A 52715-nucleotide genomic window follows, 5' to 3' on the forward strand; every position below is an offset into this window, starting at 1 on the left:
TTTTGCCATTAACGGGACGGTTCCGATATGCTGCGGGCACTGTTGACAGACTTAGCGTAACGAAGCATTGAAATTACAGGGTTTGTTTGCTTTTTTCCCTTAAACAAGCGCGGCCCGTGCGAGGCGGCCACATCAGAGGCGGACGGCAGCATGGGGTTCCCCGGCACCTGGATGACCGAAACGGAAAGCATGGTGTATCGGGTTGTCCCGAAATGCGCCTGCTCCACCATCGGTCAGATCATGTATTATTCGGATCATGGTCAATTCTATGACGGCGACATTCACGACGCGAACGAAGGCATCGTGAAATGGGCGCAAGAAGACAATCAGCAGAAGATCGAACGCAACGTGAAGGCGCACAAGAGCTATGCCTTTACCTGTGTGCGCAACCCCTACACGCGTATCCTGTCGTCCTTCTTCGACAAGATCTGTGGCATCCAACGCAACGGAAATCGCTACCGGGGCAACCTCGTGCCGCTTCTGATCCAGAAATACGGGATCGAAGTGGGCGACCCCGAGACCGGCTTCGAGTTCGACCAGATCAAGAGCTTCCGGCGTTTCCTCCTGTTCGCGCGCGACACCATCAAGCATCGCCGCCCCATGGACCCCGACATCCACTGGTCGGCCATGTCGGGCCATGTTTCGACCTTCATCACCAACGGGGGCACCTACGACCACATCTTCTGGACCGAGAACTTCAATCCGGGAATGAAGAAGGTGCTCGACAACGTGAAGACGAAGAAGAAGGTGGACCTGAAGAAGATCCCCCGCTTCAACGAAAGCGCGGGGCACGGGCCGGAACGGGCGCATCCGGTCGAGGATTATTTCGACGACCTGTCGATGCACCTGATGTGGGAAATCTATCGTCGCGACTTCGACCTGTTCAAATACGATTTCTTCAATCCGGCCAACAAGATGCCCGTCGGGGACATCGACCTCGACGAGGTGCACAAGAAACTCGGGTCCTGACGTTTTAGAACGCGACTTCGGACGCGGACATGACACGGACGTCCTTGCGCGTCGCCACGTCCGCGTTGACGAAGTCGACGACCCCTTGCCAGTCGCGCCCGTCGAACCCGTGGGTCATGTGGGCATCCGAGACCAGTGTGACCGGAAAGCCGTATTTCGGCGCGGCAAGGACCGTGGCGGTGACGCAGAAGTCCGACTGCATTCCGCAGACCACGACCTCGTCCACCCCGCGCCCTCCAAGCTCGCCGGCCAGCGTCGTCCCCTCGAAAGCGCTGTTCTCGGTCTTCCAGATCTGCGCCTCACCGGGTTTGACTCTGAAGGCGGCGTGCATGGAAGGGTCCGGCGACACGCCGCGATCCGTGACCCAGACCACCGGCACACCCGCCGCCCTCGCCCGGTCCACCAACCCGTAGACCGCCGACATGATCCGCTCCGGTTCGGGGGTTTCGTCCTCGATCAGGCTCACCTGCATGTCGATCACCAGCAACGCCTTGGTCATGGCCGCCCTCCGCTCGTTGTCGGGAAGCCTATCACCCTGTTATCCCGCGCCAATCGGTTTCCCGCCCAAGGTTCGGCGAATTGCCGCCAAGCCGGGGCCTCCGCGCGCTGCGGGCTCTTACCCAGCCTGCAAAAAGTCCTATTGTGCCGCGAAATTCTGCATTCCAAGGATGAAGACCATGACCCTGACCTTGAAACCCCTGTTCGTCCTGCCGCTCGCGGGCCTTCTCTTGCTCTCCGCCTGCGAGACTGTGGGCCAGCGCGAAGGCGTGGGCCTCGCCGCCGGGGCCGCCGTGGGCGGTGCGCTTGGCGCGGCGATCCCCGGCAACCGGGTGGCCACCGCTGCGGCCGGGGCCGTCGGTGGTGCCATCGTCGGCGGGTTGATCGGCAACCAGCTCGACAAACAGGCGGGCGAGTTGCGCAACGACTTCGGCGATTCGCGCATCCAGGTCATCAACACGGGCAACTACCTCAAGGTCATCATGCCCGAGTCGATCCTCTTCGCGACCGACAGCGCGACGGTGAGCCCGGGCCTTTACGGCCAGCTCGAGGTGCTTGCCCAGCACCTGCGCAAATACCCCGAAAGTACCGTGCAGGTCGTCGGCCATACCGATTCCACCGGTTCGGACGCCTATAACCTGCAACTGTCGCAGCAGCGGGCCAATTCTGTTCTCTCGGTGCTCTCTGCGAACGGCGTTGGATCGGCCCGTCTTCAGGCTGTGGGGCAGGGGGAAAACCAGCCCATCGCCTCGAACGCCACGCTCGAAGGCCGGGCCCAGAACCGCCGGGTCGAGATCAACATCTACCCGCGCTGAGGCCGGTCCTGACTGAACCCCGAACCGGGCGCGCGCTGCGTGCCCGGTTTTTCTTTGCGCGCATGCCAGTGTCTCGCTACTCATTTCGCCCGAGACAGGAGAACCGATGCCCCGCTTTGCCGCCAATCTCACGCTCCTTTTCCGCGAGCTTCCCTTCCTCGACCGGTTTCAGGCCGCCTCTGATTTCGGCTTCAAGGGGGTCGAAGTGCTGTTTCCCTATGACGATCCGGTGGGCGACATGACCCGGCGGCTGTCCATGGCAGGCCTCAAGATGGTGCTCATCAACTGCCCGCCGCCCAACTGGGCCGGGGGCGAGCGCGGCTTTGCCGCAGTGCCGGGGCTCACCGAGCGGTTCCGCCATGATTTCAAACGTGCGCTGCGCTATGCCGAGGCGCTGGGCGCGACCCATCTTCACATCATGGCCGGCAAGGCGCAGGGCCTCGTCGCGCGGCAGACCTATGTCGAGAACCTGCGCTGGGCCGCGAAAGAAGCGCCGAAACAAAGCCTCACCATCGAACCGCTGAACGCGGTGGACATGCCCGGCTACTTCCTCAACGACTTCGATCAGGCTGCCGACATCCTGGACGAGGTGGGCGCGAAGAACCTGGGTCTCCAGTTCGACATGTATCACGCCCAGATGATTACCGGGGACGGCATGGCGGTCTGGGACAAGCACGGCAAGCGCGCCGTGCACATTCAGGTGGGCGGCGTTCCGGGCCGGCATGAACCCACGAAGGGCGACATCGACTATCCCGCCTACTTCGCCCGTCTCGACGCGGAGAGTTACAAGGGCTGGGTGTCGGGCGAGTACCACCCCGATGGCGACACCCGCCATGGGCTCGGCTGGATCGACATGGTCGAAAGCTCCTGACAGAATGCTGTCAGTTGGGGGGTGGTATGAAGGTCTCATCAACCAACCAAGGAGATGAGACATGACCAGCCAACCCATTGTCGTCTGGGCGGAAATCCCCGCAAAAGACCTCGACGCCTCGATCCGCTTCTATGATTCCGTTTTCGGCTACAAGACCGAAATTGACAGCAGCGCCCCTTTCGCCGTGCTGAACGGCATGGGCGACGGCGTCGGCGCGAACCTGTTCCAGAGCGACGACGCCGGCAAGCGCGGCAACATCATTCATTTCGCCGTCACCGGCACCGCAGAACAGGCGGGCGACCGGGTCCGTGCCGAGGGCGGTGACGTGATCGGCGAGGTGGTGGAAATCCCGGCGGGCCGCTTCCTCATGGCGCTCGATATCGACGGGAACCAGATCGGGCTCTTCCAGCCCGCCGCAGCCTGATGCGACGCGCCGACCGCCTCTTCCAGATCGTTCAGTATCTGCGCGGCGGTCGGCTCACCCGGGCCCGTGACCTTGCCGAAAAACTGGAGGTCAGCGAACGGACGATCTACCGCGACGTGGCCGACCTCATCGGCTCCGGCGTGCCCATCGAAGGCGAGGCGGGCGTGGGCTACGTGATGCGCGCGGGTTACGACCTGCCGCCGCTCATGTTCACCCGCGAAGAAATCGTGGCGCTCGTGGCGGGGGCGCGGATGGCGCGAACATGGGGCGGGCTCGACATGGCGCGGGCGGCGGATGAGGCCCTGTCCAAGATCGAGGCGGTGCTGCCTGACGCCCTGCGCAGCCGGATCGACAACGTCCGCATTCACTCGGTCGACTTCACCGGGACGGACCCGGTGGACCGCGCCAGGCTCGACCTGCTCGAAGGCGCCGCCGACCGGCGAACCCGGGTGCATTTCGACTATGTCGACGAAAAGGGACAGGCGAGCGTGCGGCTTGTCCGGCCCTTGGGCCTGTTTTTCTGGGGCCGGACCTGGACCCTGACGGCCTGGTGCGAGAGGCGGGACGCGTTCCGGAACTTCCGCGTCGACCGGATGGATGCGGTTCGCTTGGGCGAGACGTTTCGCGACGAGCGCGACAAGACGCTCGCCGCCTATTACGAGCACTACGGGCGGCAGATGCCGCGCTAGCTTCCGATCCGGGCGGGCGTCGAGCAGGTATCGCCGGTAGTTTCGGTGTCCAGCGTCACATGCCCGATGCCGAACTGTTTTCCGAGCATGTCGCGGACCCGCGACTTCACGGCGGCGACGCCAGCAAGGTCCCCGGCCTCCGTCACCAGATGCGCCTCGACCGAGGTGACGTTTTCCGTGATCTGCCAGACATGGAAATGGTGGACGCCGGTGACGCCGCGCTCCGCCTCCATCGCCGCGATCACGGCCTCCGGGTCGATTCCGGGCGGGGTGCCGAGCATCAGCATCCGGATCACGCCGCGCATTTCCCCGAACGCCATCCAAAGGATGTATCCGGCAATCAGGAAGGTCGCCACCGGGTCGGCCCAGAGCCAGCCGAAGTTGAGGATGAGCACCCCCGTGACGATCACCGCGATCGACCCAAGCGCATCGGCCACATTGTGCAGGAAAGCCGCGCGAATGTTCACGCTTTCCTTCGACAGCCGATAGGTGAGGAGCGCCGTGACCAGATCAACGACAAGCGCGAAGACCGACACGATGATCATGAGCCAGCCGGCGATCTCGGTCGGATTCAGGAGGCGGTCGACCGCTTCGTAAATGAGGTAGAGACCGATCACGACGAGAGTGGTCAGGTTGATCAGCGCGGCGACCAGTTCGGCGCGCTTGTAGCCGAAGGTCATTGCCGCATCGGTCGGCCATCGCCCGATCCGCCGCGCGAACCACGCGATGGCGAGGCTCGCCGCATCTGACAGGTTGTGAACCGCATCTGCGATGAGCGCGACCGAGCCGGAGAGGATGCCGCCCACGATCTCAGCCACGGTGAGCAGCACGTTGACCCCCACCGCTGCGGCCACCGCGCGGTCGCCGGCATCAGGGTCCATGTGATGATGCCCATGGCCGTGTTTTGCATGGTGGTCGTGGGCATGAGCGTGGGTATGATCGGGCATGGTCTTCTCCTTTTGCCCACCCTATGTAATTCCTCTAGTGACTAGAGGTTCAAGAGGTATTTTTCCATGTTCTCCATTGGCGATCTGTCGCGGCGCACCGGGGTCAAGGTGCCGACGATCCGCTATTACGAACAAATCGGCCTGATCGCGGCCGACGAGCGGACCGAAGGCAACCAGCGCCGCTATTCCCCCGCCGGGCTCGACCGGCTGGCGTTCATCCGCCATGCCCGCGACCTTGGCCTGCCGCTCGACGACATTCGCGCGCTGCTGTCGCTCGACCCTGACGACCACGCCGCCACCCATGCCATTGCCCATACCCACCTTGCGGCCATTCGTGCGCGGATGAACCGGCTCCGGCGGCTGGAGGCAGAACTTCAGCGCATCGTCGCCACCTGCGACGGGCAGGACAGCCATGATTGTTCCGTGCTGCATGCTTTCGGCGATCATGACCTTTGCGCCCATGATCACGGACAGGAGCGCTAGAGCGGCTCGACCTCGAGCCAGACGCCGCCGTCTGGTCGCAGCGACAGGATCATGACCGGGTCCGGCTCCTTGCCCGGAACGGCCCGGAACCGGTAACGGGCGAGGAGGGTGGCGAGCACGATCACCGCTTCCTGCATGGCGAAACCCATGCCAAGGCAGACGCGCGGGCCCGCTCCGAAGGGCAGATAGGCATAGCGGTCCACGTCGCCTGCGAAACGGTCGGGATCGAAGGCATCGGGCCGGTCCCAGACGCAGGTGTTGCGATGGAGCGCGTAGAACGGGAGCAGCACAAGATCGCCGGCCCTGATCTCGCGGTCCCGAAGCATGTCGGGCGCGGTCGCTGTGCGCGAGACCATGGCGGCAGGTGGATAGAGCCGCATCGCTTCTTCGATGATCTGGCGGACATAGCCCAGTTTCGGCACGTCCTCGGCCTCGGCCGCCCGGGTCCCGAGCACGGCGCGGGCTTCCTCCCTTGCCCGGTCCTGCACGCTTTCGTCGAAGGCACAGAGATAGAGCGACCACGACAGCGCCAGTGCCGTGGTCTCGTGCCCCGCGACGAGAAAGCTCAGGAGGTTGTCGCGCAGTTCCTCGTTCGTCATTTCACGCCCCGTTTCAGGGTCCGAGGCCTCGATGAGCAGGTCGAGCAATGGCTTTGGTTCTTCTCGAACAGCAGCCCGCCGCGCCTCGATCGCACGGTCGGCGGCGCGTTTCAGGTCCGCGACCAACGCGGCGCCCAGAATCCGGGTGGGCCGGGGCACGACGTTGGGCACCTGAAGGATGTCGAGCACCGAGGCGCGTCCCGCCGTGGCGAGGTAACGGTCTATGGCGCGATGCGCGATGTCGCGGGGAATCGCGGTGTCCGCCGACATCGACACGGCCGCGATCACCTCGAAGGCGGTGCGCAGCATCTCCTGATAGAGGTCTACCGGGCCCCGCCGCCCCACCAGCCGACCGGCCGCCGCTTCGGCCGCTTCGGTCATGACCGGGGTCAGTGCTGTCAGGTTGCGGGGCGCGAAGACCGGCATGGCCGCCCGCCGCTGCCAGCGCCAGTGCGCCCCTTCGGCAAGGAAGAGCCCGTTCCCTAGCGCGGGCCGGAGCATCGCCTGGCTTTCCTCGGACTTCGGGTAGTCGGCGGCCTTGTCCTTCAGCACGCGCTTCAGGCTCTCGGGGTCCATGACCATGTGAAAGCGCCGCACGACCTTGCCCGAGACGATGGGCTGGGTGAAGGCGATCCGGGGCAGCACGAAGAGCGCGTTGCGCTGCATCGCCATCACGCCCTTGACGAATCCCCTGGGCTTGGACGCGATAGGCACCGCGACCGGCAGGCGCTCCCGCGCCGTGACATTGTGGGGCTTCTGCGACACCATAGGCAAAAGACTGCCGTTGATTTTGCGCGCCCACAAGGCCGTGCATTGCCCCCATGCCCCCCAAAGGGTAAGGCCAAGGGGACCTGAGAGGAGACACCATGCCCCGTTTCACCCGTTTCGCCGCCCTCGCCGCCGCCGGCCTCGCCCTGACCGCCTGTGCGACGACCGACGATCTCGGGGACGTGCCCGAGCCGATGGGCCGTTTTCTGCTGGGCCATGCGGTGACCGTCGTGGAAGAGCCACAGATCGGCCCCTTCTCGCGCGAAGCGACCGACGAGGCCTGGGAAGAGGCGATCAACTTCGCCATGACCGAACGCTTCGGGCGCTATGACGGCGACAAGTATTTCCACATCGCGACCAAGGTCGACGGCTATGCGCTGGCCATGGTCGGCATCCCGCTGGTCTTCACGCCGAAGTCCGTCCTCGTGGCCTCGGTCACGGTCTGGGACGACGAGAAGGGCACCAAGATCAACGAGGACCCCGAGATCTTCACCGTGTCCGAAGAGCTGTCGATCGAGCAGCTTATCGGGACCGGCCTGACCAAGACCGCGGACGAACAGATGCTGTCGCTCGCCCGGGCCTTGGCCAAGCGGGTGCATCAGTGGATGCTCGAGAACCCCGACTGGTTCGGCGACGCGTCTCTCATGGACCCGGCGACGACCTCGGCCGGTCGGCCTGCACCGACCGCCGGAACGATCCCGCCGCAGTTCGCGCGGGTGAAGGACGGCGAGCTTGAAGGCGGCACCGAGGTCGGCGGCACCTCTACCGGGGTCAAGGCCGATACGCCTCCGGGGGCGACGGTGGAGACCACGACGACCGAAGGCATGGTGGTCGAAAGCTCGTCCTGAGGCCTTGCGGGGGGGCTCCGCCCCCGCACCCCCGACACCTGACGATGGCGCACCCGGATGCGGGCGGGGCGGTTCCGGTGGCTCGGGCGGTATTCGAGTACTTGGGGAAAGATGAAAGACCGGGTTCGGTTCCTGCGCCTCTCGGCGACCCGGCCCGCGCGGCGCTTCGCGCAACCGAAACCCTTCCAGCGCTTGCTTTTCCGCGCGTCCCCGGCTAACGAGCGCGCGGTAGACTTTAACGGGTTCTGTTGAACCGCTCTTAAGATGAGGCAACTGGCCAATGGCAAAGGCAAAGTTTGAACGCTCCAAACCGCACGTGAACGTGGGCACGATCGGCCACGTTGACCACGGCAAGACCACTCTGACCGCGGCGATCACCAAGTATTTCGGTGACTTCAAGGCCTACGACCAGATCGACGGCGCGCCGGAAGAGAAAGCCCGCGGGATCACGATCTCGACGGCGCACGTGGAATACGAGACGGACGCGCGTCACTATGCGCACGTCGACTGCCCCGGCCACGCCGACTACGTGAAGAACATGATCACCGGTGCGGCGCAGATGGACGGCGGCATCCTCGTGGTGAACGCCGCCGACGGCCCGATGCCGCAGACCCGCGAGCACATCCTGCTCGCCCGTCAGGTCGGCGTGCCCGCGCTCGTCGTCTTCATGAACAAGGTCGACCAGGTGGACGATCCGGAACTTCTCGAACTCGTCGAGATGGAAATCCGCGAGCTTCTGTCGGCCTACGACTTCCCCGGCGACGACATTCCGATCATCGCGGGCTCGGCTCTGGCCGCGATGGAAGGCCGTGATCCCGAGATCGGCGAGAACAAGATCCGCGAACTGATGGCCGCCGTCGACGAGTTCATCCCGACGCCCGCGCGCGCTGTCGACCAGCCCTTCCTGATGCCGATCGAAGACGTGTTCTCGATCTCGGGCCGCGGCACGGTTGTGACCGGCCGTGTGGAGCGTGGCGTGATCAACGTGGGCGACGAGCTTGAAATCGTCGGCATCAAGGACACGCAGAAGACGACCTGCACGGGCGTCGAGATGTTCCGCAAGCTCCTCGACCGTGGGGAAGCCGGCGACAACATCGGCGCGCTGCTGCGCGGCATCGACCGCGACAAGGTCGAGCGTGGCCAGGTGCTCTGCAAGCCCGGCTCCGTGAAGCCGCACACCAAGTTCGAGTCGGAAGTCTACATCCTGACGAAAGAAGAAGGTGGCCGTCACACGCCGTTCTTCGCGAACTACCGCCCGCAGTTCTACTTCCGCACGACGGACGTGACCGGCACGGTCGAGCTTCCCTCGGGCACCGAGATGGTGATGCCGGGCGACAACCTGAAGTTCACCGTCGAGCTGATCGCCCCGATCGCCATGGAAGAGGGCCTGCGCTTCGCCATCCGCGAAGGCGGCCGCACCGTCGGCTCGGGCGTCGTCTCGAAAATTCTCGCTTAATCCTAGCGATACGGGTTTGAAAAGGGCTGCCTTCGGGCGGCCCTTTTCTTTTGTGCGGCACTCTTCCCTTTCCCTCCGCACCCCTCCATCCTCCGCGCATGACACCAGCCGCCGATAGCCATATCCTCTACGCCCATGTCCTCGACGGCCCGAACCGGGGGCACGTTCCGGACGAGGCGGAGTTGCGCGGGGTGTTGGAGGCGGAGACGCTGGGCTGGGTGCATCTGGACGGCAACCACGCCGATACCGAACGCTGGATCGCTGAGCATCTGACTTACCTTGATCCGCAGGCCGTCGAAGCGCTGGTCGACAAAGCGACGCGGCCGCGGGTCATGAAGATGGGCAAGGGGATGATGATCTTCCTCAGGGCGATCAACATGAACGAGGGTGCCGATCCCGAGGACATGGTCAGCCTGCGCATGTGGATCGACCCGCATCGAATCGTCACCGTGGCGCTCCGCCGCGTGCGTGCGATCGAACGGATGGATGCGGCGCTTTCGGGCGGCACCGGGCCCGAGACCTCGGGCCAGTTCCTCGCCCGGATCATCGAGGACCTGACCGAGAAGATCGGGAACTTCCAGGCCGATCTCGATACCCATGCCGAGGATCTGGAAACCCATATTATCGGCGAAAAAGGCGAGCACCTGCGCGCCGAGGTCGTGGACCTCAGGCTTCAGGTCATCGCCGCGCGCCGTTTTCTCGGGCCGCAGCGTGATGTGCTCAAGTTGATTTCGGATGTGGACTCGCCTGTGATCGACGACGAGGCGCGGCGCGAGATCGAGGAAGAAGCGCAGAAGATGACGCGGATCGTCGAAGACCTCGACGAGCTGCGCGATCAGGCCATGGTTCTGCGCGAAGAGCTGTCGGGCCAGTTGTCCGACCGGTTGAACCGAAACATGTTCGTGATGAGCGTGGTGTCGGTGATCTTCCTGCCGCTGGGTTTTCTGACCGGGCTTTTCGGGGTCAACGTGGGCGGCATGCCGGGGGTGGATGATCCCTGGGCCTTCGCGGTGCTCTGCCTCTGGCTGGGGGCGCTCGTCGCGGTGCTGGTGTTCTTTCTGTGGCGCCTGCGCTGGATCACGCTCCCGCATCGGCTGCGCAGCCGCGGCAGGACGAGACAGTAGAAAGGAACTGACACTCATGGTGCTTTGGATCATCGCCGCCGTCGCGCTGCACGCCGCCTATGTCCTGACGCCGGCGGCGCTTTTCCTGCCCCGCGAGGGCGCGCTCAAGCATCTGGGCGGGCGCGACGACCTGCCGGAACCGGGCGTCTTGACCGGGCGTGCGCGCCGCGCGCTCGCCAATTGGCAGGAAAGCCTCCCCGTCTTCGTCCTGCTTGCCCTGGCGGCTCTGGTGTTGGGTGCCGATGACCGGGCAACGCTGGGGGCGATGATCTTCGTTCTGGCGCGGGTCGCCTACCTGCCACTTTACCTGACCGGACTTCCCGGGCCGCGATCCTTGGCATGGCTCGTGGCGGTCGGCGGGCTGGTCGTCATGGCGCTTTCGGTGGCGTCCTTCGTTTGAGGCGAGCGCCTATTTCGGCAGCATCTTCCACGACAGCCGGACACCGGGCGCGCGTTCGATGGCCTCGGCCATCTCCAGCATGCGCAGCTCCTCTCCGAAGGCTGCGAACAGCGGATGCGCCTCGGCGATCCCGGCCAGAAGTGCCGCGTCCGACAGCCCGTCCACATGGGCGGCCGCAATCGCCTCGGGTCCGAGCGGGGAGGTGACCCTTGTGACGAGCGTGTGGTCGGTGACATGGGCGAGGGGGACCACATGCGGGGCGAGGCGATGCACCTGCACCGGGACCCAGGGCTGGCGCCAGTGGAAGGCGTCGATGAAAACGACGATCGCATCGGGGAGCAGGTCGGGATAGAACGTCCCGGCAATCGCATCCAGCGCCTCGGTCGATTTCGCGGCATCCACGATGAGAAGCTCGATCGGCCCACCTTCCCAGTCCTCGCGCCCGATTTCGCCCTTGTGAAGCGCGAGGGTCTGCGCCCAAGGGGCGAGGAGCGCCCTTGTCGCCTCTTCCATATGCGGTCCGTCGAAGGCGGGCGCCCCGGCGGGATAGAGCATGTCGCGTTTGTGATGCTCGGTCGCGGTGAACCGGTCGAAGGCATGAAGCGCCGGTTGCCGCCCAGCTTGCGCCAGCCCCTCGGCGACCCGCGCCGTGCACCCCCCCGCAAAGGCCCCGAGGTCCACGACGGCACCGTGACCGGTCAGCCACTCCGCCCCGAGCCAGTGCAGGAGCAACTCGGTTTCGTGGCTGACCATCGTGGGCACGCGGGACGCGGGTCCGAGCTTGCCCGGTCCAGCCCGGAACCACGGGCTTTCGTCGAAGATGGAGAAATCGCGCGGCGCCATGGACCGGCGTTACCATGCTCGCGACCAGCGGGGAAGCGCCGGTCGCCGGTGCGGCCCATAAGCCCGACCGAAAACCGGAAAGGATCTGCGCTTTCCCGCTTGATTGCCCGTCGCGCTTGGACTAAACCCCAGCCCGGTCACAGGGGTATAGCTCAGCTGGTAGAGCGACGGTCTCCAAAACCGTAGGTCGCGGGTTCGAACCCTGCTGCCCCTGCCAAGACCACTTTCCAGACGAACGGTTCCTTAAGCGCGGCCAAGCACGTTGCGCGTGTCTGTCCCTCGCCGAACGCATGAAGGTCGACCCCTTTAACCGGTTGCGCGACGAGGGGAAGCGCCTCGGCTGTCCTGTCGTCTCACACGACGGCGATGCGGGACAGGGTTGAAAACCCGGACCGCATCGCGTATCTCGCGCACTGATCGAGACGAAGGTTGCGCATATGGCCACGAAAACCACCAATCCCCTCCAGTTCATCCAGCAGGTCCGCTCGGAGGTCTCCAAGGTCGTGTGGCCGACCCGCCGCGAAGTGCTTCTGACCACCGGCATGGTCGTCGCCATGGCCGGTTTGCTGGCGATCTTTTTCTCCTTGGTCGACTGGGCGATCCGCTCGGGTCTCGCCGGGGTCCTGACCTTCTTCGGCTAAGACCGCCGCCGGTCATCCCACCCGTCTGCAAGGGTTGAAAATCCCCCCGGGGCGCTGTAAACGACAGCCGATCCCCAGAAGGCGCGCAATGATTCGAGTTGCGCGCCCGATTTTTATCCGGGACCTGGAAACAGACGGCGGCGGCTTCGACCGCCAGAAAGCAAGGACAAAAACGATGGCGAAACGGTGGTACTCGGTGAGCGTTCTCTCGAACTTCGAGAAGAAGATCGCCGAACAGATCAGGACCGCCGTGGAAGAAGCGGGCCTCGAGGACCAGATCGACGAAGTCCTCGTCCCGACCGAAGAGGTCATCGAGATCCGCAAGGGCAAGAAGGTTTCGACCGAGCGCCGCTTCATGCCGGGCTACGTGCTCGTCCACATGGAAATGTCCGACGAAGGCTACCACCTCGTGAACGGCATCAACCGCGTGACCGGCTTCCTCGGGCCGCAGGGCCGCCCGATGCCGATGCGCGATGCCGAAGTCGAAGCGATCCTCGGCCGCGTCGAAGAAGGCGTGGAAGCGCCGCGCACGCTCATCAGCTTCGAGATCGGCGAAAAGGTCGCGGTCACCGACGGTCCCTTCGAGGGCTTCGACGGGATGGTCGAAGGCGTGGACGAAGGCAACCAGCGCCTCAAGGTGTCCGTCTCGATCTTCGGCCGCGCGACGCCTGTGGAACTCGAATACACGCAGGTGTCGAAACAGGGCTGATCGCCCGACACGCAGGAACGTTGAAAACGCCGGGTCTCCCGGCGTTTTTTTGTGCCTTAACGCTCCATCGCACCCTTGCCGGCCAGGATATGCGGCCGGAATTTCTCGATCCGCGCGTAACGCGTTTCGGGTTTCTTCGCCTGGTTCAGGTTGAAGGCATAGCTCTTCTGCCGCCCCGGCGTCAGGGCAAAGAAGGCCTCGGCCAGTTCCGGGTCCTCGTCCAGCGCCTGGGTCAACTCGTCGGGCATCTCGACCTCGGTTTCGACCTTCGGCGGCTTGGTTCCGCGCTCGGCGTGGTCCATGAGCGTCGCGAGATAGTCCTTGATGATCGGCTCCAGACGGGCTGGGCCCTCGTTGTCGGTGAAATAGAGCACATTCGACACCCTGCTGTTGGGGCCGGCGGGCTTCAGGATGCCTTCGGGATCATCGAGCAGGCTGCCGTTCATGAAGGTGAAGCGGAAATCGCCGCGAAACGCACCCATGATCGCGATGTTGCGACCCGCGTGCATGTAACAGGGGTGCCCCCATTTCACATGCTCCGAAAGTCCCATCCCGAGGCAGATCTCGCGCAGCCGCGCTTGCCCCTCGTCCCAGAGCCGCGCCGAGCAGTCGGGCGTATCGAAACGGTCGCAGCGCCCGCATCCCTTGGTGAAATAGTCGTCGGCTTCCGTGATCATATCAGCCATGTCGTCGTGTCTTTCTCAGCGGGTCTTCATCAGGCAGAAGCCGTTTCCGAAGGGGTCCGAACAGAAGGCTGTTGGCGGACGCTCCTCCATGTCGAAGCGTTGCTCGAGCGTGCCGCCAAGGTCCACCAGCCGGACGAGCGTTTCCTCGAAGTCGTCCACCTGGATGTCCAGATGCACGGGGGTCCAGTGGCGGCCATAGCGGCGGCGATCGTCGCTGCCGGGCGCCGGGGCGGTGCCTTCGGGTTTTTCCATGAGGCCGAGCATCTGTTCGCCGTCACCCTTGAGCACGGCATAGACCGGCACCGGGCGCGCGACTTCGCGCAGAGACAGAACCTTGGTGTAGAAGGCGATCCCGGCGACCAGGTCGGGCACGTCGATCGTGACGGAATACTTCATGTCATCTCCATCGGGTTGCCGGGGTCCCGCCGGCCGGGTCGGCCCGGCGGCCTCGCGCGGATGGTCTCAGGAATCGCTTGCCTTGTCACGCCGATGCGTCTATCCCCCGCCCCACGTCAGGGCAGCCTCCGGGTTTGCCCTGATGTCCATTGTGGGAGGCGAGCGCGTCGCGACGTGCGGACCGCACCACGGCAACGAAGCCTTCGGGACGCGTCTCGGGGGTGTTGAAGAAGGAGATGGCCAATGGCCAAGAAACTTATCGGGACGCTGAAGCTTCAGATCCCCGCCGGCAAAGCGAACCCCTCGCCGCCCGTCGGCCCCGCGCTGGGTCAGCGCGGCATCAACATCATGGAATTCTGCAAGGCCTTCAACGCGAAGACCCAGGAAATGGAAGAGGGTGCGCCCTGTCCGACCGTGATTTCCTACTACCAGGACAAGTCCTTCACGATGGACATCAAGACGCCGCCCGCGTCTTACTACCTGAAAAAAGCCGCTGGCCTGAAGCCGGTCGGTAAGCGGAACCGTCCGAAGGGCTCGCCGGCTCCGGGCCGTGAAACCGCCGGCACCGTGACCGTTGCCCAGGTGCGTGAAATCGCCGAAGCGAAAATGCGCGACCTGAACGCCAACGACGTCGACGGCGCGATGCAGATCATCCTGGGCTCCGCCCGCTCCATGGGCATTGAGGTGAAGTAAGATGGCAAAGCTCGGAAAACGCACCAAAGCGGCCCGCGAAGCCTTCGCCGGTAAAGAAAACATCACCGTCGAAGAAGCTGTCGCGCTGATCAAGTCGAACGCCAACGCGAAATTCGACGAGTCGGTCGAAATCGCGATGAACCTCGGCGTCGACCCGCGCCACGCCGACCAGATGGTCCGCGGCACGGTCAACCTGCCCAACGGCACCGGCAAGACGGTGCGCGTCGCGGTCTTCGCCCGTGGCGAAAAGGCGGAGGAGGCGAAAGCCGCCGGCGCCGACATCGTTGGCGCGGAAGACCTCATGGAAACCGTGCAGGGCGGCAAGATCGACTTTGATCGCTGCATTGCCACCCCGGACATGATGCCGATCGTCGGCCGTCTGGGCAAAGTGCTCGGCCCCCGCAACCTGATGCCGAACCCGAAAATCGGCACCGTCACGCTCGACGTGAAAGAGGCCGTTGAAGCCGCCAAAGGCGGTCAGGTCCAGTTCAAGGTCGAAAAAGCGGGCGTCATCCACGCCGGTATCGGCAAGGCCTCCTTCGACGAAGGCAAGCTCGTGGAAAACGTGCGCGCCTTCGTGGATGCCGTGTCGAAAGCCAAGCCCTCGGGCGCGAAAGGGACCTACATGAAAAAGGTCTCGCTCTCGTCGACGATGGGCCCGGGCGTCTCGGTGAACGTGGAAAGCGCCACCGGGAACTAAGGTTTCCGTGGCATCGGAATTGGAAAGGGCGCTTCTCGGGGCGCCCTTTTTCTTGGGAAGGTTCTGTGTCCCACGTCAGATCGTCAATTGATGTACGGAATGCCATCTTCGTACCACCCTGACACGGGATCTGAAAAAGGGTTGTTTCGCGTACTCGTCGTGCCCGACTCCGTATCGGAAACATAGCAGGTATCTAGGTTCGGACAGTCGAACGTGCCCGTGTTGGGAATGTTGGTGAAAAAATCTTCGGTGGGTCCCGCCCCGGCCGTTCCTGATCCGCCGACCTCCATGTCGCTAATCGCGGATGATGTCTTGGAGGCGAGCGCGGTCGTGCCCCCCGAGACCGACGTGAGGACCGCGATGCCAAGTCCGACGATGGCCGCGGTCAGCACGACCCAATCGACGGTGACGGCGCCGTCGGTGTCGGTGGAGAAGCGGGCAAGGCGGGTGCGAAGCGTGGCCTTCGGCCGGTTCATCAAAATGCGGGTCATGAGCTATACATTCTGGAAGAGGGCCTAATACGTGGCTCGCTCAACGGGATAGGATGCCCTCAGGGAAAATCGGTGGCCGAACTTCGGCGCATAGGGGGTATTTCGGCGTCCGCCCCCGCGCGCAGTTTCCACGCGCATCGTACCGGGTCTAGCCGAAGACGAGGTCGCGATGACAGGCGATGCCGGCAAGCGCTCCTTTCCCCACAGCGATGGACACCGAAGCCATGAAGGTCGCCGCGTCGCCGCAGGCGAAGACGCCTGGAACGGATGTGGCCTGCATTTCGTCGACGGTGATGATCTGGCCCATCGGGTTTTCTGCCATCTCGCACCCCAACTGCGCGGGGATGGGGGAGGACGGGGCAAAGGTCGTCGCGGTGAAAATGCCGTTGTAGCTCTGCGTCGAGCCGTCGCTCAGGGAGACGGTGGCGCGTCCGGTGATCGCGGTCACGGGCGTGTCGCGGATCGTGACCTCGCGCCGCTCCAGATCGGCGCGCATCGCCTCGTCCAGAGGAACGAGACCCTGGGTCAGGAAGTCGACCTGTCCCCATTCCGCCAGCAACTGGGCCTGATGCTCGGACCCGGGCCCGGTGCCGATGACCGCGATCGGTCCTTGGGCGCACTCGTAACCGTGGCAATAAGGGCAGGCGGCGACGGTGTCGCCCCAGCGCTCGGCAAGGCCGGGGATGTCGGGAAGGATGTCACGCACCCCGGTCGCGAGGATGAGCTTGGCCGATGTCACGCGGGTCTCGTCATGAAGGGTGATTTCGAAACCGGTCTCGGTTTGACGGGCATCTATGGCGGTGTCGTCTTTCCAGGTGAGCGTCGGATAGGCATGAAGGTCCGCACGGGCCGCGGTGGCGAGTGCGGCTGGATCCACACCGTCCTGCGTGATGAAGCCGTGCGAATGCGGCACGGTCCTGTTTCGGCGTTCGCCCGCGTCGATGACGCACACGCGGCGGTGCGCACGGAGGAGCTGGAGGGCGGCGGCGCAGCCGGAGTAGCTGCCGCCAATGACGATCACATCGTGATGGGTCTGGTCCATGGAGATAGGTCCTTTCGGCAAGATTAGAGGTGCGGGGCGTGACAGGCACGCTCCGGTGATCTTGGTCATGATGCGGTTGAACGTGGCCCGGGGCCGGTGCTCGCGTGTCTAGCTTGGGCCGTCCCGGTGGGCTGCGAAGGCAAGGCCGTCGTCGTTTTCGAAGTCCGACAGCAGGTTCGCCAGCGTGATATCTTCGAGCCGCGCGAGGAGCAGCGTCTCGGCCTCTGCCATCGCGCTGGTAAGGCGCCGGTTCACCGCCGCCTCGACAAGGCAGTCAGGCGCTTCCGACTTCACCCCGATCGCAAAAACCGCAGGCTCGCCCAGCACCTCGTGAAGGCGGCGCAACGTCACGACGGTCGGGTCACTGGACAGCACCCAGCCTCCCCCCGGACCCTTCGCCGAAGAGACAAGGCCCGCCTCTCGCAAGAGACCCATCGTGCGGCGCACGACGACGGGGTTCGTGTCCATCCAGCCTGCGAGCTGGTCGGACGTGATGGTTCTGTCGGCTTGCGCCATGTGGAGCAGGGCGTGGAGCACCCAGGAAAGTCGGCTGTCGCGTTTCATGTAACTTCGTATATTACGTAATTCATGAAGTTACAATACCCGTCCGGGAATTTGTCAGGTCTCGATGGGTCAGCTAAGGCTTGCTCAAATGGCCAACCTCAGGCATATTCGCTCTTGGAACTCCCCAACATTGGCGTTAGGAAGCCCCTTGCGTGGACAGCGTGCGATTCGTCGTGCGCTTTTTGCGTTTCGTCCGAGACGGTGGGTGGCTCCCTCAACAAGAGCGATAAATCCTGCCTGAGACGGGAAAAGACCAGATTTCTTCGGGCCGCTTCGGCGCCTCGGGTGATCTTGGACGGACCCGTAAGGACCCGATCATCGGGTGCTTCGTACCCGGTGCAATATGAGCCGGAGGGTTACACCTCCTACCTTGGAGTAAAACTGTGGATAGAGCCCAGAAAGAGAAAGTGGTCGATGAACTCGGCCAAATCTTCGAAAGCTCTGGCGTCGTAGTGGTTGCCCGCTACGAAGGTCTCACGGTTGCTGAAATGCAGGACCTGCGCGGCGCGATGCGCGAAGCGGGCGGGTCGGTGCGTGTTGCCAAGAACAGGCTCGCCAAGATCGCTCTTGAAGGCAAACCGGCGGCTTCCATCGTCGATTACCTGAAGGGCATGACCGTTCTCGCCTTTTCCGAAGACCCTGTGGCTGCGGCCAAGGTCATGGATAAGTACGCCAAAGATAACGAGAAACTCGTTATCCTCGGTGGTGCCATGGGTGAAAACGCTCTGGATCCGGCCGGTGTGGCCGCGGTCGCCAAGATGCCGTCGCGTGAGGAGCTTATCGCTTCGATCGTGTCCTGCATCGGCGCGCCCGCTGCGAACATTGCCGGGGCCATTGGCGCTCCTGCCTCGAACATCGCGTCCATCCTCACGACCATCGAGGAAAAGGCTGCGTAAGCAATCAAGAGACCTTCGTCGCGTTGCAATATCGACGTTGGAACACATCTTAAACGAACGGAAACAGTACAATGGCTGATCTGAAGAAACTTGCTGAAGAGATCGTGGGTCTGACCCTTCTCGAAGCCCAGGAACTGAAAACCATCCTGAAAGACGAATACGGCATCGAGCCCGCTGCTGGCGGCGCTGTGATGATGGCAGGCCCGGCTGGCGACGCTGGCGCGGCTGCTGCTGAAGAGAAAACCGAATTCGACGTGGTTCTCAAGAACGCTGGCGGCAACAAAATCGCCGTCATCAAAGAAGTTCGCGGCATCACCGGTCTTGGCCTCAAAGAAGCCAAAGACCTCGTCGAAGCCGGCGGCAAGATCAAAGAAGGTGTCGACAAGGCCGAAGCCGAAGACATCAAAGGCAAGCTGGAAGCAGCTGGCGCCGAAGTCGAGCTGGCCTGATCGGCCCGCTCCGTCGGGGTCGCACCCGACGCGCATTCAAGGCTGGGTCCGGAGAAATCCGGGTCCAGCCGAACCTGTCTTGGCAAGGGCCTGATCGAAGACCCTTCCCAAGGCGCGGTTCAAGGATCGGGAAGAGACCTGTGGGAAGGCCTCTGGTATGGATCCGAACCCCCGTTTCGAACGGCGCGCAGGCCGATGCCCCGACGGCGATGCGTGTCAGTGAGAAAAGAAAGGTGCTCACCTTATGGCTCAGACCTACCTTGGCCAGAAACGACTCCGCAAATATTACGGCAAGATCCGCGAAGTTCTGGAAATGCCGAACCTCATCGAAGTTCAGAAGGCGTCCTATGACCTCTTCCTGAATTCCGGCGATGCCCCCGAGCCGACCGAAGGCGAAGGCATCATGGGCGTCTTCCAGTCCGTCTTCCCGATCAAGGACTTCAATGAGACCGCCGTTCTGGAATTCGTGAGCTACGAACTCGAAGCGCCGAAATACGACGTGGAAGAGTGCCAGGCGCGCGACATGACCTATTCGGCCCCGCTGAAGGTCAAGCTGCGTCTCATCGTGTTCGATATCAACGAAGACACTGGCGCGAAGTCCGTTAAGGGCATCAAGGAACAGGACGTGTTCATGGGCGACATGCCCCTGATGACGCCCAACGGCACCTTCGTCGTGAACGGCACCGAGCGCGTGATCGTGTCCCAGATGCACCGTTCGCCGGGCGTGTTCTTCGACCATGACAAGGGCAAGACGCATGCTTCGGGCAAGCTGCTCTTCGCCTGCCGCATCATTCCCTATCGCGGCTCGTGGCTCGACTTCGAATTCGATGCCAAGGACATCGTGTTCGCGCGGATCGACCGTCGCCGCAAACTGCCGGTGACGACCCTGCTCTATGCCCTCGGGCTGGATCAGGAGGCGATCATGGACGCCTATTACAACACGGTGAATTACACGCTCGAGAAGAACAAGGGCTGGGTGACCAAGTTCTTCCCCGAACGTATTCGCGGCACCCGTCCGACGATGGACATCGTGGACGCCGACAGCGGCGAAGTGATCTTCGAGGCCACCAAGAAGGTGACGCCGCGCGCGGTGAAGAAGATCATCGACGAAGGCAAGGTGCAGAAGATCCTCGTGCCCTTCGACTCGATCGTTGGCCGCTATGTCGCCAAGGACATCATCAACGAAGAGAACGGCGCGATCTATGTCGAAGCCGGTGATGAACTGACGCTGGAATACGACAAGGACGGCACGCTCATCGGGGGCTCCGTGAAGGAGCTGATCGACGCGGGCGTGACCGAGGTGCCGGTGCTCGACATCGACAACATCACCGTCGGTCCCTACATCCGCAACACCATGGCGGCGGACAAGAACATGAACCGCGACGGCGCGCTCATGGATATCTACCGCGTGATGCGTCCGGGTGAACCGCCGACCGTCGATGCCGCCTCGGCGCTCTTCGACCAGCTCTTCTTCGACAGCGAGCGTTACGACCTTTCGGCCGTGGGTCGCGTGAAGATGAACATGCGCCTCAACCTCGACGCCGAGGATACCCAGCGTACCCTGCGCCGCGAAGACATCGTGGCCTGCATCAAGGCGCTCGTGGAACTGCGCGACGGCAAGGGCGAAGTGGACGATATCGACCACCTCGGCAACCGTCGTGTCCGCTCTGTCGGCGAATTGATGGAGAACCAGTATCGCGTGGGTCTGCTCCGCATGGAGCGCGCGATCAAGGAACGCATGTCGTCGGTCGAAATCGACACGGTGATGCCGCAGGACCTGATCAATGCGAAACCGGCAGCCGCGGCCGTGCGTGAATTCTTCGGCTCCTCGCAGCTGTCGCAGTTCATGGACCAGACCAACCCGCTCTCCGAAGTGTCGCACAAGCGTCGCCTCTCGGCGCTCGGGCCGGGCGGTCTGACCCGCGAACGTGCGGGCTTCGAAGTGCGCGACGTGCACCCGACCCACTATGGCCGGATGTGCCCGATCGAAACACCGGAAGGCCCGAACATCGGTCTGATCAACAACCTCGCGACCTTCGCGCGGGTCAACAAGTATGGCTTCATCGAGACCCCCTATCGCCGCGTCGAAGGCGGCAAGGTCACCGATGACGTGAAATACATGTCGGCCACCGAGGAAATGCGCCACACCGTGGCCCAGGCGAACGCCAACCTCGACGCGAGCGGCATGTTCGTGAACGACATGGTCAACACGCGGCAATCGGGTGAATACACCCTCGCGCCCCGTGACGCCGTGGACCTCATCGACGTGTCGCCCAAGCAGCTGGTCTCCGTGGCCGCTTCGCTGATCCCGTTCCTCGAGAACGACGACGCGAACCGCGCGCTCATGGGCTCGAACATGCAGAAACAGGCCGTGCCGCTTCTGCGGGCGGAGGCGCCGCTCGTCGGCACCGGCATCGAGGGCAAGGTCGCCGTCGACTCCGGCGCCGCCATCCAGGCGCGCCGGGCCGGCGTGATCGACCAGGTGGACGCCACCCGGATCGTGATCCGCGCTACCGCCGACCTCACCGTCGGCGACCCAGGCGTGGACATCTACCGGATGCGCAAGTTCCAGCGCTCGAACCAGAACACCTGCATCAACCAGCGTCCGCTGGTGAAAGTGGGCGACGTGGTCGAGAAGGGCGAAGTCATCGCGGACGGTCCGTCGACGGACATGGGGGAGCTGGCGCTCGGCAAGAACGTCGTCGTCGCCTTCATGCCCTGGAACGGCTACAACTACGAGGACTCCATCCTGATCTCCGAGCGTATCGCGCAGGACGACGTCTTCACCTCGATCCACATCGAGGAATTCGAAGTCGCCGCCCGTGACACGAAGCTCGGGCCGGAAGAGATCACGCGCGACATTCCGAACGTCGGCGAGGAAGCGTTGCGCAACCTCGACGAAGCCGGGATCGTCTATATCGGCGCCCATGTGGAGCCGGGCGACATCCTTGTCGGCAAGATCACTCCGAAGGGCGAAAGCCCGATGACGCCGGAAGAAAAGCTCCTGCGCGCCATCTTCGGGGAAAAGGCATCGGACGTGCGCGACACGTCGCTCCGCGTGAAACCGGGCGACTACGGCACCGTCGTGGAAGTCCGCGTCTTCAATCGCCACGGTGTGGAGAAGGACGAGCGCGCGCTGCAGATCGAGCGTGAGGAAGTCGAACGTCTGGCCCGTGACCGGGACGACGAGATGGCGATCCTCGACCGCAACATCTATGCCCGTCTGCGCACCATGATCGAAGGCAAGACCGCGGTGAAGGGGCCCAAGGGCGTCAAGCCGGGCGCAGCCATCGACGACGCGCTGCTCGACAGCCTGTCGCGTGGCCAGTGGTGGCAGCTTGCCCTCGAGAACGAGCAGGAAGCCCGCGAAGTCGAGGCGCTTCACGACCAGTATGAAGCCCAGAAACGGGCGCTCGAGCACCGCTTCGAGGACAAGGTCGAAAAAGTGCGCCGCGGCGACGATCTGCCCCCCGGCGTGATGAAGATGGTCAAGGTCTTCATCGCCGTGAAGCGCAAGCTTCAGCCGGGCGACAAGATGGCCGGCCGTCACGGCAACAAGGGCGTCGTGTCGCGCGTCGTTCCGATGGAGGACATGCCCTTCCTCGGTGACGGCACGCCGGTCGACTTCTGCCTCAACCCGCTGGGCGTGCCCTCGCGCATGAACGTCGGTCAGATTCTCGAAACCCACATGGGTTGGGCCGCACGCGGCCTGGGTCTCAGGATCGACGATGCGCTTGCCGAATACCGTCGGTCGGGCGACCTCACCCCCGTGCGCGATGCGATGAAGCACGCCTACGGCGAGGACGTCTATGACGAAGGCATCGGCGGCATGGACGAGATCGCGCTGATCGAGGCCGCGCAGAACGTCACCCGTGGCGTTCCGATCGCGACCCCGGTCTTCGACGGCGCGAAGGAGCCGGAAGTGAACGACGCGCTGAAACGTGCGGGCTTTGACGAAAGCGGCCAGTCGGTGCTTTACGATGGCCGGACCGGCGAGCAGTTCGCCCGCAAGGTCACGGTCGGTGTGAAGTATCTGCTGAAACTTCACCACCTTGTGGACGACAAGATCCACGCGCGGTCGACCGGGCCCTACTCGCTCGTCACGCAGCAGCCCCTGGGTGGTAAAGCCCAGTTCGGCGGCCAGCGTTTCGGCGAGATGGAAGTCTGGGCGCTCGAAGCCTACGGCGCGGCCTATACGCTGCAGGAGATGCTCACCGTCAAGTCGGACGACGTGGCAGGCCGGACCAAGGTCTACGAGTCGATCGTCAAGGGCGAGGACAACTTCGAGGCGGGCGTGCCCGAGTCGTTCAACGTGCTCGTGAAAGAAGTCCGGGGTCTCGGCCTCAACATGGAACTCCTGGATTCGGAGGGGGACGAGGAGTGAGGCGCGCGCCTCACACCCTCACCCCACTGATCCAGATTTGAGGAAATCCAAATGAACCAGGAACTGACCACCAACCCGTTCAATCCGCTGGCCACCCAGAAGATCTTTGACGAAATCAAGGTCTCTCTGGCGTCGCCCGAGCGGATCCTGTCGTGGTCCTACGGCGAGATCAAGAAGCCGGAAACCATCAACTACCGGACCTTCAAGCCCGAGCGCGACGGCCTGTTCTGCGCCCGTATCTTCGGGCCGATCAAGGACTACGAATGCCTCTGCGGCAAATACAAGCGCATGAAGTATCGCGGCGTCGTCTGCGAAAAATGCGGTGTCGAAGTGACGCTCCAGAAGGTGCGCCGCGAACGGATGGGCCACATCGAACTGGCCGCTCCCGTCGCGCACATCTGGTTCCTGAAGTCGCTCCCCTCCCGGATCGGCCTCATGCTCGACATGACGCTGCGTGACCTCGAGCGGATTCTCTACTTCGAAAACTACGTCGTGATCGAGCCGGGTCTGACCGACCTGCAATACGGCCAGCTCATGACCGAAGAGGAATTCCTCGACGCGCAGGACACCTTCGGGATGGACGCCTTCACCGCGAACATCGGCGCCGAAGCGATCCGCGAAATGCTGTCCATGATCGACCTCGAAGCCGAGGCCGAGCAACTGCGCGCGGACCTCGCCGAGGCGACTGGCGAACTGAAGCCGAAGAAGATCATCAAGCGTCTCAAGGTCGTGGAGAGCTTCATCGAATCCGGCAACCGCCCGGAGTGGATGATCCTGACCGTCATCCCGGTCATCCCGCCGGAACTGCGCCCGCTGGTGCCGCTCGACGGTGGCCGTTTCGCGACCTCGGACCTCAACGACCTCTACCGTCGCGTGATCAACCGGAACAACCGCCTGAAGCGCCTGATCGAGCTTCGCGCGCCGGACATCATCGTCCGGAACGAAAAGCGGATGCTTCAGGAATCGGTCGACGCGCTCTTTGACAACGGTCGTCGTGGCCGCGTCATCACCGGGGCTAACAAGCGCCCGCTGAAGTCGCTTTCCGACATGCTCAAGGGCAAGCAGGGCCGGTTCCGTCAGAACCTTCTCGGCAAGCGCGTCGACTTTTCGGGCCGTTCGGTCATCGTGACCGGCCCCGAGCTCAAGCTGCACCAGTGTGGCCTGCCCAAGAAGATGGCGCTCGAGCTCTTCAAGCCCTTCATCTACTCGCGGCTGGAGGCCAAGGGCCTGTCGAGCACCGTGAAGCAGGCGAAGAAGCTGGTCGAAAAAGAACGTCCCGAGGTCTGGGACATCCTCGACGAGGTCATCCGCGAGCACCCGGTTCTCCTGAACCGTGCGCCCACGCTGCACCGTCTGGGCATTCAGGCCTTCGAGCCGGTTCTCATCGAAGGCAAGGCGATCCAGCTGCACCCGCTCGTCTGTTCGGCGTTCAACGCCGACTTCGACGGTGACCAGATGGCCGTCCACGTGCCGCTTTCGCTGGAAGCCCAGCTCGAAGCGCGCGTGCTCATGATGTCGACCAACAACGTTCTGTCGCCCGCCAACGGCGCGCCGATCATCGTTCCATCGCAGGACATGATCCTTGGCCTCTATTACATCACGATGGAGCGTCAGGGCATGAAGGGCGAAGGCATGGTCTTTGCCGACGTGGAAGAAGTCCAGCACGCGCTGGACGCCGGCGAAGTGCACCTGCACTCCAAGGTGAAAGCCCGGATCAAGCAGATCGACGAGACCGGACAAGAGGTCTACCAGCGGTTCGACACCACGCCGGGCCGGATCCTTCTGGGCAACCTCCTGCCGCTCAACGCGAAAGCGCCCTTCGAGCTGGTGAACCGTCTTCTGCGGAAGAAAGAGGTGCAGCAGGTCATCGACACCGTCTACCGTTATTGCGGTCAGAAAGAGTCGGTCATCTTCTGTGATCAGATCATGTCGATGGGCTTCAAGGAAGCGTTCAAGGCGGGCATCTCGTTCGGCAAGGACGACATGGTCATCCCTGACACCAAGTGGACCATCGTTGACGCCGTGCGCGACCAGGTGAAAGAGTTCGAACAGCAGTACATGGACGGCCTCATCACCCTTGGCGAGAAATACAACAAGGTGGTCGATGCCTGGTCCAAATGTTCGGATCAGGTCGCCGACGCGATGATGGGCGAAATCTCGGCCGTGCGTTACGACGACGCGGGCGCCGAGAAGGAACCCAACTCTGTCTACATGATGTCGCACTCCGGTGCGCGGGGGTCGCCCGCGCAGATGAAACAGCTTGGCGGTATGCGCGGCCTCATGGCCAAGCCGTCGGGCGAGATCATCGAAACGCCGATCATCTCGAACTTCAAAGAGGGCCTGACGGTGCTCGAGTACTTCAACTCGACCCACGGCGCGCGCAAGGGTCTGGCCGATACTGCGCTCAAGACCGCGAACTCGGGGTATCTGACCCGTCGTCTCGTGGACGTGGCGCAGGACTGCATTGTGCGCTCGCGTGACTGCGGCACCGAAAACGCGATCACCGCTTCTGCGGCCGTGAACGATGGTGAAGTAGTGGCGAGCCTTGGCGAGCGTATCCTTGGACGCGTCTCGGCGGACGACGTCACCCATCCGGCGACGGGTGAGGTGCTGGTCGCCAAGAACGAGCTCATCGACGAGCGCAAGGCCGACCTCATCGAGGAATCTGGCGTTGCTTCCATGCGGATCCGGTCGCCCCTGACCTGTGAAGCGGACGAAGGCGTCTGCGCGGCCTGCTATGGCCGGGACCTTGCACGCGGCACCATGGTGAACGTTGGCGAAGCCGTCGGCATCATCGCGGCGCAGTCGATCGGTGAACCGGGCACCCAGCTCACCATGCGGACCTTCCACATCGGCGGCATCGCCCAGGGTGGTCAGCAGTCGTTCCAGGAAGCCGGCCAGGAAGGCGTGATCGAATTCCGCAATCCGAACCTGCTCAACAACGCGAACGGCGAAGCCATCGTCATGGGCCGCAACATGCAGATCGCCATCATGGACGCCAATGGCGTCGAGCGGGCGAGCTACAAGCCGGGGTACGGCTCCAAGGTCTTCGTGAAGGACAAGGCGACCATCAAGCGGGGCGACAAGCTCTTCGAATGGGACCCCTATACCCTTCCGATCATCGCGGAAGCCGCGGGGACGATCAAATTCGCCGACCTCATCGCGGGCATCTCCGTGCGCGACGAGACCGACGATGCGACCGGCATGACTCAGAAGATCGTGACCGACTGGCGCACTGCGCCCAAGGGCTCGGACCTGAAACCCGAACTCATCCTCGTGGGTGAAGACGGCGAACCGGTGCGCAACGATCAGGGCAACCCGATCACCTACACGATGTCCGTGGACGCCATCCTGTCGATCGAAGACGGGTCCGACGTTCTGGCCGGCGACGTCATCGCGCGGATCCCGCGTGAAGGCGCCAAGACCAAGGACATCACCGGTGGTCTGCCGCGTGTGGCCGAACTCTTCGAAGCCCGCCGTCCGAAGGATCACGCGATCATCGCCGAAGTCGATGGCTACGTGCGCTTCGGCAAGGACTACAAGAACAAGCGCCGCATCACGATCGAACCGTCTGACGAAAGCCTCGAGCCCGTCGAATACATGGTGCCGAAAGGCAAGCACATCCCGGTGGCTGAAGGCGACTTCATCCAGAAGGGTGAGTACATCATGGACGGCAACCCGGCGCCGCACGACATCCTGGCCATCATGGGCGTCGAAGCGCTCGCAGATTACATGATCGACGAGGTGCAGGACGTCTACCGGCTCCAGGGCGTGAAGATCAACGACAAGCACATTGAGGTGATCGTTCGCCAGATGCTGCAGAAGTGGGAGATCACGGACTCGGGCGACACGACGCTCCTCAAGGGCGAACATGTCGACAAGGTCGAGTTCGACGAAGCCAACGAGAAGGCTGAAGCCCGTGGCAAACGCCCGGCCGAAGGCCAGCCGATCCTGCTCGGGATCACCAAGGCGTCGCTGCAAACCCGCAGCTTCATCTCTGCGGCGTCCTTCCAGGAGACCACCCGCGTCCTCACCGAGGCATCGGTGCAGGGCAAGCGCGACAAGCTCGTGGGTCTCAAGGAAAACGTCATCGTGGGCCGTCTGATCCCGGCGGGCACCGGCGGGGCCACCATGAAGGTGCGCTCCATCGCGCAAGAGCGGGACCGCAAGGTCATCGACGAGGCGCGGGCCGAGGCGGAAGCCGCGGCGGCGCTCGCCGCGCCCTCCGAAGACGCCTTCTCGGCCTTTGGCGAGGATGCAGCCGACGAGGATACGCTGGTCGATCTGCCGGAAACCGGCGGCGACGAGCAGCCCTGATCGGTTGTGATATGAGATCGGAAAGGCCCTGCGATCCGCGGGGCCTTTTCTTTTTGGGCCTACCAGTTCACGTAGAAGATGAGCTTGGCGAGGATCAGGATCGCGACCACATGCAGGCTTACCGACAGGTGAACCCATTTCGACGCGCGTTCCGACAACGTGCCCCGCAGTTCCGCCCGGATCGCCAGCACGAAGTGGACCAGCACCGAGAGGGCCAGCGCGACCTTTATCGTGAGGATCAGTGTGAACCCGACAAGCGGCGGCCAGGTGAACTCCCGAAAGTCCATGAGCGGCCAGTTCTGCCACAGGAGAAGCCCCCCCGTGATGAAGAGCACCGCCACGACCGGCGGCATGATCCAGACGGCACGCCGCATGACCGCGCTCTCGACCTGCTCGAACAGCGCCGGGCCAAGCGGCTTGCGCAATCCTCTAAGGATGAGCGTCTCGAAGAGCACCACGCCGATGAAGAGCGTGGCGCAAAGCAGGTGGGTGATGTGGAGGATCGGATAAAGCATGTCTCTGGGTCTGCCCTGTCTTTGGCCCGGTCCGTGACGGACCTGCCGCTGTTCAACTTGCCGCAATGTGCGAGGGTTGCAAGGGACGGCGCACCGGCTGCGACGCCGTCGCCGCCCGTCAACCGGCCTGCGCGGGCCGCAACGGCGCGGGGAGCTGCCTGGCGGTGTTCCGGTGGTGAGCGATGCGGGGATCCTCGGCGGGATTATGGCCGGCCTTCTCGGCTACCGTAGTGAGGAAGTCCGCACAGCACAGGTGATGAAGCCGTAGCACCCCGGGAATGTCCGTGATCCTGCGATAGACCGCGTCGAAGCGATCAGAAAAGCGGAGCGCCGAGCGGTCCTCGACCTCGTTCCAGTCGAAATTCCGAAAGAACCCGTCCGTATAGCGAGTCTCGTTCAGTCCGGCACCGGGCACGCCTCGCTTGAGCGAAAACTTCTCGACCGACTGGAGCGCGTAGTGGTTCACTTGGGCCATGTCGTGCCGCACCCGCGCGATGTCGGTGTGGTTGAGCGCGGTGCCCTCGGGCGCGTAGTCGTCCAGAGCCGATCCATCGCCAAGAGCGATCCGGTAGGGCGGTGTGCCCCATGTCCCCGGCGGGTCGCCCGCCCGTGGCCCGCCCCAGTTCTTCGGCCCATGGGCGCGCAGGAACTCCCATTGTCCCGGCCAGCGGGTAAATGTCTTGAGCCCGGTGTTCTGGTTCACCTCCCGCGGGGCGGCCATGGTATAGCGCCGGTGGACAAGCTGGTCCTCCCAGGCCTCCTGTCCCATGGTGCCAAAGATCCGCCAGTGAAGCGCCATGGCGCAGGCGCCGACCCGCTCGACCTCCTCCGCCAGTGCTGCAACGGTGCCGTCGCCTACGTGGACCACGAGGAACTCGTCCATATCGCAGGTAAAAGCCCAGTCGGCCTCGCGGATCAGATGGTGCCTTGCCGCCTTGCGATGGGCCTGCGGTTGCGGGGGCAGGGCGGGGTCCGTCACCACCTTCTGCTGGGTGATCACTCCGAGACGTTCCAAGAGCCTCAGGAGCTGCGGCGAATGGTCGGTGCAGTCGTTGTGCATGATCAGCACATGCTCGAACCCGAGCGCCAGATACCAGGCGATCCATTCGAGGAGGAAAGGCCCCTCGTTCCGCTGGGCCCCCAGAACCGTGCTGCCGGGCAGGACCCGCATGGCGCGCGTCAGTCGGTTTCCACGAGGTAGAAGTGTCCGTCGCCCATGGTGATCCCGCCGGTGGTCGTCGCCGTCCCGGTGACGGCACTGGCGCGGCCGTCGAGGTTGCGGAAAGTGCCGGCAAGGCCCGTGTTCACCGCCGACGATCCGCCCGCATGGCCCAGAGCGCCAGCCCCGGTCGCATTGAGCGCATTTCCGGTGACGTTGCCGGACAAGGCGATGGTGCCGCTCAGGTCTTGCGCCTTGGTGCCGTCATCGTTGTAGAGTGCGAAACTGTCGGCGAAGCCCGACACGTTTCCATTGTTCAGGTTCGCCACCGTCATGTTGAGCGCGCCGGTCATGAAACCCGATACGTCGCCCGTCACGTCGCCGCCAAGTCCCCCGACATAGCGGGCGGAACCGGAGTTCGGCATGATCGTCGTGGGATTTGCAGTCGACACATACTGGTAGGCCAGAAGGAAGTCGGCCTCGCCCTCGGGCGTGAGCCGCGAGGTGTCGACGCCGGGCGAGGAATCGACCAGTGCGGCGTCCTTGCCATTGAGAGGATTGTTCGCACAGGCGCCAAGCGCCAGCACGGCGGCCATCGCCGCCATCGGGAAAACGGGTTTCATCTGCTGCCTGCCTCGGCTATGGGTGAGGCCGTCTGCTGCGGCCTTCTCTGGCGGCAATATCGCCGAAATCCTGACGTCAGGCAAGGTTTCGACGCTTCCTTGATCCGCAGGGCGGTGACTTGGGCAGAAACCGGCCGCCTTGGCGTTGACAAGGAAAACGACTCCCCATATACGGCGCGCACCCGGGCAATGGGATACGTGTATCCAACCGCCCGTTTACAGATATGAAGTGGCCACGATCCGGGCCTTGTTGCCCCGATCCTCTGATTATCCACCGCGTCGCCCCGGCTGATTGGGGCGGGGGCGGTTCGTTGCGTTTTTTGGACGCGAAAGACGCAAGTCGACTGAAGCCGGGGCGCGCGCCCCATGAACATAGTGTTGCAACACGGGGAACGAAGCCCAATGCCCACGATCCAACAGCTGATCCGCAAGCCGCGTCAGCCCAAAGTCAAACGCTCCAAGTCTCAGCACCTGGAATCCTGCCCGCAGAAGCGTGGCGTCTGCACGCGCGTCTACACCACGACGCCGAAGAAGCCGAACTCCGCTATGCGTAAAGTCGCCAAGGTCCGTCTGACCAACGGCTACGAAGTCATCAGCTACATCCCGGGTGAGAGCCATAACCTTCAGGAACACTCCGTGGTTCTGATCCGTGGCGGCCGGGTGAAGGACCTTCCGGGTGTCCGCTACCACATCCTGCGCGGTGTGCTCGATACCCAGGGCGTCAAAGACCGTAAGCAGCGTCGTTCGAAGTACGGCGCGAAGCGTCCGAAATAAGGAGAGAGCGGAATGTCCCGTCGTCACGCCGCTGAGAAGCGCGAAATTCTTCCTGACGCCAAGTATGGCGACAAGGTTCTGACCAAGTTCATGAACAACCTCATGATCGATGGCAAAAAGTCGGTCGCCGAGAAGATCGTCTACAATGCCCTCGACCGCGTCGAGAACAAGGTCAAGCGCGCGCCCGTGGAAATCTTCCACGAAGCGCTCGACAACATCAAACCCTCCGTCGAAGTGCGCTCGCGCCGCGTCGGTGGTGCGACCTATCAGGTTCCGGTCGAAGTGCGCCCCGAGCGCCGTGAGGCCCTTGCGATCCGCTGGCTCATCAACGCCTCGCGCGCCCGCAACGAGAACACGATGGAAGAGCGTCTCGCCGGCGAACTGCTCGATGCAGTGAACGGCCGCGGCACCGCCGTGAAAAAGCGCGAAGACACCCACAAGATGGCCGACGCCAACCGCGCGTTCAGCCATTACCGCTGGTAACCAGAGACTTACGAGGCCCTACAATGGCACGCGACTATCCCCTGACGCGCTACCGGAACTTCGGGATCATGGCCCACATCGATGCGGGCAAGACCACGACGACCGAGCGCATCCTCTACTACACCGGCAAGTCCCACAAGATCGGCGAAGTCCACGACGGCGCCGCCACGATGGACTGGATGGAGCAAGAGCAGGAACGGGGGATCACCATCACCTCGGCTGCGACCACGACCTTCTGGCAGTGGCAGGAAGATCCGACCGCCGAAGGCACGTCGGACACCAAGGTGCGCTTCAACATCATCGACACCCCCGGCCACGTTGACTTCACCATCGAAGTCGAACGCTCGCTCGCGGTTCTCGACGGCGCGGTCGCGCTGCTCGACGCGAACGCCGGTGTGGAGCCGCAGACGGAAACCGTGTGGCGTCAGGCTGACCGCTACAAGGTTCCGCGCATGGTCTTCGTCAACAAGATGGACAAGATCGGCGCCGACTTCTTCAACTGCGTGAAGATGATCAAGGACCGCACCGGTGCGATCCCGGTTCCGGTGAACTTCCCGATCGGCGCGGAAGACAAGCTGGAAGGCATCGTCGACCTCGTGACCATGGAAGAATGGGTGTGGCAGGGTGAAGACCTTGGTGCCTCCTGGGTGCGTCAGCCGATCCGTGACGACCTGGCCGACACCGCTGCCGAATGGCGCGCGCACCTCATCGAGCACGCCGTCGAGCAAGACGACGACGCGATGATGGAATACCTCGAAGGCAACGAACCCGACGTGCCGACCCTGCGGAAACTGATCCGCAAGGGCACGCTGTCGCTGTCCTTCGTGCCGGTCCTCGGCGGCTCCGCGTTCAAGAACAAGGGCGTTCAGCCCCTGCTCAACGCCGTTGTCGATTTCCTGCCCTCGCCGCTCGACGTGCCGGCCTACATGGGCTTCAAACCGGGTGACGAAACGGAAGAGCGTAACATCGCGCGGTCTGCCGACGACGCACAGCCTTTCTCGGGCCTCGCGTTCAAGATCATGAACGACCCCTTCATGGGCACATTGACTTTCACCCGCATCTACTCGGGCGTGATCAACAAGGGCGACCAGCTCCTGAACTCGACCAAAGGCAAGAAAGAGCGCATCGGCCGTATGGTGATGATGCACTCCAACAAGCAGGAAGAGATCACGGAAGCCTTCGCCGGCGACATCATCGCGCTCGCGGGTCTCAAGGACACCACGACCGGTGACACGCTCTGCGCGACCTCGGATCCGGTGGTCCTCGAAACGATGACCTTCCCCGATCCGGTGATCGAGATCGCTGTCGAGCCGAAGACCAAGGGCGACCAGGAGAAGATGTCCATGGGCCTCGCGCGGCTTGCCGCCGAAGACCCGTCCTTCCGCGTCGAAACCGACATCGAGTCGGGCCAGACCATCATGAAGGGCATGGGCGAACTTCACCTCGACATCCTCGTTGACCGCCTCAAGCGCGAGTTCAAGGTGGAAGCCAACATCGGTGCCCCGCAGGTGGCCTACCGCGAGACCATCGGTCACGCCGTGGAACACACCTACACCCACAAGAAACAGTCGGGTGGTTCGGGTCAGTACGCCGAGGTCAAACTGGAAATCTCGCCGACCGAGCCGGGCGAAGGCTACACCTTCGAAAGCCGCATCGTCGGTGGCGCGGTGCCGAAGGAATACATCCCCGGCGTCGAAAAGGGCATCAAGTCGGTCATGGACTCCGGTCCGCTCGCCGGCTTCCCGGTCATCGACTTCAAGGTCGCGCTGATCGACGGCAAGTTCCACGACGTGGACTCCTCGGTCCTCGCCTTCGAAATCGCGGCGCGGATGTGCATGCGTGAAGGTCTCAAAAAGGCCGGCGCGAAGCTCCTCGAGCCGATGATGAAGGTCGAAGTCGTGACGCCCGAGGATTACACCGGTGGCATCATCGGCGACCTCACCTCCCGTCGCGGGCAGGTGTCGGGGCAGGAACCGCGCGGCAACGCCATCGCGATCAATGCCTTCGTGCCGCTGGCCAACATGTTCGGCTACATCAACACCCTGCGCTCCATGTCCTCGGGACGTGCGCAGTTCACGATGCAGTTCGCGCACTACGAGCCGGTTCCGCAGAACATCTCGGACGAGATCCAGAAGAAATACGCATAAGCAGCGGTGCGGGGAGCACCCCGCACCCTACCACCGTAGGGTGGGCCTCGGCCCACCGCCAAAGAACAGGAGGCCATTATGGCAAAGGCAAAGTTTGAACGCTCCAAACCGCACGTGAACGTGGGCACGATCGGCCACGTTGACCACGGCAAGACCACTCTGACCGCGGCGATCACCAAGTATTTCGGTGACTTCAAGGCCTACGACCAGATCGACGGCGCGCCGGAAGAGAAAGCCCGCGGGATCACGATCTCGACGGCGCACGTGGAATACGAGACGGACGCGCGTCACTATGCGCACGTCGACTGCCCCGGCCACGCCGACTACGTGAAGAACATGATCACCGGTGCGGCGCAGATGGACGGCGGCATCCTCGTGGTGAACGCCGCCGACGGCCCGATGCCGCAGACCCGCGAGCACATCCTGCTCGCCCGTCAGGTCGGCGTGCCCGCGCTCGTCGTCTTCATGAACAAGGTCGACCAGGTGGACGATCCGGAACTTCTCGAACTCGTCGAGATGGAAATCCGGGAGCTTCTGTCGGCCTACGACTTCCCCGGCGACGACATTCCGATCATCGCGGGCTCGGCTCTGGCCGCGATGGAAGGCCGTGATCCCGAGATCGGCGAGAACAAGATCCGCGAACTGATGGCCGCCGTCGACGAGTTCATCCCGACGCCCGCGCGCGCTGTCGACCAGCCCTTCCTGATGCCGATCGAAGACGTGTTCTCGATCTCGGGCCGCGGCACGGTTGTGACCGGCCGTGTGGAGCGTGGCGTGATCAACGTGGGCGACGAGCTTGAAATCGTCGGCATCAAGGACACGCAGAAGACGACCTGCACGGGCGTCGAGATGTTCCGCAAGCTCCTCGACCGTGGGGAAGCCGGCGACAACATCGGCGCGCTGCTGCGCGGCATCGACCGCGACAAGGTCGAGCGTGGCCAGGTGCTCTGCAAGCCCGGCTCCGTGAAGCCGCACACCAAGTTCGAGTCGGAAGTCTACATCCTGACGAAAGAAGAAGGTGGCCGTCACACGCCGTTCTTCGCGAACTACCGCCCGCAGTTCTACTTCCGCACGACGGACGTGACCGGCACGGTCGAGCTTCCCTCGGGCACCGAGATGGTGATGCCGGGCGACAACCTGAAGTTCACCGTCGAGCTGATCGCCCCGATCGCCATGGAAGAGGGCCTGCGCTTCGCCATCCGCGAAGGCGGCCGCACCGTCGGCTCGGGCGTCGTCTCGAAAATTCTCGCGTAATAACTGGGTTCGACGAGGCCCCCCGGAATGAGCCGGGGGCCCTCCTCTCAACTGAAAGGAATGACTATGGCCGCTCAAAGCCAGAACATCCGGATCCGCCTCAAGGCGTTCGACTACCGCGTGCTGGATGCCAGCACCGCGGAGATCGTTTCGACCGCGAAGCGCACCGGTGCAACCGTTCGTGGGCCGATCCCGCTCCCGAACAAGATCGAGAAGTTCACGGTTCTCCGTGGGCCGCACATCGACAAGAAATCGCGCGACCAGTTCGAGATCCGCACGCACAAGCGTCTGCTCGACATCGTGGACCCGACGCCCCAGACCGTGGACGCGCTGATGAAGCTCGACCTCGCCGCTGGCGTCGACGTTCAGATTTCGGTCTAAGGAGGGCATGACATGATGCGCTCTGGCGTAATCGCGAAAAAGGTCGGCATGACCCGTCTCTTCATGGAAGACGGCAAGCAGATCCCCGTCACCGTTCTTCAGCTCGACGGCCTTCAGGTCGTTGCGCAGCGCACCGCGGAAAAGGACGGCTACACCGCCGTTCAACTCGGCGCCGGCTCGGCGAAAGCCAAGCGGACGTCGCAGGCGATGCGTGGCGTGTTCTCGGCGGCCAACGTGGCCCCGAAACGCAAGCTGGCCGAGTTCCGCGTGGACCCCGAGAACCTCATCGAAGTTGGCGAGGAAATCACCGCGAACCACTACTTCGAAGGTCAGTTCGTCGACGTGTCCGGCACCTCGATCGGTAAAGGTTTTGCCGGTGCGATGAAGCGGCACAACTTCGGCGGCCTGCGTGCCTCGCACGGCGTCTCGATCTCTCACCGTTCGCATGGTTCGACCGGTCAGTGTCAGGACCCGGGCAAGGTCTTCAAAGGCAAGAAGATGGCCGGTCACATGGGCGCTGTCCGCGTGACCACGCAGAACCTTCAAGTCGTTCGGACCGACGCTGACCGTGGCCTGATCATGGTCAAGGGCGCCGTCCCGGGCAACAAGGGTGGCTGGGTCACCATCAAGGACGCCGTCAAGAAGCCGGTTCCCGAGAACGTGATTCTCCCCGCCGCCCTGGCGTCTGCCGCCAAGGAAGCCCAGCGTCTGGCTGAAGAAGCTGCCGCCGCTGCCGCCGCCGAGGCCGAAGCCGAAGCCAAGCGTCTGGCCGAAGAAGCCGCCGCCGCGGAAGAGGCTGCGCTGAAGGAAGCGGAAGCCGACATTGCTGCCGACAAAGCTGATGATGCTGGTTCGGACGCTGAGAAGAAGGAAGGCGACGAATGAAACTCGACGTGATCAAACTCGACGGCGGCAAAGCCGGCTCGATCGATCTCGGCGACGAGATCTTCGGTCTGGAACCGCGCGCCGATATCCTGCACCGCGTTGTCCGTTGGCAGCGCAACAAGGCGCAGGCCGGCACCCATGCGACGCTTGGCCGTTCGGACGTGTCCTACTCGACCAAGAAGATCTATCGCCAGAAGGGCACCGGCGGCGCACGCCACGGCTCCCGCAAGGCGCCGATCTTCCGCAAGGGTGGCGTCTACAAAGGCCCGACCCCGCGGTCGCACGAGCATGACCTGCCGAAGAAATTCCGCAAGCTCGGTCTCAAGCACGCTCTCTCCGCCAAGGTGAAAGAGGGCTCGCTGGTGATCATCGACACCGCGGAAGCCGATGGCAAAACCGCCGCGCTGGCAAAACAGGTCAAGAACCTGGGCTGGAAGCGCGCGCTGATCATCGACGGTGCCACCGTGAACGAAGGGTTCGCCAAGGCCGCGCGCAACATCGAAGGTCTCGATGTTCTGCCGTCGATGGGTGCGAACGTTTATGACATCCTCAAGCGTGACACTCTCGTGCTCACCAAGGCGGCTGTCGAAGCTCTGGAGGCTCGTCTGAAATGACCGATAAAGCCGCACTCTACGACGTGATCCGCAAGCCGATCATCACCGAGAAATCCACGATGGCCTCCGAGGCCAACGCCGTGGTGTTCGAAGTGTCGATCGACGCGAACAAGCCGCTGATCAAGGAAGCTGTCGAAACGCTCTTCGGCGTCAAGGTGAAGGCCGTGAACACGACCGTCACCAAAGGCAAGGTGAAGCGCTTCCGTGGCAAGATCGGGACGCGCAAGGACGTCAAGAAAGCCTATGTCACCCTCGAAGAGGGCAACACGATCGACGTGTCGACCGGGTTGTAAGGCTGTCACGCGGTCTCGCGTGATCCTGATGCACGAAGGGCCCCCGGAGCGATCCGGGGGCCCTTTGATCTTGTTGGTCTGTTTCGGTGAACGGGCGCGTGGCCCCTAGCTGCCTTCCACGCGCCGCTTGTAGTTGTCGAGGATCGCCTGCCAGCCGTCGCGCTGCATCTCGGTCGAATTCTCCGACTCCGCGTCGAAGACGGTGTTCACTTCGGTCTTTCCTGCGCCCAGATCGGTGAAGCTCGTGGTCACCGCGCGGCCGTCCTCCATCACATAGGTCATGGATTTCCCCGGCTCGAGGTCGGTGTAGGTGCCTTCGAAGTCGAAACCGAAGCTGCCGTCCTTCGCCTCCATTCGGGACTTGAGCTTGCCGCCGACGCGTAGATCGTTCTCGGCGGAGGGGCAGCACCAGTCGTCGGAGGCGAAGTTCCAACGCGTGATGTGGTCGGGGTCGGTATAGACCTCCCACGCCCGGTCGATGGGTGCGTCAAGCGTGGCGTTGATGCTTATTTTCTCGAATGCCATGTGTGGTCCTCCTACTTGGTCAACGCGGCAAGCGTTTCATCGAGTTTCTCAAAGGTGCTGGCGATGCCTTCTTCCATACCCATGTCGATCACAGTCTGGAGCGCCTCGGGCGAACCGTAGTCGATCACGTTTTCGACCCGCGTGCCTGCACCCTCGTCCGAAAACCGGGTGGACCACTGCGAAATCGGCATCTCTTCGTTCGGGGCGCCGGTTTCGTCCGTGAAGGCGTCCGTGGTCGTGTATCCCGTCGTTGGCGTAATCGTCTTGTAATCGGTGCGGCCCCAGTAGTGGGTGCCGTCCTCGTCGATCATCGCATAGTGCCAATGTCCGCCCTCGCGAAATTCCATGCTCTTGGTCATGGTGGACAACGGCTTCGGCGCAAACCATTTGTCGAGCAGCTCGGACTTGGTGTGGCAATCCCAGACGACGTCGCGTCTGGCGGCGAAGTCGCGGCGCACCGTGAGGACCCCGGTCGTCATGTCGCCAGAGAATTGAAAGCGCAGATCAGGTTTCATCGTCATCTTCTCCAAGTGATGCCAGAAGTTCGTCGAGGCCTTCGTATCGCCCCGACCAGAAGGCCCGCTGCTCCTCGAACCAACGCTCGGCGGAGGCGAGAGTTTCCGACTGGATCCGGCAGGTCCGGGTCCGGCCATTTTTCTCCGAGGCGACAAGGCCCGCGTCCTGCAGCACGCCCAGGTGCTTCATGAAGGCGGGGAGCCCCATGTCGAAGGGTGCCGCCAGGTCGCTGACCGTGGCGTCGCCCTTCACGAGCCGCTGCACGACCGCCCGGCGCGTGGGATCGCCGAGAGCGTGGAAGACGGCGTCGAGTTCTTCGGATTTGTTTTCCATATGGCGAAGTATCATGCGAGTCGGATACTTCTGTCAATGGTGAAGTATTGCGCAGGATAAGTGAGCGGGAAGGCGCGAAGGGAATTCCTCAAGAAATTTTGGGTTGTAAGTGGAACCCCATGGGTCCTTATGGTTTGTGTTCGACACCCAAGCCAAGCCAAGTGAGTCTGCCAATGTTGACCCGTCGCCATTTCATCATGACCTCCACGGCCCTGTTCTCGGCCCCCATCGCCTATGCGCAGGATGAGGCAGACGCGCCGATCACCATGGAAGAGATCGACGGTGCCCTGGCGGAAGAACCAATGGCGCAGGTCCCGAACGAAACGGAACCCGCCGCGCCGGCTGGACAAAGCCCGGTGTCCAACCCCGGCAACTGGGATCGCTGGGATGCGCAGGTGACACCGGCGGGCTACGATCCTGCCACGTCGAACCCCTGGGGCCTGCCGACGCGTTTCCTGCCACGCCGGGTCGAGGCCAACCCGGGCCTGACCCCCGGCGATCTGCACGTGGATGCCGTGGCGCGCTATCTTTACCACATCGAACCCGGCGGCGGCACGGCGATGCGCTACGGCGTCGCCATCGCGCGCGGCAATCTTTATGAGCCGGGCACCTACCGGATCGGACGCAAGGCGAAGTGGCCGACCTGGACCCCGACGCAGGCGATGATCCGACGTGATCCGCAGCTCTACGCGGGCAAGGAGAACGGCGTGAACGGCGGACCGACCAACCCGCTCGGCTCGCGGGCCTTCTATCTCTACCAAGGCAGCCGCGACACCTATCTGCGCATCCACGGTTCACCGGCGCCGAAGTCCATCGGCGGGCGGGCAAGCTCGGGCTGCGTGCGCATGGTGATGGCCCATATCAACGACCTCTACCCAAACGTCTCCACCGGCTCGATGGCGATCCTCTATCCGCCGGAAGACATGCTCGGCTCGGCGAGCTGACCAGGTCTGCGGTCGCGGCTCAGTTCGCGACCGCGATATCCTCGGGCGCGCGGGCGCAGATTGGACGGCCGTCGATCGTGCGCAGCGGCAGATAGGTCGACTCGACCGGGCCGCGGTGCAGGTAGGAATAGCACCCCGTCACCTCGTCCAGCCGCGCCGAGTTCACATCCTGATAGGGCGCGGCGAGGGAGAGCACGTTTTCGGGCAGTCCGCCCGGGGTCGTTGCCCCGGGCTGGGTGGCGGTCATCGTTCCGGTTTCACAGGCCGCAAGGACGAGGGGCAGGGCGGCGAGGGCGAGAATGGGTCTCATGTTCTTTGTCTTTCGCTTGGACGCGGTGTTCGGTGGCGAGCATGGGGGATGTGAGCGAGGAATGCCAGAGGGGGGCGAGGTCCGGGCATCGCGCGCCGGTTGCCGCCAAGGCCTGCAGATTCCAGCGGGCCCACGGGCTTTTCCCTAGACAGTCTGTGCCATCTCGCCTATAGCGCAACGGTCCAGTGGCCCCGGATTCGTTCCGGGGCCTCTGAGTTATTGAATTCGGGCACCTGCGGACGCGTGACGTCGAGGGGCCTACACCCGGGTCGCAAGACCCATCACAGAGACTGGCGGGCCCAAACCCGCCGCAAAACGGAAGACAGAAAGCATGGCACTCAAGTCGTATAAACCGACGACGCCGGGCCAGCGTGGGCTGGTTCTGATCGACCGTTCGGAGCTGTGGAAAGGACGTCCCGTCAAGTCCCTCACCGAGGGTCTGACCAAGTCGGGCGGCCGGAACAACACCGGACGGATCACCTCTCGCCGCCGCGGCGGTGGCGCGAAGCGTCTTTACCGCGTTGTCGATTTCAAACGGAACAAGTTTGACATCGTCGCGACCGTCGAACGGATCGAATACGATCCCAACCGGACCGCCTTCATCGCCCTCATCCGCTATGAGGACGGCGAACAGGCCTATATCCTCGCGCCCCAGCGCCTTGGCGTTGGCGAAAAAGTGGTCGCGGGCAGCAAAGTCGACATCAAGCCGGGGAACGCGATGCCGTTCTCGGGCATGCCGATCGGCACCATCGTTCACAACATCGAACTGAAGCCCGGCAAGGGTGGCCAGATGGCCCGCGCTGCCGGCACCTATGCCCAGTTCGTCGGTCGTGATGGTGGCTACGCGCAGATCCGCCTCTCCTCGGGCGAGCTTCGCCTCGTGCGTCAGGAATGCATGGCCACCGTCGGTGCCGTGTCCAACCCCGACAACTCGAACCAGAACCTCGGCAAAGCCGGTCGTGTCCGCCACATGGGCAAGCGTCCGTCGGTCCGCGGTGTCGCGATGAACCCGATCGACCACCCGCATGGTGGTGGTGAAGGCCGGACCTCTGGTGGTCGGACCCCGGTTACTCCGTGGGGCAAGGACACCAAGGGTAAGCGCACCCGCAACAAGAACAAGGCGTCGCAGAACCTCATCATCCGTTCGCGTCACGCCAAGAAGAAGGGCCGTTAAGATATGGCACGTTCTGTATGGAAAGGGCCTTTTGTCGACTCTTATGTCCTCAAGAAGGCTGAGAAGGCTCGCGAAGCGGGCAAAAACGAAGTGATCAAGATCTGGTCGCGCCGTTCGACGATCCTGCCCCAGTTCGTGGGCCTGACCTTCGGCGTCTACAACGGTCAGAAGCACATCCCCGTCAACGTGACGGAGGACATGATCGGCCAGAAATTCGGTGAATACGCGCCGACCCGTACCTACTACGGGCACGCCGCGGACAAGAAAGCGAAGCGGAAGTAAGTCATGGGCAAGGAAAAGAACCCCCGCCGCGTGGCTGACAACGAAGCGATGGCGAAACTCCGCATGCTTCGCACCAGCCCGCAGAAACTCAACCTCGTGGCGCAGATGATCCGCGGCAAGAAGGTGGAAAAGGCCCTGGCCGATCTGACCTTCTCGAACAAGCGGATCGCGGTGGACGTGAAGAAATGCCTTCAGTCGGCCATCGCCAACGCCGAGAACAACCACAACCTCGACGTCGATGAACTCATCGTCGCCGAAGCCTATGTGGGCAAGAACCTGATCATGAAGCGTGGCCGTCCGCGGGCACGTGGCCGTTACGGCAAGATCATGAAGCCGTTCTCGGAAATCACGATCAAGGTGCGTCAAGTCGAGGAGCAAGCCTGATGGGTCAGAAAGTCAATCCGATCGGCATGCGTCTGCAGGTGAACCGCACCTGGGACAGCCGCTGGTACGCCGATACCAATGAATATGGTGATCTCCTTCTTGAGGACCTCAAGATCCGTGAGTTCATCAAGGAAGAGTGCAAGCAAGCCGGCGTCAGCCGTGTGATCATCGAACGTCCGCACAAGAAGTGCCGGGTCACGATCCACACTGCCCGTCCGGGTGTCATCATCGGCAAGAAAGGCGCGGACATCGAAACGCTGCGCAAGAAGATCGCCAAGATGACCGACAGCGAGCTGCACCTCAACATCGTCGAAGTCCGCAAGCCCGAACTCGACGCCCAGCTGGTGGCGGAATCGATCGCCCAGCAGCTCGAGCGTCGTGTGTCGTTCCGTCGCGCGATGAAACGTGCCGCCCAGAACGCCATGCGCATGGGTGCCCTCGGCATCCGCGTGAACTGCGCCGGTCGTCTGGGTGGGGCCGAAATCGCCCGCACCGAATGGCTGCGTGAAGGTCGCGTGCCGCTGCACACGCTGCGCGCCGACATCGACTATGCTCTCGCCGAAGCCACGACCCCCTATGGTATCATCGGGATCAAGGTCTGGATCTTCAAAGGCGAGATCATGGAGCACGATCCGGCTGCGCGCGACCGTCGCCAGCAGGAGCTTCAGGATGGCCCGGCGCCCCGTGGTGCCATGGGCGATCGTCGCCGGTAAGGAGAGCTAGAAATGCTGCAACCGAAGCGTACGAAATTCCGCAAGATGCACAAAGGCCGGATCTCCGGTCAGGCAAAAGGCGGTTCGGACCTCAACTTCGGCACCTTCGGCCTGAAGGCGCTGGAGCCGGAGCGGATCACCGCCCGTCAGATCGAAGCCGCCCGTCGGGCCATGACGCGTCACATGAAGCGTCAGGGTCGCGTCTGGATCCGCATTTTCCCGGATGTGCCGGTCTCGGCCAAGCCGATCGAAGTGCGGATGGGTAAAGGCAAGGGCTCGGTCGACCGTTGGGTCGCCAAGGTCAAGCCCGGCCGCGTGATGTTCGAGATTGACGGCGTGAACGAAGAAATCGCCCGCGAAGCCCTCCGCCTCGCCGCGATGAAGCTGCCGATCAAGACCCGCACCGTGATGCGCGAAGACTGGTAAGGTCTTCGGAGAAATGAAGGTGCGCCGGACGGCGCACCCGACGGATCACCCCCGGCGCCGATGCGTCGGGGGTTTTTCATTGGTTCAAGCGTCCACCCACTTGTAATTGAAGCTCACCGAAATCCGCTCCTCGTCATCGGCCATGTTCATCGGCACCTCATGCCGCAGCCAGGATTCCCACAGGAGCACGTCGCCCACCACGGGTTTGGCGTAGATGAAGGTGCGCAGCTCTTCCCGGGCGTTCTTGCGGCGCGGGGGGGCGGCCATCATGCGGGAGGAGCGGGGGTCTTCCAGCTTCAAAGCCGAGGCGCCTTCGGGCATCGCCACATAGGTCGTGCCGGAGATGACCGAATGGGGGTGCAGGTGCGAGCTGTGGGTGCCGCCTTCGGGGAGGATGTTGATCCAGATATCCTCGAGCTCGAGCCGCCCGTCGCCCAGGTCGAACTCGAGGTCCTCGGCAAAGGCCGCGACATGCTTGTCGAGCGCCTTGACCAGGTCGGCGAAGATCGGGAACCGCCAGGGGAGGTCGGTGAGCGAGGCGTAGGAGGTGTAGCCCGGATAACCCTCGGTCTCGCACCACTCCTGCCCGGCCTCGTCGTCCTCGTAGATCGCGTAGCAGGAGGCCTCGAGCTCGCCGGTGTCGATGTGCGGCTTGTGCTCGTCAAGCCGGGCGCGGTAGAGGCGGGTGACGAAGAGCGATGATATCTGCGGCATGGTCGGGTCCTTTGCTGTCTCGCGCGCCTTACCGTCCCATGACGAAGGGCCGAGGTGCTTGCAAGCCCTCTGGCCGCGTTTCGCGAGTCGCATCGGGCAGGGCGGTCGACGCGCCCGCGAAACCCTCAAGTTTTCCTTGCCCGCCCGACCGGTCGCGTCTATAGAGCCGCATCTCACGATTCCCGACGACGGGATTCGTGTGTTTTGCATTGAACCCACCGGGCCCTGGGTCACCCCGCACAAGGGGGCCTTCCGGTGATTGGAAAGGAAGAGGCGATGAACGCCAAAGAACTCCGTGACAAGAGCGCGGATCAGCTGAACGACCAGCTGGCCGATCTCAAGAAGGAAGCCTTCAACCTGCGCTTCCAGCAGGCCACCGGCCAGATGGAAAGCACTGCGCGCATGCGTCAGGTCCGCCGTGACGTGGCCCGCGTGAAGACGATCCTGAACGAAAAAGCCGCGGCTGCGGCTGGCAACTGAGAGAGAGCCCGAGATGCCCAAACGTATCCTGCAAGGCACCGTGACCTCGGACGCCAACGCCCAGACCGTCACCGTGCTCGTCGAGCGGCGCTTCAAGCACCCGCTCCTCAAGAAGACCGTCCGTTCTTCCAAGAAGTATCGGGCCCACGACGAGAACAACACGTTCAAAGTCGGCGACTCCGTGCGCATTCAGGAATGCGCGCCGAAGTCGAAAACCAAACGCTGGGAAGTCGTCACCGCCTGATTGGCAACGACTTCTCCAGATCGATCGAAACCATGGGGACGAAGTGAGCCCCAAAGGTCAGGAGAAACCTTATGATCCAGATGCAGACCAATCTGGATGTCGCTGACAACTCCGGCGCTCGCCGGGTGCAGTGCATCAAGGTCCTGGGTGGTTCCAAGCGTAAATACGCCTCCGTCGGCGACATCATTGTCGTCTCGGTGAAGGAAGCCATCCCGCGCGGCCGCGTGAAGAAAGGTGACGTCCGCAAGGCCGTCGTCGTGCGCACCGCCAAGGAAGTCCGTCGTGAAGACGGCACCGCGATCCGCTTTGATCGCAACGCCGCCGTCATCCTCAACAACAACAACGAGCCGGTCGGCACCCGTATCTTCGGGCCGGTGGTTCGTGAGCTTCGCGCGAAGAACTTCATGAAGATCATCTCGCTCGCTCCGGAGGTGCTGTGATGGCTGCCAAGCTGAAAAAGGGCGACAAGGTCGTCGTGCTCGCCGGCAAGGACAAGGGCAAGCAGGGTGAAATCACCCAGGTGCTCCCCGCCGAGAACAAAGCCGTGGTGGAAGGCGTGAACATGGCCATCCGTCACACCCGCCAGACCCAGAACGCACAGGGCGGCCGCCTGCCGAAGGCACTGCCGATCGACCTGTCGAACCTGGCTCTTCTCGATGCCAATGGCAAAGCGACCCGCGTCGGCTTCCGCATGGACGGCGACAAAAAAGTCCGCTTCGCCAAAACCACTGGGGACGTGATCTGATGCTCGATACCGCGAATTACACCCCGCGCCTGAAGGCGGTCTACAAGGAGACGATCCGGGCCGCGATGAAGGAAGAGTTCGGCTACAAGAACGACATGCAGATCCCGCGTCTGGACAAGATCGTTCTGAACATCGGCTGTGGTGCCGAAGCCGTGCGCGACTCGAAGAAGGCCAAGTCGGCCCAGGAAGACCTGACCAAGATCGCCGGCCAGAAGGCCGTCGTGACCAAGGCCAAGAAATCCATCGCCGGGTTCCGCGTCCGTGAAGACATGCCGCTCGGGGCGAAAGTCACCCTGCGTGGCGACCGGATGTACGAATTCCTCGATCGTCTGATCACCATTGCGATGCCCCGCATCCGCGACTTCCGCGGCGTTCCGGGCACCTCTTTCGACGGCCGTGGCAACTATGCCATGGGCATGAAAGAGCACATCGTGTTCCCCGAGATCGACTTCGACAAGGTCGACGAGGTCTGGGGTATGGACATCGTGATCACCACCACCGCGTCCAACGACGCGGAAGCCAAGGCGCTGTTGAAGCATTTCAACATGCCCTTCAACAGCTGATCGGCGGAGGAACTTATGGCTAAGAAATCCATGGTCGCGCGTGAAGAGAAGCGTCAGAAGCTGGTCGCTAAATACGCCGACAAGCGCGCTGCGCTTAAAGAAATCATCAACGACGAAGCCAAGCCGATGGAAGAGCGTTTCCGCGCCTCCCTGAAACTGGCGAAACTGCCGCGGAATTCCTCGGCGACTCGTCTTCACAACCGCTGTCAGCTGACCGGGCGTCCCCACGCCTACTATCGCAAGCTGAAGCTGAGCCGGATCATGCTGCGCGAGCTTGGCTCGATGGGCCAGATCCCCGGCCTCGTGAAGTCGAGCTGGTAAGGAGAGAGTGAGATGAACGATCCTATCGGCGATATGCTCACCCGCATCCGCAACGCCCAACTGCGCGGCAAATCCACGGTTTCGACCCCCGCGTCGAAAATCCGCGCCTGGGTGCTCGATGTTCTCTCGGACGAGGGTTACATCCGCGGCTATGAAAAAGGCACCGACGAGCGTGGTCACCCCACCCTCGAAATCAGCCTGAAATACTTCGACGGCACCCCCGTCATTCGCGAACTGAAGCGGGTCTCCAAACCCGGTCGTCGCGTTTACATGGGCGCCAAAGAGATCCCCGCCGTCCGTCAGGGCCTGGGCGTCTCGATCGTCTCCACGCCGAAAGGCGTCATGTCCGATGCAAACGCTCGCGCCCAGAATGTTGGTGGCGAAGTGCTTTGCACCGTATTCTAAGGAGGTTCTGGAATGTCTCGTATTGGTAAGAAACCGGTCGAGCTCCCTTCGGGCGTCACCGCGTCCGTCTCGGGCCAGACCATCGAAGTGAAGGGGTCGAAAGGCACCCGGAACTTCACCGCCACGGATGACGTGACCATCTCGGTGGAAGACAATGCCGTGAAAGTCGAGCCGCGTGGCAAGTCCAAGCGCGCTCGTCAGCAGTGGGGCATGTCGCGCACCATGGTGGCCAACATGGTCCAGGGTGTGTCCGACGGCTTCAAGAAAGAGCTCGAGATTCAGGGTGTGGGTTACCGCGCCGCGATGAACGGCAACACTCTGAAGCTCAACCTCGGCTACTCGCACGAGGTCGATTTCGAAGTTCCGGCGGGGGTCACCGTGACCGCGCCGAAGCAGACCGAGATCGTCGTGGAAGGCATCGACCAGCAGCTCGTTGGTCAGGTTGCCGCGAACATCCGCGAATGGCGCGCGCCGGAGCCCTACAAGGGCAAGGGCATTCGCTATAAGGGCGAGTATATCTTCCGCAAGGAAGGCAAGAAGAAGTAAGGACGCGATAAATGGCACTCAGCAAACGAGAATTGTTCTTGAAGCGCCGCCAGCGCGTTCGGAACGCCCAGCGGAAAGTGAACGTCGGCAAGGTTCGCCTGTCGGTTCACCGCTCCTCGAAAAACATCAGCGCGCAGCTGATCGACGACGTGAAAGGCGTGACGCTCGCCTCGGCTTCTTCTCTCGAGAAGGATCTGGGTATCGTCGGCAAGAACAACGTCGAAGCAGCCGCCAAAGTGGGTTCGGTCATTGCCGAACGCGCGAAGAAAGCCGGTGTCGAAGTCGTCTACTTCGACCGCGGCGGGTTCCTCTTCCACGGGAAGGTCAAGGCGCTCGCCGATGCCGCCCGTGAAGGTGGCCTGAACTTCTAAGGGTGCGGTGCGCAGTCCATGCGCACCCTCCCCGGACCTCGCCGGGTGCACAGCTGTTGCGCACCTGCCTGAGAGGGGCGGCCCGTTCGCCCCTCCGATGATCCGGGAGCTCCGCGCTCACCTGGATCGAGTTCATTCGGCGCCTGCGTCTTGTGCGCGCCACCCAGAAAAGGAAATGCCAGATGGCAGAACGTGAAAACCGTCGTCCGCGCCGCGACCGCGAGGAAGCCGCGCCGGAATTCGCCGATCGCTTGGTTGCGATCAACCGTGTGTCTAAGACCGTGAAGGGTGGTAAGCGCTTCGGCTTTGCCGCGCTCGTCGTCGTGGGCGACCAGAAGGGCCGTGTCGGCTTTGGCAAAGGTAAAGCCAAGGAAGTGCCGGAAGCGATCCGCAAGGCGACCGAGAGCGCCAAGCGCAACATGGTTCGTATCCCGCTGAAAGAAGGCCGGACGCTGCACCACGACATCGAGGGCCGTCATGGCGCCGGTCGTGTGGTCATGCGCACTGCCCCGCAAGGTACCGGGATCATCGCCGGTGGTCCGATGCGCGCCGTGTTCGAGATGCTCGGCGTCCAGGACGTCGTCGCCAAGTCGATCGGGTCGCAGAACCCCTACAACATGATCCGCGCCACGCTCGAAGGTCTGTCCAAGATGGCCTCGCCGCGTGCCGTTGCGCAGCGTCGTGGGAAGAAAGTGGCCGAGATCCTCGGCGCCAAGGCTGACGAAGCCGAAACCGCTGACGCGTAAGGAGATACGGACATGGCAACCATCGTCGTGAAACAGATCGGCTCGCCGATCCGCCGCCCCGCCAAACAGCGCGAAACGCTGATCGGGCTTGGCCTGAACAAGATGCACAAGACCCGTGAGCTGGAGGATACCCCCTCCGTGCGTGGCATGGTGAACTCCATCCCGCACCTCGTGGAAATCATCGAAGAGCGCGGCTGATTTCAGTCCCTCACTCGATGCAGATTGAGCACCCCGGTCAGAAATGGTCGGGGTGTTTCGTATTTTGCCCCGCGTAAGTCCGTCTGTCCCACCCTGCACATGACCCGTGCGTGACTCGGCATAGAAGCGGGACACAAAACCTCCTATCTGTGCTCCAAGCAACCCACGGAGGACCCTGATGGAAATCGGCCTTTACACCTTCGGCGACATGGGCCGCGATCCTGTCACGGGCAGGACGGTGAACGCCCACGAGCGCCTGACGAACCTCATGGAGGAGATCGAGCTGGCCGATGAGGTGGGGCTCGACGTTTTCGGGTTGGGCGAGCATCACCGACCGAACTATGCGATCTCGAGCCCGCCGGTGACGCTGGCGGGGGCGGCGCGGACCACCAAGCGCATCAAGCTCACCTCGGCCGTCAGCGTTCTGTCCTCGGACGACCCGGTCCGGGTCTACCAGCAGTATACGACCCTCGACAACATCACCGGGGGTCGGGCCGAACTCATGGTGGGCAGGGGCAGCTTCATCGAGAGCTTTCCGCTCTTCGGCTATGACCTGAACGATTACGACGCGCTCTTCGAGGAGAAGCTCGAGATGCTGCTCGCCATCGACGAGCGGGAGAAGCTGCGCTGGAAGGGGTCGGAGCACACGCAGGCGGTCGAGAACCTCGGGGTCTATCCCCGGCCGGTGAATGGCCATCTGCCGATGTGGATCGCCGCGGGCGGCACACCCAATTCCATGGTTCGGGCCGGGGTGCTGGGCCTTCCGCTGGCGCTTGCCATCATCGGCGGACAGCCGCGCCAGTTCGCGCCTCTGGCAGACCTCTATCGCCGCGCGGCCGAGCAATCCGGGAACGCGGAGAAGGCGCGGGTGTCGCTCAACGTGCACGGCTTCGTCGCCGAGGACAGCCAGCATGCCGCCGAAACGTTCTTTCCGGCGCAGAAGGCCGTGATGGACCAGATCGGGCGCGAGCGCGGCTGGCCGCCCCAGACGCGGGCGCAGTTCGATGCCGGCATCGGCCCGGAAGGCGCCCAGTTCGTCGGCAGCCCACAGCAGATCGTGGACAAGGTTCTGGGCCTGAAGGACGCCCTTGGGTTCGATCGGTTCCTGATCCAGATGGCGATCGGCATCATCGACCATAAGGAGATGATGAAGGCGATCGAGGTTCTGGGCACCAAGGTCGCGCCGGCGTTGCGCAAGGCAGGCTGAAGGCACCACACCCGCGATCCGGTCCTTGCCGGAGCCTCTGCCGCGTCCTAGCGTCCAGGCATGCGTGTCGCGTTCCTCACCGCCCTGACCATGGTCGCCTTTGCGGCCAATTCCTTGCTCAACCGGGCCGCGCTGGCCGGGGATTTGATCGACCCCGGTAGCTTCGCGAGCCTTCGCGTCCTGGCGGGGGCCGTCATGCTGGTCGTGCTGCTGGCCTTTCGGGCGCGGTCTGTGCCGAACGTGCCGCGACCCGACGTCCCAGCCGCGCTGGCGCTGACCGCCTATCTCGCCGGGTTTTCCTTCGCCTATGTCGCGCTCGATGCGGGGCTGGGGGCGCTGGTTCTTTTCGGCGGCGTGCAGGTCACGATGTTCGCTGGCGGGCTCTTGGGTGGCGAGCGGCCACCCATCGCGCGGTGGCTTGGCATGGCCGTGTCGCTGGCGGGGCTCGCGCTCCTCGTGCGCCCGGGGCAGGCGGCCGGCGCGCCGCTCTCCGCCTTCGCGCTCATGGCGGTCGCGGCAGTCGGCTGGGGGGTCTATTCGCTGATCGGGCGGCAGACCCGCGACCCGCTGGCATCCACGACGTGGAACTTTGTCTACGCCGCCCCTGCGGTGCTCGCCATCGCCATCCTCGCCGGCGGCACCAAGGTGAGCGGTCCGGGGGTCGCGCTGGCGGCTCTGTCCGGGGCGGTCACCTCGGGGCTGGGCTATGCGCTCTGGTATGCGCTGCTCCCCGGCCTGGGTGCCACGCGCGCGGCGGTCGCGCAGCTCTCCGTGCCGGTCATCGCGCTCGTCGCCGGTGTGGTATTGCTGGGCGAGGCCATAACCCCTCTGGCGTCACTCGCCTCGGTCCTGATCCTTGGCGGGATCGCCCTCGGACTGGCGCCCGCTCGCGCGCGCGTCACCGGGAAGTGAACCAACGGCGCATCAAAGCCGTTACACTCCCATACAAAACAGGGAGATCATCATGAAACAGACACGCCGCATGTTCCTCGCCTCCGCTGCCGCGGCCGGAGGCGTCGTCACCATCCTGCCAATCACCGCCCGGGCCGCAAGCCACGGCATGGGGGGCGACATGTTCGAGACCGACGCCGGCACGATCACCGTGCATCCGGTCCACCACGCTTCCATCGTGCTCGAAACGCCGGCGGGCACGATCTATGTCGACCCGGTGGGCGAGGCCGCGCTTTACGAGGGCATGCCCGCGCCGGACCTGATCCTCGTCACCCATGAACACGGCGACCACTACAACGCCGAGACGCTCGCCGCCATCATGGCCGAGGGCACCACGCTCGTGACCAACCCGGCGGTGCAGGGGATGCTGCCCCCCGAACTTGGCGAAGGCGCGATTGCGATGGCCAATGGCGACACGACCGATTGGGAAGGCGTCGCGATCGAGGCGATCCCGGCCCAGAACGTGACCGAGGAGCGGTTGAACTTCCACCCGCCGGGCCGCGACAACGGTTATGTGCTGACCATCGACGGGTTCCGCATCTATATCTCTGGCGATACCGAGCCGACGCCGGAGATGCTGGCGCTGACCGACATCGACCTGTGCTTCCTGTGCATGAACCTGCCCTTCACCATGACGGCAGAACAGGCGGCGGAAGCCGTGGCAGAGTTCAGGCCGGCGGCGGTCTATCCCTATCACTACCGGGGACAGGACGGCGGCACCCAGGATCCCGAGACATTCGCGGAACTCGTGGGCGAGAACGCCGAGGTCAAGATGGGCGAATGGTACGAGCCGGGAGAGTTGGGCTGACGATATCGCACCCCGGACTTGATCCGGGGCCGCATCCTTGGAGCACGAGGCCCCGGGTCAAGTCCGGGGCGGGTGTCCACAAGCCAGGCCCCGGCCCCATGCCGGGGCTTGTCACGTTGGGGATCAGGGTCTATACGCCCCCGGTGCGCGAGCGCACATGAGAATCGAAAACCAAGAAACGCCGTGGTTGGCCCGATTTCGCTTCGGGGGTCACATCCGGCAAGGAGAAGCGACATGAAACTCAATGAACTCCGGGACAATCCCGGCGCCGCCCAGAAGAAAAAGCGCGTTGCGCGTGGTCCGGGCTCGGGCAAGGGTAAGACCGCCGGCCGTGGTATCAAGGGTCAGAAATCCCGTTCGGGTGTGGCCATCGGTGGCTACGAAGGCGGCCAGATGCCGCTCTACCAGCGTCTTCCCAAGCGTGGCTTCAACAAGCCCAACCAGAAGAAGTTCGCGGTCATCAACCTGGGCATCCTGCAGAAATTCATCGACGCGAAGAAGCTGACTGGTGACATCACCGAAGACAGCCTCGTCGAAGCCGGCGTCGTGCGCCGCAAGCTCGACGGCGTGCGCGTTCTCGCCAAGGGCGATTTCACCGCGAAGGCCAACATCACCGTGACCGGTGCCTCGAAGTCGGCCATCGAAGCCGTCGAAAAGGCCGGTGGCAAGCTGACCACCACGGCGGCTGCGGCAGAGTAACGCTTGTTAGCCGCCCGAGGGCGGCCTAAATAAGCGCTGGGTATTCCAATAGCGCCGCCGGAGCCGGGGATCGGTCCGGCGGCGTTTCCACGAACAGGGGGCCATATGGCATCTGCAGCGGAACAAATGGCCGCGAACCTCAATTGGGGCACGCTGGGCAAGGCGACCGAACTTCGCCATCGGATTTTCTACACTCTCGGCCTGCTGATCATCTATCGGCTCGGCACCTACATCCCGGTTCCGGGGATCGACGCGGGCGCCCTGCGTGATTTCATGGAACAGGCGGCCTCGGGCATCGGCGGCATCCTGTCGATGTTCACCGGCGGTGCGCTGGGCCGGATGGGGGTCTTCTCGCTGGGCATCATGCCCTACATCTCGGCCTCGATCATCGTGCAGCTTCTGGCCTCCATGTGGGAGCCCCTGAAGCAGCTCAAGAAAGAGGGCGAGCAGGGCCGCAAGAAGATCAACCAGTACACGCGCTACGGCACCGTGGCACTGGCCACCGGACAGGCCTTTGCGCTCGCCAATTCGCTGGTCGCGGGCGACCTCGTGTCGAGCCCTGGACCCTTCTTCATCGCCTCTGCGGTGGTGACGCTGGTCGGCGGCACCATGTTCCTGATGTGGCTCGGTGAACAGATCACTGCGCGCGGCATCGGCAACGGCATCTCGCTCATCATCTTCGTCGGTATCGTGGCGGAAATCCCCGCTGCTGCTGCCCAGTTCTTGAGCCAGGGGCGTGCGGGTGCGATCAGCCCGGCGGTGATCATCGGGGTCATCGTCATGATCATCGTGGTGATCGGCTTCGTGGTCTTCATGGAACGCGCTCTGCGCAAGATCCACATCCAGTATCCGCGCCGGCAGGTCGGCATGAAGGTCTATGACGGCGGCACCAGCCACCTGCCGATCAAGGTGAACCCGGCGGGCGTGATCCCGGCGATCTTCGCCTCGGCGCTTCTGCTCTTGCCGACGACGCTGTCGACCTTTCACGCGGGCAACAACGGCCCGGTAATGTCGACGATCCTCGCGTATTTCGGGCCCGGACAGCCCGCATACCTCGCCTTTTTCGCGGTGATGATCGTGTTCTTCACGTTCTTCTACACCAAGGAAGTGGCGTTCAAGGTCGACGACGTGGCCGACAACCTGAAGAACCAGAACGGCTTCGTGCCAGGCATCCGCCCGGGCAAGCGCACCGCCGAATACCTCGAGTATGTGCTCAACCGCATCCTCGTGCTCGGCTCCGGCTATCTCGCGCTCGTGGCGCTCTTGCCGGAAATCCTGCG

General features: G+C 63.4%; 66 protein-coding genes and 1 tRNA gene (2 of these 67 cut by a window edge). 49 read left to right on the forward strand and 18 right to left on the reverse strand.

From position 1 onward, the window contains the following. A protein-coding gene (locus KJP29_RS03645) for a DUF5928 domain-containing protein (protein ID WP_218462196.1) crosses the window boundary here: on the reverse strand, nt 1-9 show its start. It extends 1569 nt beyond the left edge of the window; only the first 9 of its 1578 coding nucleotides appear in the window; the start codon lies at nt 7-9; the stop codon falls past the left edge of the window. Between the two features lie 141 nt (nt 10-150). On the opposite strand from KJP29_RS03645, the gene KJP29_RS03650 reads away from it, so the two are divergent. Further along, nucleotides 151-969: a sulfotransferase family protein gene (locus tag KJP29_RS03650; RefSeq protein ID WP_218462197.1), complete on the forward strand. Its 819-nt coding sequence runs from the start codon at nt 151-153 to the stop codon at nt 967-969. A 4-nt stretch (nt 970-973) separates the two neighbouring features. On the opposite strand, the gene KJP29_RS03655 is transcribed toward KJP29_RS03650, so the two are convergent. Then, nucleotides 974-1468 (reverse strand): isochorismatase family protein, encoded by a 495-nt coding sequence (locus KJP29_RS03655; protein ID WP_218462198.1) that lies wholly within the window; start codon nt 1466-1468, stop codon nt 974-976. A 178-nt stretch (nt 1469-1646) separates the two neighbouring features. On the opposite strand from KJP29_RS03655, the gene KJP29_RS03660 reads away from it, so the two are divergent. The 4 genes from KJP29_RS03660 to KJP29_RS03675 all read left to right on the forward strand — a co-directional run bounded on the left by KJP29_RS03660 (nt 1647) and on the right by KJP29_RS03675 (nt 4266). Continuing rightward, nucleotides 1647-2282 carry an OmpA family protein gene (locus KJP29_RS03660; RefSeq protein ID WP_218462199.1) on the forward strand — a complete coding sequence of 212 codons (636 nt, stop codon included), beginning with the start codon at nt 1647-1649 and terminating at the stop codon, nt 2280-2282. Between the two features lie 106 nt (nt 2283-2388). Then, complete coding sequence (locus KJP29_RS03665; RefSeq protein ID WP_218462200.1) at nt 2389-3153, forward strand: hydroxypyruvate isomerase family protein; 765 nt, start codon at nt 2389-2391, stop codon at nt 3151-3153. Between the two features lie 61 nt (nt 3154-3214). Then, nucleotides 3215-3577 (forward strand): VOC family protein, encoded by a 363-nt coding sequence (locus tag KJP29_RS03670; protein WP_218462201.1) that lies wholly within the window; start codon nt 3215-3217, stop codon nt 3575-3577. Continuing rightward, on the forward strand, nt 3577-4266 hold the full coding sequence (locus tag KJP29_RS03675) for a YafY family protein (RefSeq protein ID WP_218462202.1): 690 nt from the start codon (nt 3577-3579) through the stop codon (nt 4264-4266). Before KJP29_RS03670 ends, KJP29_RS03675 begins: the two co-directional genes overlap by 1 nt. Here the strand turns inward: KJP29_RS03675 and KJP29_RS03680 are convergent. Further along, entirely contained in the window at nt 4263-5213 is a 951-nt protein-coding gene (locus tag KJP29_RS03680) for a cation diffusion facilitator family transporter (protein WP_218462203.1), read from the reverse strand. The genes KJP29_RS03675 and KJP29_RS03680 overlap by 4 nt on opposite strands. Nucleotides 5214-5279: 66 nt before the next feature. Here KJP29_RS03680 and KJP29_RS03685 point away from each other — a divergent pair, with 66 nt between their 5' ends. After that, complete coding sequence (locus KJP29_RS03685; RefSeq protein ID WP_218462204.1) at nt 5280-5696, forward strand: helix-turn-helix domain-containing protein; 417 nt, start codon at nt 5280-5282, stop codon at nt 5694-5696. On the opposite strand, the gene KJP29_RS03690 is transcribed toward KJP29_RS03685, so the two are convergent. Next, a complete protein-coding gene (locus tag KJP29_RS03690; protein ID WP_218462205.1) occupies nt 5693-7063 on the reverse strand; it encodes a cytochrome P450 in 1371 nt (456 codons plus the stop codon). The genes KJP29_RS03685 and KJP29_RS03690 overlap by 4 nt on opposite strands. Before the next feature lie 98 nt (nt 7064-7161). On the opposite strand from KJP29_RS03690, the gene KJP29_RS03695 reads away from it, so the two are divergent. The 4 genes from KJP29_RS03695 to KJP29_RS03710 all read left to right on the forward strand — a co-directional run bounded on the left by KJP29_RS03695 (nt 7162) and on the right by KJP29_RS03710 (nt 10891). Continuing rightward, nucleotides 7162-7911, forward strand: a complete 750-nt coding sequence (locus tag KJP29_RS03695; RefSeq protein ID WP_218462206.1) for a hypothetical protein — start codon at nt 7162-7164, stop codon at nt 7909-7911. 280 nt (nt 7912-8191) lie between these two features. Beyond that, nucleotides 8192-9367: an elongation factor Tu gene (gene tuf, locus KJP29_RS03700; RefSeq protein ID WP_218462207.1), complete on the forward strand. Its 1176-nt coding sequence runs from the start codon at nt 8192-8194 to the stop codon at nt 9365-9367. A gap of 98 nt (nt 9368-9465) precedes the next feature. After that, a complete protein-coding gene (locus KJP29_RS03705; RefSeq protein ID WP_218462208.1) occupies nt 9466-10491 on the forward strand; it encodes a zinc transporter ZntB in 1026 nt (341 codons plus the stop codon). A gap of 16 nt (nt 10492-10507) precedes the next feature. Further along, nucleotides 10508-10891, forward strand: a complete 384-nt coding sequence (locus KJP29_RS03710) for an MAPEG family protein (RefSeq protein ID WP_218462209.1) — start codon at nt 10508-10510, stop codon at nt 10889-10891. Nucleotides 10892-10900: 9 nt separating this feature from the next. Here the strand turns inward: KJP29_RS03710 and KJP29_RS03715 are convergent, their stop codons facing one another. Continuing rightward, complete coding sequence (locus KJP29_RS03715; RefSeq protein WP_218462210.1) at nt 10901-11734, reverse strand: hypothetical protein; 834 nt, start codon at nt 11732-11734, stop codon at nt 10901-10903. A 141-nt stretch (nt 11735-11875) separates the two neighbouring features. Here KJP29_RS03715 and KJP29_RS03720 point away from each other — a divergent pair. The 3 genes from KJP29_RS03720 to nusG all read left to right on the forward strand — a co-directional run bounded on the left by KJP29_RS03720 (nt 11876) and on the right by nusG (nt 13084). Continuing rightward, nucleotides 11876-11951, forward strand: a tRNA-Trp gene (locus tag KJP29_RS03720). Nucleotides 11952-12171: 220 nt separating this feature from the next. Next, nucleotides 12172-12375 carry a preprotein translocase subunit SecE gene (gene secE, locus KJP29_RS03725; RefSeq protein ID WP_218462211.1) on the forward strand — a complete coding sequence of 68 codons (204 nt, stop codon included), beginning with the start codon at nt 12172-12174 and terminating at the stop codon, nt 12373-12375. Nucleotides 12376-12550: 175 nt separating this feature from the next. Then, nucleotides 12551-13084 (forward strand): transcription termination/antitermination protein NusG, encoded by a 534-nt coding sequence (gene nusG, locus KJP29_RS03730; protein WP_218462212.1) that lies wholly within the window; start codon nt 12551-12553, stop codon nt 13082-13084. Between the two features lie 56 nt (nt 13085-13140). On the opposite strand, the gene KJP29_RS03735 is transcribed toward nusG, so the two are convergent. Then, entirely contained in the window at nt 13141-13770 is a 630-nt protein-coding gene (locus KJP29_RS03735) for a YdeI family protein (RefSeq protein ID WP_218462213.1), read from the reverse strand. A gap of 15 nt (nt 13771-13785) precedes the next feature. Further along, a complete protein-coding gene (locus KJP29_RS03740; protein WP_218462214.1) occupies nt 13786-14166 on the reverse strand; it encodes a VOC family protein in 381 nt (126 codons plus the stop codon). 243 nt (nt 14167-14409) lie between these two features. Between KJP29_RS03740 and rplK the strand changes: the two genes are divergently transcribed. Both rplK and rplA read left to right on the forward strand, forming a co-directional pair. Next, nucleotides 14410-14859: a 50S ribosomal protein L11 gene (gene rplK, locus KJP29_RS03745; RefSeq protein ID WP_218462215.1), complete on the forward strand. Its 450-nt coding sequence runs from the start codon at nt 14410-14412 to the stop codon at nt 14857-14859. A 1-nt stretch (nt 14860) separates the two neighbouring features. Continuing rightward, nucleotides 14861-15559, forward strand: a complete 699-nt coding sequence (gene rplA, locus KJP29_RS03750; RefSeq protein ID WP_218462216.1) for a 50S ribosomal protein L1 — start codon at nt 14861-14863, stop codon at nt 15557-15559. A gap of 83 nt (nt 15560-15642) precedes the next feature. On the opposite strand, the gene KJP29_RS19285 is transcribed toward rplA, so the two are convergent. From KJP29_RS19285 to KJP29_RS03765, 3 genes are all read right to left on the reverse strand, one after another. Beyond that, nucleotides 15643-16050, reverse strand: a complete 408-nt coding sequence (locus KJP29_RS19285; RefSeq protein ID WP_255553416.1) for a Flp family type IVb pilin — start codon at nt 16048-16050, stop codon at nt 15643-15645. A 148-nt stretch (nt 16051-16198) separates the two neighbouring features. Continuing rightward, on the reverse strand, nt 16199-17092 hold the full coding sequence (locus KJP29_RS03760) for an NAD(P)/FAD-dependent oxidoreductase (RefSeq protein ID WP_218462217.1): 894 nt from the start codon (nt 17090-17092) through the stop codon (nt 16199-16201). Nucleotides 17093-17200: 108 nt separating this feature from the next. Then, the gene (locus KJP29_RS03765) at nt 17201-17656 is read right to left on the reverse strand and encodes an Rrf2 family transcriptional regulator (RefSeq protein WP_218462218.1); all 456 of its coding nucleotides are present in this window, start codon (nt 17654-17656) and stop codon (nt 17201-17203) included. Nucleotides 17657-18039: 383 nt separating this feature from the next. Here KJP29_RS03765 and rplJ point away from each other — a divergent pair, with 383 nt between their 5' ends. The 4 genes from rplJ to rpoC all read left to right on the forward strand — a co-directional run bounded on the left by rplJ (nt 18040) and on the right by rpoC (nt 27702). Then, nucleotides 18040-18552 (forward strand): 50S ribosomal protein L10, encoded by a 513-nt coding sequence (gene rplJ / locus KJP29_RS03770; RefSeq protein WP_218462219.1) that lies wholly within the window; start codon nt 18040-18042, stop codon nt 18550-18552. A 71-nt stretch (nt 18553-18623) separates the two neighbouring features. After that, nucleotides 18624-19001 (forward strand): 50S ribosomal protein L7/L12, encoded by a 378-nt coding sequence (gene rplL, locus KJP29_RS03775; RefSeq protein WP_218462220.1) that lies wholly within the window; start codon nt 18624-18626, stop codon nt 18999-19001. A gap of 244 nt (nt 19002-19245) precedes the next feature. Further along, on the forward strand, nt 19246-23385 hold the full coding sequence (rpoB, locus tag KJP29_RS03780) for a DNA-directed RNA polymerase subunit beta (RefSeq protein ID WP_218462221.1): 4140 nt from the start codon (nt 19246-19248) through the stop codon (nt 23383-23385). A 51-nt stretch (nt 23386-23436) separates the two neighbouring features. Next, complete coding sequence (rpoC, locus tag KJP29_RS03785) at nt 23437-27702, forward strand: DNA-directed RNA polymerase subunit beta' (protein ID WP_218462222.1); 4266 nt, start codon at nt 23437-23439, stop codon at nt 27700-27702. A gap of 59 nt (nt 27703-27761) precedes the next feature. On the opposite strand, the gene KJP29_RS03790 is transcribed toward rpoC, so the two are convergent. The 3 genes from KJP29_RS03790 to KJP29_RS03800 all read right to left on the reverse strand — a co-directional run bounded on the left by KJP29_RS03790 (nt 27762) and on the right by KJP29_RS03800 (nt 29999). Beyond that, a complete protein-coding gene (locus KJP29_RS03790; RefSeq protein WP_218462223.1) occupies nt 27762-28217 on the reverse strand; it encodes a hypothetical protein in 456 nt (151 codons plus the stop codon). 118 nt (nt 28218-28335) lie between these two features. Further along, nucleotides 28336-29388, reverse strand: a complete 1053-nt coding sequence (locus KJP29_RS03795; protein WP_218462224.1) for a glycosyltransferase family 2 protein — start codon at nt 29386-29388, stop codon at nt 28336-28338. An 8-nt stretch (nt 29389-29396) separates the two neighbouring features. Further along, nucleotides 29397-29999 (reverse strand): hypothetical protein, encoded by a 603-nt coding sequence (locus KJP29_RS03800; protein ID WP_218462225.1) that lies wholly within the window; start codon nt 29997-29999, stop codon nt 29397-29399. Nucleotides 30000-30401: 402 nt separating this feature from the next. On the opposite strand from KJP29_RS03800, the gene rpsL reads away from it, so the two are divergent. From rpsL to KJP29_RS03840, 8 genes are all read left to right on the forward strand, one after another. Next, nucleotides 30402-30773 (forward strand): 30S ribosomal protein S12, encoded by a 372-nt coding sequence (gene rpsL / locus KJP29_RS03805; protein ID WP_008331617.1) that lies wholly within the window; start codon nt 30402-30404, stop codon nt 30771-30773. 12 nt (nt 30774-30785) lie between these two features. Then, on the forward strand, nt 30786-31256 hold the full coding sequence (gene rpsG, locus KJP29_RS03810; RefSeq protein WP_218462226.1) for a 30S ribosomal protein S7: 471 nt from the start codon (nt 30786-30788) through the stop codon (nt 31254-31256). A 23-nt stretch (nt 31257-31279) separates the two neighbouring features. Next, the gene (fusA, locus tag KJP29_RS03815; RefSeq protein WP_218462227.1) at nt 31280-33403 is read left to right on the forward strand and encodes an elongation factor G; all 2124 of its coding nucleotides are present in this window, start codon (nt 31280-31282) and stop codon (nt 33401-33403) included. A gap of 78 nt (nt 33404-33481) precedes the next feature. Beyond that, entirely contained in the window at nt 33482-34657 is a 1176-nt protein-coding gene (gene tuf / locus KJP29_RS03820) for an elongation factor Tu (RefSeq protein ID WP_218462207.1), read from the forward strand. 66 nt (nt 34658-34723) lie between these two features. Next, nucleotides 34724-35038 carry a 30S ribosomal protein S10 gene (gene rpsJ / locus KJP29_RS03825; protein WP_218462228.1) on the forward strand — a complete coding sequence of 105 codons (315 nt, stop codon included), beginning with the start codon at nt 34724-34726 and terminating at the stop codon, nt 35036-35038. A 12-nt stretch (nt 35039-35050) separates the two neighbouring features. Then, the gene (gene rplC / locus KJP29_RS03830; RefSeq protein WP_218462229.1) at nt 35051-35923 is read left to right on the forward strand and encodes a 50S ribosomal protein L3; all 873 of its coding nucleotides are present in this window, start codon (nt 35051-35053) and stop codon (nt 35921-35923) included. After that, nucleotides 35920-36537, forward strand: coding sequence for a 50S ribosomal protein L4 (gene rplD / locus KJP29_RS03835; protein WP_218462230.1), 618 nt, complete (start codon nt 35920-35922; stop codon nt 36535-36537). The genes rplC and rplD overlap by 4 nt, the downstream gene beginning before the upstream one ends. Further along, entirely contained in the window at nt 36534-36830 is a 297-nt protein-coding gene (locus KJP29_RS03840) for a 50S ribosomal protein L23 (protein ID WP_218462231.1), read from the forward strand. Before rplD ends, KJP29_RS03840 begins: the two co-directional genes overlap by 4 nt. A gap of 105 nt (nt 36831-36935) precedes the next feature. Here the strand turns inward: KJP29_RS03840 and KJP29_RS03845 are convergent, their stop codons facing one another. The 3 genes from KJP29_RS03845 to KJP29_RS03855 are packed head-to-tail and all read right to left on the reverse strand — an operon-like array spanning nt 36936 to nt 38219. Further along, entirely contained in the window at nt 36936-37355 is a 420-nt protein-coding gene (locus tag KJP29_RS03845; RefSeq protein ID WP_218462232.1) for an SRPBCC family protein, read from the reverse strand. 11 nt (nt 37356-37366) lie between these two features. Further along, entirely contained in the window at nt 37367-37870 is a 504-nt protein-coding gene (locus KJP29_RS03850; RefSeq protein WP_218462233.1) for an SRPBCC domain-containing protein, read from the reverse strand. Further along, nucleotides 37860-38219 (reverse strand): helix-turn-helix transcriptional regulator, encoded by a 360-nt coding sequence (locus KJP29_RS03855; RefSeq protein WP_255553417.1) that lies wholly within the window; start codon nt 38217-38219, stop codon nt 37860-37862. The genes KJP29_RS03850 and KJP29_RS03855 overlap by 11 nt, the downstream gene beginning before the upstream one ends. Nucleotides 38220-38377: 158 nt before the next feature. On the opposite strand from KJP29_RS03855, the gene KJP29_RS03860 reads away from it, so the two are divergent. After that, nucleotides 38378-39148 (forward strand): L,D-transpeptidase, encoded by a 771-nt coding sequence (locus tag KJP29_RS03860; RefSeq protein WP_218462234.1) that lies wholly within the window; start codon nt 38378-38380, stop codon nt 39146-39148. Between the two features lie 19 nt (nt 39149-39167). On the opposite strand, the gene KJP29_RS03865 is transcribed toward KJP29_RS03860, so the two are convergent. Continuing rightward, a complete protein-coding gene (locus tag KJP29_RS03865; protein ID WP_218462235.1) occupies nt 39168-39458 on the reverse strand; it encodes a hypothetical protein in 291 nt (96 codons plus the stop codon). A gap of 331 nt (nt 39459-39789) precedes the next feature. On the opposite strand from KJP29_RS03865, the gene rplB reads away from it, so the two are divergent. Genes rplB through rplP form a run of 5 tightly spaced genes read left to right on the forward strand, consistent with a single transcriptional unit; the run spans nt 39790 to nt 42437 of the window. Next, nucleotides 39790-40632 carry a 50S ribosomal protein L2 gene (gene rplB / locus KJP29_RS03870; RefSeq protein WP_218462236.1) on the forward strand — a complete coding sequence of 281 codons (843 nt, stop codon included), beginning with the start codon at nt 39790-39792 and terminating at the stop codon, nt 40630-40632. A gap of 3 nt (nt 40633-40635) precedes the next feature. After that, on the forward strand, nt 40636-40914 hold the full coding sequence (rpsS, locus tag KJP29_RS03875) for a 30S ribosomal protein S19 (protein ID WP_218462237.1): 279 nt from the start codon (nt 40636-40638) through the stop codon (nt 40912-40914). Between the two features lie 3 nt (nt 40915-40917). Further along, on the forward strand, nt 40918-41298 hold the full coding sequence (gene rplV / locus KJP29_RS03880; protein ID WP_218462238.1) for a 50S ribosomal protein L22: 381 nt from the start codon (nt 40918-40920) through the stop codon (nt 41296-41298). Next, entirely contained in the window at nt 41298-42011 is a 714-nt protein-coding gene (gene rpsC, locus KJP29_RS03885) for a 30S ribosomal protein S3 (RefSeq protein WP_218462239.1), read from the forward strand. The genes rplV and rpsC overlap by 1 nt, the downstream gene beginning before the upstream one ends. Nucleotides 42012-42023: 12 nt before the next feature. Further along, entirely contained in the window at nt 42024-42437 is a 414-nt protein-coding gene (gene rplP / locus KJP29_RS03890; RefSeq protein WP_218462240.1) for a 50S ribosomal protein L16, read from the forward strand. 84 nt (nt 42438-42521) lie between these two features. On the opposite strand, the gene KJP29_RS03895 is transcribed toward rplP, so the two are convergent. Beyond that, nucleotides 42522-43151 carry a 2OG-Fe(II) oxygenase family protein gene (locus tag KJP29_RS03895; protein WP_218462241.1) on the reverse strand — a complete coding sequence of 210 codons (630 nt, stop codon included), beginning with the start codon at nt 43149-43151 and terminating at the stop codon, nt 42522-42524. Nucleotides 43152-43427: 276 nt separating this feature from the next. On the opposite strand from KJP29_RS03895, the gene rpmC reads away from it, so the two are divergent. The 16 genes from rpmC to secY all read left to right on the forward strand — a co-directional run. Continuing rightward, entirely contained in the window at nt 43428-43631 is a 204-nt protein-coding gene (gene rpmC / locus KJP29_RS03900) for a 50S ribosomal protein L29 (protein WP_218462242.1), read from the forward strand. A gap of 13 nt (nt 43632-43644) precedes the next feature. After that, complete coding sequence (gene rpsQ, locus KJP29_RS03905) at nt 43645-43875, forward strand: 30S ribosomal protein S17 (RefSeq protein ID WP_218462243.1); 231 nt, start codon at nt 43645-43647, stop codon at nt 43873-43875. A gap of 71 nt (nt 43876-43946) precedes the next feature. Beyond that, nucleotides 43947-44315, forward strand: coding sequence for a 50S ribosomal protein L14 (gene rplN / locus KJP29_RS03910; RefSeq protein WP_005621870.1), 369 nt, complete (start codon nt 43947-43949; stop codon nt 44313-44315). Next, nucleotides 44315-44620: a 50S ribosomal protein L24 gene (gene rplX / locus KJP29_RS03915; RefSeq protein ID WP_218462244.1), complete on the forward strand. Its 306-nt coding sequence runs from the start codon at nt 44315-44317 to the stop codon at nt 44618-44620. Before rplN ends, rplX begins: the two co-directional genes overlap by 1 nt. Beyond that, complete coding sequence (gene rplE, locus KJP29_RS03920; protein WP_218462245.1) at nt 44620-45183, forward strand: 50S ribosomal protein L5; 564 nt, start codon at nt 44620-44622, stop codon at nt 45181-45183. Before rplX ends, rplE begins: the two co-directional genes overlap by 1 nt. A gap of 15 nt (nt 45184-45198) precedes the next feature. After that, entirely contained in the window at nt 45199-45504 is a 306-nt protein-coding gene (gene rpsN / locus KJP29_RS03925; RefSeq protein WP_218462246.1) for a 30S ribosomal protein S14, read from the forward strand. A gap of 12 nt (nt 45505-45516) precedes the next feature. Next, complete coding sequence (gene rpsH, locus KJP29_RS03930; RefSeq protein ID WP_218462247.1) at nt 45517-45909, forward strand: 30S ribosomal protein S8; 393 nt, start codon at nt 45517-45519, stop codon at nt 45907-45909. A 12-nt stretch (nt 45910-45921) separates the two neighbouring features. Continuing rightward, a complete protein-coding gene (gene rplF, locus KJP29_RS03935; protein WP_218462248.1) occupies nt 45922-46455 on the forward strand; it encodes a 50S ribosomal protein L6 in 534 nt (177 codons plus the stop codon). Nucleotides 46456-46466: 11 nt separating this feature from the next. Continuing rightward, nucleotides 46467-46826 (forward strand): 50S ribosomal protein L18, encoded by a 360-nt coding sequence (rplR, locus tag KJP29_RS03940; RefSeq protein ID WP_218462249.1) that lies wholly within the window; start codon nt 46467-46469, stop codon nt 46824-46826. 182 nt (nt 46827-47008) lie between these two features. Beyond that, the gene (gene rpsE / locus KJP29_RS03945; RefSeq protein WP_218462250.1) at nt 47009-47572 is read left to right on the forward strand and encodes a 30S ribosomal protein S5; all 564 of its coding nucleotides are present in this window, start codon (nt 47009-47011) and stop codon (nt 47570-47572) included. A 12-nt stretch (nt 47573-47584) separates the two neighbouring features. Continuing rightward, complete coding sequence (rpmD, locus tag KJP29_RS03950; protein ID WP_218462251.1) at nt 47585-47770, forward strand: 50S ribosomal protein L30; 186 nt, start codon at nt 47585-47587, stop codon at nt 47768-47770. A 178-nt stretch (nt 47771-47948) separates the two neighbouring features. After that, nucleotides 47949-48977, forward strand: coding sequence for an LLM class flavin-dependent oxidoreductase (locus KJP29_RS03955; RefSeq protein ID WP_218462252.1), 1029 nt, complete (start codon nt 47949-47951; stop codon nt 48975-48977). Nucleotides 48978-49037: 60 nt separating this feature from the next. Further along, entirely contained in the window at nt 49038-49889 is an 852-nt protein-coding gene (locus KJP29_RS03960; protein ID WP_218462253.1) for a DMT family transporter, read from the forward strand. 52 nt (nt 49890-49941) lie between these two features. Next, nucleotides 49942-50736 (forward strand): MBL fold metallo-hydrolase, encoded by a 795-nt coding sequence (locus tag KJP29_RS03965; RefSeq protein ID WP_218462254.1) that lies wholly within the window; start codon nt 49942-49944, stop codon nt 50734-50736. A gap of 234 nt (nt 50737-50970) precedes the next feature. After that, nucleotides 50971-51435 carry a 50S ribosomal protein L15 gene (rplO, locus tag KJP29_RS03970; protein ID WP_218462255.1) on the forward strand — a complete coding sequence of 155 codons (465 nt, stop codon included), beginning with the start codon at nt 50971-50973 and terminating at the stop codon, nt 51433-51435. Between the two features lie 105 nt (nt 51436-51540). Next, nucleotides 51541-52715 carry the 5' portion of a preprotein translocase subunit SecY gene (gene secY / locus KJP29_RS03975; RefSeq protein ID WP_218462256.1) on the forward strand. 199 nt of this gene lie beyond the right edge of the window, so 1175 of the gene's 1374 nt are visible here — the first part of the coding sequence; it begins with the start codon at nt 51541-51543; its stop codon lies beyond the right edge, outside the window.

Origin of the sequence: Maritimibacter sp. DP1N21-5, assembly GCF_019218295.1 — a bacterium.
Lineage (GTDB): Bacteria > Pseudomonadota > Alphaproteobacteria > Rhodobacterales > Rhodobacteraceae > Maritimibacter.

Bases quoted from the DNA above. Each gene is read 5' to 3' on its own strand.
- KJP29_RS03795 (WP_218462224.1), bottom strand. From the start codon at position 29,388: ATGCGGGTCCTGCCCGGCAGCACGGTTCTGGGGGCCCAGCGGAACGAG.
- rplF (WP_218462248.1), top strand. From the start codon at position 45,922: ATGTCTCGTATTGGTAAGAAACCGGTCGAGCTCCCTTCGGGCGTCACC.
- rpsJ (WP_218462228.1), top strand. From the start codon at position 34,724: ATGGCCGCTCAAAGCCAGAACATCCGGATCCGCCTCAAGGCGTTCGAC.
- KJP29_RS03845 (WP_218462232.1), bottom strand. From the start codon at position 37,355: ATGGCATTCGAGAAAATAAGCATCAACGCCACGCTTGACGCACCCATC.
- rpsG (WP_218462226.1), top strand. From the start codon at position 30,786: ATGTCCCGTCGTCACGCCGCTGAGAAGCGCGAAATTCTTCCTGACGCC.
- rpoC (WP_218462222.1), top strand. From the start codon at position 23,437: ATGAACCAGGAACTGACCACCAACCCGTTCAATCCGCTGGCCACCCAG.
- rplO (WP_218462255.1), top strand. From the start codon at position 50,971: ATGAAACTCAATGAACTCCGGGACAATCCCGGCGCCGCCCAGAAGAAA.
- KJP29_RS03740 (WP_218462214.1), bottom strand. From the start codon at position 14,166: ATGAAGTATTCCGTCACGATCGACGTGCCCGACCTGGTCGCCGGGATC.
- rpsN (WP_218462246.1), top strand. From the start codon at position 45,199: ATGGCTAAGAAATCCATGGTCGCGCGTGAAGAGAAGCGTCAGAAGCTG.
- rpsH (WP_218462247.1), top strand. From the start codon at position 45,517: ATGAACGATCCTATCGGCGATATGCTCACCCGCATCCGCAACGCCCAA.
- rpsS (WP_218462237.1), top strand. From the start codon at position 40,636: ATGGCACGTTCTGTATGGAAAGGGCCTTTTGTCGACTCTTATGTCCTC.
- KJP29_RS03855 (WP_255553417.1), bottom strand. From the start codon at position 38,219: ATGATACTTCGCCATATGGAAAACAAATCCGAAGAACTCGACGCCGTC.
- KJP29_RS03675 (WP_218462202.1), top strand. From the start codon at position 3,577: ATGCGACGCGCCGACCGCCTCTTCCAGATCGTTCAGTATCTGCGCGGC.
- rplX (WP_218462244.1), top strand. From the start codon at position 44,315: ATGGCTGCCAAGCTGAAAAAGGGCGACAAGGTCGTCGTGCTCGCCGGC.
- tuf (WP_218462207.1), top strand. From the start codon at position 33,482: ATGGCAAAGGCAAAGTTTGAACGCTCCAAACCGCACGTGAACGTGGGC.
- KJP29_RS03665 (WP_218462200.1), top strand. From the start codon at position 2,389: ATGCCCCGCTTTGCCGCCAATCTCACGCTCCTTTTCCGCGAGCTTCCC.
- KJP29_RS03765 (WP_218462218.1), bottom strand. From the start codon at position 17,656: ATGAAACGCGACAGCCGACTTTCCTGGGTGCTCCACGCCCTGCTCCAC.
- KJP29_RS03650 (WP_218462197.1), top strand. From the start codon at position 151: ATGGGGTTCCCCGGCACCTGGATGACCGAAACGGAAAGCATGGTGTAT.
- KJP29_RS03860 (WP_218462234.1), top strand. From the start codon at position 38,378: ATGTTGACCCGTCGCCATTTCATCATGACCTCCACGGCCCTGTTCTCG.
- nusG (WP_218462212.1), top strand. From the start codon at position 12,551: ATGGCGAAACGGTGGTACTCGGTGAGCGTTCTCTCGAACTTCGAGAAG.
- KJP29_RS03865 (WP_218462235.1), bottom strand. From the start codon at position 39,458: ATGAGACCCATTCTCGCCCTCGCCGCCCTGCCCCTCGTCCTTGCGGCC.
- KJP29_RS03685 (WP_218462204.1), top strand. From the start codon at position 5,280: ATGTTCTCCATTGGCGATCTGTCGCGGCGCACCGGGGTCAAGGTGCCG.
- rplL (WP_218462220.1), top strand. From the start codon at position 18,624: ATGGCTGATCTGAAGAAACTTGCTGAAGAGATCGTGGGTCTGACCCTT.
- rpsC (WP_218462239.1), top strand. From the start codon at position 41,298: ATGGGTCAGAAAGTCAATCCGATCGGCATGCGTCTGCAGGTGAACCGC.
- KJP29_RS03695 (WP_218462206.1), top strand. From the start codon at position 7,162: ATGCCCCGTTTCACCCGTTTCGCCGCCCTCGCCGCCGCCGGCCTCGCC.
- rpsE (WP_218462250.1), top strand. From the start codon at position 47,009: ATGGCAGAACGTGAAAACCGTCGTCCGCGCCGCGACCGCGAGGAAGCC.
- KJP29_RS03655 (WP_218462198.1), bottom strand. From the start codon at position 1,468: ATGACCAAGGCGTTGCTGGTGATCGACATGCAGGTGAGCCTGATCGAG.
- tuf (WP_218462207.1), top strand. From the start codon at position 8,192: ATGGCAAAGGCAAAGTTTGAACGCTCCAAACCGCACGTGAACGTGGGC.
- KJP29_RS03715 (WP_218462210.1), bottom strand. From the start codon at position 11,734: ATGGCGCCGCGCGATTTCTCCATCTTCGACGAAAGCCCGTGGTTCCGG.
- rpsL (WP_008331617.1), top strand. From the start codon at position 30,402: ATGCCCACGATCCAACAGCTGATCCGCAAGCCGCGTCAGCCCAAAGTC.
- KJP29_RS19285 (WP_255553416.1), bottom strand. From the start codon at position 16,050: ATGACCCGCATTTTGATGAACCGGCCGAAGGCCACGCTTCGCACCCGC.
- rplE (WP_218462245.1), top strand. From the start codon at position 44,620: ATGCTCGATACCGCGAATTACACCCCGCGCCTGAAGGCGGTCTACAAG.
- KJP29_RS03660 (WP_218462199.1), top strand. From the start codon at position 1,647: ATGACCCTGACCTTGAAACCCCTGTTCGTCCTGCCGCTCGCGGGCCTT.
- KJP29_RS03840 (WP_218462231.1), top strand. From the start codon at position 36,534: ATGACCGATAAAGCCGCACTCTACGACGTGATCCGCAAGCCGATCATC.
- rplA (WP_218462216.1), top strand. From the start codon at position 14,861: ATGGCAAAGCTCGGAAAACGCACCAAAGCGGCCCGCGAAGCCTTCGCC.
- rpmC (WP_218462242.1), top strand. From the start codon at position 43,428: ATGAACGCCAAAGAACTCCGTGACAAGAGCGCGGATCAGCTGAACGAC.
- KJP29_RS03960 (WP_218462253.1), top strand. From the start codon at position 49,038: ATGCGTGTCGCGTTCCTCACCGCCCTGACCATGGTCGCCTTTGCGGCC.
- rpsQ (WP_218462243.1), top strand. From the start codon at position 43,645: ATGCCCAAACGTATCCTGCAAGGCACCGTGACCTCGGACGCCAACGCC.
- KJP29_RS03710 (WP_218462209.1), top strand. From the start codon at position 10,508: ATGGTGCTTTGGATCATCGCCGCCGTCGCGCTGCACGCCGCCTATGTC.
- rplV (WP_218462238.1), top strand. From the start codon at position 40,918: ATGGGCAAGGAAAAGAACCCCCGCCGCGTGGCTGACAACGAAGCGATG.
- KJP29_RS03670 (WP_218462201.1), top strand. From the start codon at position 3,215: ATGACCAGCCAACCCATTGTCGTCTGGGCGGAAATCCCCGCAAAAGAC.
- KJP29_RS03760 (WP_218462217.1), bottom strand. From the start codon at position 17,092: ATGGACCAGACCCATCACGATGTGATCGTCATTGGCGGCAGCTACTCC.
- KJP29_RS03790 (WP_218462223.1), bottom strand. From the start codon at position 28,217: ATGCTTTATCCGATCCTCCACATCACCCACCTGCTTTGCGCCACGCTC.
- KJP29_RS03705 (WP_218462208.1), top strand. From the start codon at position 9,466: ATGACACCAGCCGCCGATAGCCATATCCTCTACGCCCATGTCCTCGAC.
- KJP29_RS03800 (WP_218462225.1), bottom strand. From the start codon at position 29,999: ATGAAACCCGTTTTCCCGATGGCGGCGATGGCCGCCGTGCTGGCGCTT.
- rplN (WP_005621870.1), top strand. From the start codon at position 43,947: ATGATCCAGATGCAGACCAATCTGGATGTCGCTGACAACTCCGGCGCT.
- rpoB (WP_218462221.1), top strand. From the start codon at position 19,246: ATGGCTCAGACCTACCTTGGCCAGAAACGACTCCGCAAATATTACGGC.
- KJP29_RS03680 (WP_218462203.1), bottom strand. From the start codon at position 5,213: ATGCCCGATCATACCCACGCTCATGCCCACGACCACCATGCAAAACAC.
- rplD (WP_218462230.1), top strand. From the start codon at position 35,920: ATGAAACTCGACGTGATCAAACTCGACGGCGGCAAAGCCGGCTCGATC.
- KJP29_RS03895 (WP_218462241.1), bottom strand. From the start codon at position 43,151: ATGCCGCAGATATCATCGCTCTTCGTCACCCGCCTCTACCGCGCCCGG.
- rplP (WP_218462240.1), top strand. From the start codon at position 42,024: ATGCTGCAACCGAAGCGTACGAAATTCCGCAAGATGCACAAAGGCCGG.
- rplC (WP_218462229.1), top strand. From the start codon at position 35,051: ATGATGCGCTCTGGCGTAATCGCGAAAAAGGTCGGCATGACCCGTCTC.
- rpmD (WP_218462251.1), top strand. From the start codon at position 47,585: ATGGCAACCATCGTCGTGAAACAGATCGGCTCGCCGATCCGCCGCCCC.
- secE (WP_218462211.1), top strand. From the start codon at position 12,172: ATGGCCACGAAAACCACCAATCCCCTCCAGTTCATCCAGCAGGTCCGC.
- KJP29_RS03965 (WP_218462254.1), top strand. From the start codon at position 49,942: ATGAAACAGACACGCCGCATGTTCCTCGCCTCCGCTGCCGCGGCCGGA.
- KJP29_RS03850 (WP_218462233.1), bottom strand. From the start codon at position 37,870: ATGAAACCTGATCTGCGCTTTCAATTCTCTGGCGACATGACGACCGGG.
- KJP29_RS03735 (WP_218462213.1), bottom strand. From the start codon at position 13,770: ATGGCTGATATGATCACGGAAGCCGACGACTATTTCACCAAGGGATGC.
- rplB (WP_218462236.1), top strand. From the start codon at position 39,790: ATGGCACTCAAGTCGTATAAACCGACGACGCCGGGCCAGCGTGGGCTG.
- rplK (WP_218462215.1), top strand. From the start codon at position 14,410: ATGGCCAAGAAACTTATCGGGACGCTGAAGCTTCAGATCCCCGCCGGC.
- KJP29_RS03955 (WP_218462252.1), top strand. From the start codon at position 47,949: ATGGAAATCGGCCTTTACACCTTCGGCGACATGGGCCGCGATCCTGTC.
- KJP29_RS03690 (WP_218462205.1), bottom strand. From the start codon at position 7,063: ATGGTGTCGCAGAAGCCCCACAATGTCACGGCGCGGGAGCGCCTGCCG.
- fusA (WP_218462227.1), top strand. From the start codon at position 31,280: ATGGCACGCGACTATCCCCTGACGCGCTACCGGAACTTCGGGATCATG.
- rplR (WP_218462249.1), top strand. From the start codon at position 46,467: ATGGCACTCAGCAAACGAGAATTGTTCTTGAAGCGCCGCCAGCGCGTT.